This is a genomic window from Halodesulfovibrio aestuarii DSM 17919 = ATCC 29578, assembly GCF_000384815.1.
Taxonomy (GTDB): domain Bacteria; phylum Desulfobacterota; class Desulfovibrionia; order Desulfovibrionales; family Desulfovibrionaceae; genus Halodesulfovibrio; species Halodesulfovibrio aestuarii.
Window position 1 is genome coordinate 288,358 of record NZ_ARQF01000019.1, and the last position, 57,671, is coordinate 346,028.

The 57,671-nt window shown below is 44.8% G+C and carries 43 protein-coding genes and 2 tRNA genes (1 of these 45 running past the window's edge); 27 read left to right on the forward strand and 18 right to left on the reverse strand.

The annotated features are described in order from the left end of the window. Positions 1-546: 546 nt before the first annotated feature. A tRNA-Glu gene (locus tag F461_RS0105265) sits at positions 547-624 on the reverse strand. 53 nt (positions 625-677) lie between these two features. After that, a tRNA-Gln gene (locus F461_RS0105270) sits at positions 678-752 on the reverse strand. A gap of 518 nt (positions 753-1,270) precedes the next feature. Between F461_RS0105270 and F461_RS17155 the strand changes: the two genes are divergently transcribed. Next, positions 1,271-1,882, forward strand: coding sequence for a TetR/AcrR family transcriptional regulator (locus F461_RS17155; RefSeq protein WP_020000108.1), 612 nt, complete (start codon positions 1,271-1,273; stop codon positions 1,880-1,882). A 126-nt stretch (positions 1,883-2,008) separates the two neighbouring features. Here the strand turns inward: F461_RS17155 and F461_RS0105280 are convergent, their stop codons facing one another. The 7 genes from F461_RS0105280 to F461_RS0105310 all read right to left on the reverse strand — a co-directional run bounded on the left by F461_RS0105280 (position 2,009) and on the right by F461_RS0105310 (position 10,105). Next, entirely contained in the window at positions 2,009-2,959 is a 951-nt protein-coding gene (locus F461_RS0105280; protein ID WP_020000109.1) for a DUF4037 domain-containing protein, read from the reverse strand. Positions 2,960-2,982: 23 nt separating this feature from the next. Further along, entirely contained in the window at positions 2,983-3,552 is a 570-nt protein-coding gene (locus F461_RS18535; RefSeq protein ID WP_020000110.1) for a DUF4125 family protein, read from the reverse strand. A 335-nt stretch (positions 3,553-3,887) separates the two neighbouring features. Continuing rightward, positions 3,888-4,625 (reverse strand): sulfite exporter TauE/SafE family protein, encoded by a 738-nt coding sequence (locus F461_RS0105290; RefSeq protein ID WP_020000111.1) that lies wholly within the window; start codon positions 4,623-4,625, stop codon positions 3,888-3,890. 25 nt (positions 4,626-4,650) lie between these two features. Then, a complete protein-coding gene (locus F461_RS0105295; RefSeq protein ID WP_020000112.1) occupies positions 4,651-6,051 on the reverse strand; it encodes a sigma-54 interaction domain-containing protein in 1,401 nt (466 codons plus the stop codon). Between the two features lie 112 nt (positions 6,052-6,163). Continuing rightward, entirely contained in the window at positions 6,164-7,078 is a 915-nt protein-coding gene (hpsH, locus tag F461_RS0105300; protein ID WP_020000113.1) for a (2S)-3-sulfopropanediol dehydratase activating enzyme, read from the reverse strand. Between the two features lie 87 nt (positions 7,079-7,165). Further along, positions 7,166-9,028 (reverse strand): TRAP transporter large permease, encoded by a 1,863-nt coding sequence (locus tag F461_RS0105305; RefSeq protein ID WP_020000114.1) that lies wholly within the window; start codon positions 9,026-9,028, stop codon positions 7,166-7,168. Positions 9,029-9,094: 66 nt separating this feature from the next. Continuing rightward, the gene (locus F461_RS0105310; protein ID WP_020000115.1) at positions 9,095-10,105 is read right to left on the reverse strand and encodes a TRAP transporter substrate-binding protein; all 1,011 of its coding nucleotides are present in this window, start codon (positions 10,103-10,105) and stop codon (positions 9,095-9,097) included. Positions 10,106-11,547: 1,442 nt separating this feature from the next. On the opposite strand from F461_RS0105310, the gene hpsG reads away from it, so the two are divergent. Then, positions 11,548-14,028: a (2S)-3-sulfopropanediol dehydratase gene (gene hpsG, locus F461_RS0105315; protein WP_020000116.1), complete on the forward strand. Its 2,481-nt coding sequence runs from the start codon at positions 11,548-11,550 to the stop codon at positions 14,026-14,028. 405 nt (positions 14,029-14,433) lie between these two features. On the opposite strand, the gene F461_RS17165 is transcribed toward hpsG, so the two are convergent. Next, positions 14,434-15,597 (reverse strand): M20 family metallopeptidase, encoded by a 1,164-nt coding sequence (locus tag F461_RS17165; RefSeq protein ID WP_162139285.1) that lies wholly within the window; start codon positions 15,595-15,597, stop codon positions 14,434-14,436. A 196-nt stretch (positions 15,598-15,793) separates the two neighbouring features. On the opposite strand from F461_RS17165, the gene F461_RS0105325 reads away from it, so the two are divergent. The 6 genes from F461_RS0105325 (at position 15,794) to F461_RS0105350 (ending at position 24,039) form a co-directional block, all read left to right on the forward strand. Beyond that, positions 15,794-17,365 carry an ABC transporter substrate-binding protein gene (locus F461_RS0105325; RefSeq protein WP_020000118.1) on the forward strand — a complete coding sequence of 524 codons (1,572 nt, stop codon included), beginning with the start codon at positions 15,794-15,796 and terminating at the stop codon, positions 17,363-17,365. A gap of 139 nt (positions 17,366-17,504) precedes the next feature. Next, positions 17,505-18,479 (forward strand): ABC transporter permease, encoded by a 975-nt coding sequence (locus tag F461_RS0105330; RefSeq protein ID WP_020000119.1) that lies wholly within the window; start codon positions 17,505-17,507, stop codon positions 18,477-18,479. Positions 18,480-18,495: 16 nt separating this feature from the next. Beyond that, complete coding sequence (locus F461_RS0105335; protein ID WP_020000120.1) at positions 18,496-19,419, forward strand: ABC transporter permease; 924 nt, start codon at positions 18,496-18,498, stop codon at positions 19,417-19,419. Then, entirely contained in the window at positions 19,416-20,381 is a 966-nt protein-coding gene (locus tag F461_RS0105340) for an ABC transporter ATP-binding protein (RefSeq protein WP_020000121.1), read from the forward strand. Before F461_RS0105335 ends, F461_RS0105340 begins: the two co-directional genes overlap by 4 nt. Before the next feature lie 21 nt (positions 20,382-20,402). Then, the gene (locus F461_RS0105345; RefSeq protein WP_020000122.1) at positions 20,403-21,410 is read left to right on the forward strand and encodes an ABC transporter ATP-binding protein; all 1,008 of its coding nucleotides are present in this window, start codon (positions 20,403-20,405) and stop codon (positions 21,408-21,410) included. Positions 21,411-21,909: 499 nt separating this feature from the next. After that, positions 21,910-24,039: a methyl-accepting chemotaxis protein gene (locus tag F461_RS0105350; protein WP_020000123.1), complete on the forward strand. Its 2,130-nt coding sequence runs from the start codon at positions 21,910-21,912 to the stop codon at positions 24,037-24,039. A gap of 77 nt (positions 24,040-24,116) precedes the next feature. Here F461_RS0105350 and F461_RS0105355 read toward each other — a convergent pair whose 3' ends face one another. Then, positions 24,117-25,559 (reverse strand): aminotransferase-like domain-containing protein, encoded by a 1,443-nt coding sequence (locus F461_RS0105355; RefSeq protein ID WP_020000124.1) that lies wholly within the window; start codon positions 25,557-25,559, stop codon positions 24,117-24,119. Between the two features lie 122 nt (positions 25,560-25,681). Here F461_RS0105355 and F461_RS0105360 point away from each other — a divergent pair, with 122 nt between their 5' ends. The 4 genes from F461_RS0105360 to F461_RS0105375 all read left to right on the forward strand — a co-directional run bounded on the left by F461_RS0105360 (position 25,682) and on the right by F461_RS0105375 (position 28,578). Beyond that, complete coding sequence (locus F461_RS0105360) at positions 25,682-26,425, forward strand: AzlC family ABC transporter permease (protein WP_020000125.1); 744 nt, start codon at positions 25,682-25,684, stop codon at positions 26,423-26,425. Continuing rightward, on the forward strand, positions 26,398-26,733 hold the full coding sequence (locus tag F461_RS0105365) for an AzlD domain-containing protein (protein WP_020000126.1): 336 nt from the start codon (positions 26,398-26,400) through the stop codon (positions 26,731-26,733). The genes F461_RS0105360 and F461_RS0105365 overlap by 28 nt, the downstream gene beginning before the upstream one ends. A 407-nt stretch (positions 26,734-27,140) precedes the next feature. Continuing rightward, positions 27,141-27,743 carry a TetR/AcrR family transcriptional regulator gene (locus F461_RS18540; RefSeq protein ID WP_073021019.1) on the forward strand — a complete coding sequence of 201 codons (603 nt, stop codon included), beginning with the start codon at positions 27,141-27,143 and terminating at the stop codon, positions 27,741-27,743. Positions 27,744-27,912: 169 nt separating this feature from the next. Further along, the gene (locus F461_RS0105375; protein ID WP_020000128.1) at positions 27,913-28,578 is read left to right on the forward strand and encodes a response regulator; all 666 of its coding nucleotides are present in this window, start codon (positions 27,913-27,915) and stop codon (positions 28,576-28,578) included. A 134-nt stretch (positions 28,579-28,712) separates the two neighbouring features. Here the strand turns inward: F461_RS0105375 and F461_RS0105380 are convergent, their stop codons facing one another. Then, positions 28,713-29,924 carry an outer membrane homotrimeric porin gene (locus F461_RS0105380; protein ID WP_020000129.1) on the reverse strand — a complete coding sequence of 404 codons (1,212 nt, stop codon included), beginning with the start codon at positions 29,922-29,924 and terminating at the stop codon, positions 28,713-28,715. Positions 29,925-30,595: 671 nt separating this feature from the next. Between F461_RS0105380 and F461_RS17175 the strand changes: the two genes are divergently transcribed. Beyond that, positions 30,596-31,684: an SEL1-like repeat protein gene (locus F461_RS17175; protein ID WP_020000130.1), complete on the forward strand. Its 1,089-nt coding sequence runs from the start codon at positions 30,596-30,598 to the stop codon at positions 31,682-31,684. 78 nt (positions 31,685-31,762) lie between these two features. On the opposite strand, the gene F461_RS0105390 is transcribed toward F461_RS17175, so the two are convergent. After that, positions 31,763-32,215 carry a NanQ anomerase/TabA/YiaL family protein gene (locus tag F461_RS0105390; protein WP_020000131.1) on the reverse strand — a complete coding sequence of 151 codons (453 nt, stop codon included), beginning with the start codon at positions 32,213-32,215 and terminating at the stop codon, positions 31,763-31,765. A 152-nt stretch (positions 32,216-32,367) separates the two neighbouring features. Continuing rightward, positions 32,368-32,841, reverse strand: coding sequence for a pyridoxamine 5'-phosphate oxidase family protein (locus F461_RS0105395; protein WP_020000132.1), 474 nt, complete (start codon positions 32,839-32,841; stop codon positions 32,368-32,370). A 316-nt stretch (positions 32,842-33,157) separates the two neighbouring features. Between F461_RS0105395 and F461_RS0105400 the strand changes: the two genes are divergently transcribed. From F461_RS0105400 to F461_RS0105450, 10 genes are all read left to right on the forward strand, one after another. After that, positions 33,158-33,556 carry a winged helix-turn-helix domain-containing protein gene (locus tag F461_RS0105400; protein WP_020000133.1) on the forward strand — a complete coding sequence of 133 codons (399 nt, stop codon included), beginning with the start codon at positions 33,158-33,160 and terminating at the stop codon, positions 33,554-33,556. Between the two features lie 203 nt (positions 33,557-33,759). Continuing rightward, positions 33,760-36,801 carry a formate dehydrogenase-N subunit alpha gene (gene fdnG / locus F461_RS0105410; RefSeq protein WP_143154808.1) on the forward strand — a complete coding sequence of 1,014 codons (3,042 nt, stop codon included), beginning with the start codon at positions 33,760-33,762 and terminating at the stop codon, positions 36,799-36,801. 46 nt (positions 36,802-36,847) lie between these two features. After that, entirely contained in the window at positions 36,848-37,576 is a 729-nt protein-coding gene (locus tag F461_RS0105415; protein WP_020000134.1) for a 4Fe-4S dicluster domain-containing protein, read from the forward strand. 58 nt (positions 37,577-37,634) lie between these two features. Further along, positions 37,635-38,573, forward strand: a complete 939-nt coding sequence (locus tag F461_RS18545; protein ID WP_020000135.1) for a formate dehydrogenase accessory protein FdhE — start codon at positions 37,635-37,637, stop codon at positions 38,571-38,573. Positions 38,574-38,590: 17 nt separating this feature from the next. Then, a complete protein-coding gene (gene fdhD, locus F461_RS0105425; RefSeq protein ID WP_020000136.1) occupies positions 38,591-39,478 on the forward strand; it encodes a formate dehydrogenase accessory sulfurtransferase FdhD in 888 nt (295 codons plus the stop codon). Positions 39,479-39,512: 34 nt separating this feature from the next. Beyond that, complete coding sequence (locus tag F461_RS0105430) at positions 39,513-41,186, forward strand: FmdE family protein (protein ID WP_020000137.1); 1,674 nt, start codon at positions 39,513-39,515, stop codon at positions 41,184-41,186. 394 nt (positions 41,187-41,580) lie between these two features. After that, positions 41,581-42,726 (forward strand): amino acid permease, encoded by a 1,146-nt coding sequence (locus F461_RS0105435; RefSeq protein WP_020000138.1) that lies wholly within the window; start codon positions 41,581-41,583, stop codon positions 42,724-42,726. A gap of 395 nt (positions 42,727-43,121) precedes the next feature. Next, positions 43,122-43,832, forward strand: coding sequence for a DsrE family protein (locus tag F461_RS19270; protein WP_020000139.1), 711 nt, complete (start codon positions 43,122-43,124; stop codon positions 43,830-43,832). 226 nt (positions 43,833-44,058) lie between these two features. Then, on the forward strand, positions 44,059-45,399 hold the full coding sequence (locus tag F461_RS0105445; RefSeq protein WP_020000140.1) for a PAS domain-containing protein: 1,341 nt from the start codon (positions 44,059-44,061) through the stop codon (positions 45,397-45,399). A gap of 71 nt (positions 45,400-45,470) precedes the next feature. Beyond that, entirely contained in the window at positions 45,471-46,070 is a 600-nt protein-coding gene (locus F461_RS0105450; RefSeq protein WP_020000141.1) for an alginate export family protein, read from the forward strand. A gap of 13 nt (positions 46,071-46,083) precedes the next feature. On the opposite strand, the gene F461_RS0105455 is transcribed toward F461_RS0105450, so the two are convergent. From F461_RS0105455 to F461_RS0105465, 3 genes are read right to left on the reverse strand one after another with little or no spacing between them, the layout of a single operon-like run. Then, a complete protein-coding gene (locus F461_RS0105455) occupies positions 46,084-47,433 on the reverse strand; it encodes a sigma-54-dependent transcriptional regulator (protein WP_020000142.1) in 1,350 nt (449 codons plus the stop codon). Positions 47,434-47,435: 2 nt separating this feature from the next. Continuing rightward, positions 47,436-49,832, reverse strand: coding sequence for an ATP-binding protein (locus F461_RS18555; RefSeq protein ID WP_020000143.1), 2,397 nt, complete (start codon positions 49,830-49,832; stop codon positions 47,436-47,438). Further along, the gene (locus F461_RS0105465) at positions 49,829-51,184 is read right to left on the reverse strand and encodes an ABC transporter substrate-binding protein (protein WP_020000144.1); all 1,356 of its coding nucleotides are present in this window, start codon (positions 51,182-51,184) and stop codon (positions 49,829-49,831) included. The genes F461_RS18555 and F461_RS0105465 overlap by 4 nt, the downstream gene beginning before the upstream one ends. 553 nt (positions 51,185-51,737) lie before the next feature. Between F461_RS0105465 and F461_RS0105470 the strand changes: the two genes are divergently transcribed. The 3 genes from F461_RS0105470 to F461_RS0105480 are packed head-to-tail and all read left to right on the forward strand — an operon-like array spanning position 51,738 to position 54,640. Further along, positions 51,738-52,679 (forward strand): tripartite tricarboxylate transporter substrate binding protein, encoded by a 942-nt coding sequence (locus tag F461_RS0105470; protein ID WP_020000145.1) that lies wholly within the window; start codon positions 51,738-51,740, stop codon positions 52,677-52,679. A gap of 6 nt (positions 52,680-52,685) precedes the next feature. Further along, positions 52,686-53,150, forward strand: coding sequence for a tripartite tricarboxylate transporter TctB family protein (locus tag F461_RS0105475; protein WP_020000146.1), 465 nt, complete (start codon positions 52,686-52,688; stop codon positions 53,148-53,150). 11 nt (positions 53,151-53,161) lie between these two features. Beyond that, a complete protein-coding gene (locus F461_RS0105480) occupies positions 53,162-54,640 on the forward strand; it encodes a tripartite tricarboxylate transporter permease (RefSeq protein ID WP_020000147.1) in 1,479 nt (492 codons plus the stop codon). Positions 54,641-54,809: 169 nt separating this feature from the next. Here F461_RS0105480 and F461_RS0105490 read toward each other — a convergent pair whose 3' ends face one another. Then, positions 54,810-56,441 (reverse strand): L-serine ammonia-lyase, iron-sulfur-dependent, subunit alpha, encoded by a 1,632-nt coding sequence (locus F461_RS0105490; protein WP_020000149.1) that lies wholly within the window; start codon positions 56,439-56,441, stop codon positions 54,810-54,812. A gap of 1,045 nt (positions 56,442-57,486) precedes the next feature. Here F461_RS0105490 and F461_RS0105495 point away from each other — a divergent pair. Beyond that, positions 57,487-57,671, forward strand: the 5' end (the start) of a protein-coding gene (locus tag F461_RS0105495) for an arsenic resistance protein (protein ID WP_020000150.1). It continues 790 nt past the right edge of the window; 185 of the gene's 975 nt are visible here — the first part of the coding sequence; its start codon is at positions 57,487-57,489; its stop codon lies beyond the right edge, outside the window.

A 57,671-nucleotide genomic window follows, 5' to 3' on the forward strand; every position in this document is an offset into this window, starting at 1 on the left:
TAAAACCCTCGTTGGTGAAGCCGTGATCGCATGTTTGTTTACAAACACATACTCTTCCTGAGGGTAAATAATGCCATATATATAGTTTTGTTCTTCAGTGGGGATAATTGTGGGCTCAAAAGCTCTAGCTGCTATTATTAAACATCGACCTTCACAGATCATTCGGTTCAATGACATTACATCATGCTGGTTAAGCAACCTAAAGCACATGTTGAAGTCACTTAACGTATACGCAGCTATAACTCTCGGAGCAGGTATTGGTTGTTCTACCAAAACACCCCACTGAGAGCAGGCACAACAAAAAAGCAACAAACAGAATACCAGATACCGCATAACAGCCCCCTTCGTTCTACTTACTACACAGAGTAGGTGTTAGGTGAAGTTAGCTCAAGGGTATGTACCAAATTGTTTGTAAGGTAACGTTCCTATCGTTGCGCTCTCTGAATTTCTTGATGATGCAAAAGTGTCCAGAATGAACAAGCTTACACCTTGTCGGCTGAAAAACAAAAAAGCTCTTACACTTTCGTGTAAGAGCTTAAATTGCTTTGGCGTCCCCAAGGGGATTTGAACCCCTGTCGCCTGCGTGAAAGGCAGGTGTCCTGGGCCAGGCTAGACGATGGGGACGCTTGAAAACTTGCATTTTTCTAACGAAGCAAAGTGCAATGTTAAGAAAAAATTGGCTGGGCTACAAGGACTTGAACCTTGATTAACGGAGCCAGAACCCGTCGTCCTGCCAATTGAACGATAGCCCAGCAAGTGAGAGGTGTTTTTATGGAAATTGCTTCACCTTGTCAATACAGAAATTATTTTTTTCTGATCGTTATCCTCTTCTTGCATTACGCTTCTACAGAATCCACCGTACGTATTTTCAATCTTAACTCGCTCATTTTTGCGATTTATAGCCTGTCACCGAACAGGGAATACAACCTGCATCAACAATCACTTTCTGTTTACCGCCAAAGCACCTGCAAAGCGCTAACCCAACGGGGCAACACGTTCCGGCATTACCGAAATCCCCTTTCTTAACATCCCGCAATCATTACGCGAACAACTTCCCACTCTCCATAATACCTCATGTTCTATAGAAAGAACGTTTACGTAAGCTGCTGTTTGCTATATATAGTAACTAGATACGGTATGAAATTGTACACCACGGAATGCAATACATTATATAATGTTAGCTGAGCCGTTGCTTTAACATGACGAGGGGAAGTCGAAGTAGCGGGTACATTTCATAGATAAGCACCGTACACCTGCAAAGGGAGTTTGAATGAAGAAAGATTGGACACCGGAACAAACAGAAAAACGCCGTCTCATTCTTGATGCAGCACGGGAGTTATTCTCTAAAGAAGGCGTCAGCAATGTATCCATGCGACGCATTGCTGCAAAAGTAAATTACAGTCCGGCACTCATTTACCGCTACGTAAAAAACAAAGAAGAATTACTGGATCAGCTTCGGACTGAAGGCTACCAAATTCTTCTGAACCGAATGTCAAGACTTGAGGTCGATCCCGATCCTATCAAGTACCTTACCGATCTTGCTGTTGAATACAGCGGGTTTGGCGTTGATTACTGGGAATATTACGACCTTATGTTCCACATGCCTATTCAAATTTCTGAGGACGGCACTGTACCGGTAAAAGGCTATGAAGCTGTACTCGGCATGGTCAGAAATGCTGTTGAACAAGCCATTAAAGCCGGTCATTTTGCTGGATGTTCTGTTGATGAAGCTATGTTTATGTCATGGTCACAGATTCACGGTTTACTTAGCCTCTATATTTCAGGTCGTACACCGTTCCACATCGGTGAAGACCGGGCAAAAGTAATGTTGCAAGAAATTCCACGTCACTTCCTAAGAATAGTCGCAACGGGTAAAAAATAAGCTGTTGCTAAATCTTTGCAGTGGTTACAACTAACACTGCGCTACCATTATAAAAAAAGGGCTGCCCACATTCCTAGGGCTGCCCTTTTTCATATTCAATATGCTGACTTCTAATCTGCATAAAAACTAGCTGCATTGTACTCCATGCAGTACTGGCAAATTCCTAATCTGAGGATTCTCGATCTGTCTCTGAATCACCTCAGCCTGTGTCATAAGCCAAATCTCTTTGCTACGACTCAATCCTTTTCTCTGTAATAATGCTACTATTTCCACACAGACAGCTTCTATTGCTGCTTCAGCTGTACTAAGTACATCTGCACCCTGTGTAATATCCAGTGACAATACACCATTGAGTTTTGCAGCAATGGATTCCCCGTCAGGAAGATCATTCATTCCGCGAAATGCCCACTTGTAAAACGGCATGTATTTACCATGCATCAAGTATAATGCAGCTATTGTGGATTCTACAAAACGCGATACAGCAAGTAACGCTGCGGCATCGTTACGCTTAAGCATACGTAGTGCATTATACTGTCCACTCTGCGCCATAACAGCCAAACGAGCCGCAAGTTTTTTCTTCATGACATCGTCAGGGTAAAATTCAAGCAGAGCATTACGGAATGCGGTGAATTCCCCACATGGATCAGCAAACACCTCACCGTTTGTTGCGACAGCTAAAAAATGCTCAGGCACTGTATACCATTGCTGCCAAGTCGAGAGAGGTTGCCCGCTGTTAATAAAGCGTTTGAAAAATCCTTCAGTAGTGAACAGTCCTACGCGTCCATTTCGCAACGGTGGAGCCATCCGCACCGGACACCCCTTAAATTTTGAAGGCAGTCTTGCAAAAACAGACTCCAAAAGAGGTTCAACTTGAGCAGCTATTGACTCCGAAGCCCATACACAAAGTCCAGCTCCCCAATCATGATCTTGCGAAAATTCATCATCAAACCCAAAACATTCAGACCCTTCACCGACAAGACCAATAGCGAGCTGATTGATATAGTCCGGCAACTCGAGTTGCAGCATCGGAGCCACAATCTCGTGATAAAATTCTCGTGATAACGTTAACCCTTGCATGGATCCACCTTCTTTTCTACACGCTAACTCTGATGAAGTTTTTCACGTCTGCGAGCTTCTAACTCTTCAAGCGTACCTAATCCCATTCGAGCATAAAAATTAGAGTAACGTTTACGAGCCAAGTTCTCACCACGGCTTAGAGCGCTATCCACACACGCCTGATATAAATCAAGACTGCGCTCGGACAACGTCTCCATTTCTGCAGGGAAATACATATCAAATCGAGCAAGAGATTGAGGGAATAACAAAGGAAATTCCTGAAGCAACTCCTGCATCCATACACGCTCTGTTGCAGTTATCTTCCGGACTTTATCCATGTTGGGAGAAACACACGGAATAAGATCATCCATACGGGCATATTTCTCAGTCATAAAGTTACGCCCGACGCGTTCAGCTTCAATAAGATCATCATTGTACGATCCAATATATTCATCTGACAATACAGAAAAAATCATCCACCGCCACCGACGGAACATATCAGGATTTTCCTGACAGGAAGCTGTGCCACCCATATTTTTAGTATTAAGAAACATAGCCAGCTCGCGTTCAATTACATCATGAATCAATTCTTCACGATTATGATTGGTTTCCATGCAACAATACCTTCCGAAAATTTAAGGAATAATTCTTTTAAAAAGCATCCCAACCACTATCAGGGATATCCACCAACAATCTTGGTGGTACCTGACCCCCTGTAAAGAGAATACTGGGATTTTCTGCTTCTTTACAAACCAACATAACAGGATAAAAAAACACGAGCCGATTCCGTTGCTTAGCATACTAGAAAGCAACAGAACCGGCTCAATCAAACGGGAGTGATGTGTGACATGAAAACATGCCTCATAGGCTATTATAAATTGGCCACTCAATGTATACGTTCAAAAAACACTTTGTAAAAAAAATATAAATAGCCTTGCAGCGAACCAACTTATAATAAAAACTGCAGTGCGTTTCCAGCAATCTTCAATCCAAGAACTGCCATCAACACAAAGAAAAATTTTCGGTATGATGCTTCTGAAATAAATCCTGAAAGATAAATCCCCAGCTTGCTTCCGCAGACAACAGCTGGAACAGATACTGCGTACAAAGTAAGCGCGTATATATCAATATTACCGATTACGACCTGTGTAGAAACGATAAGCACGCCGGTTAAAATAAACCCCGCACTGAGAATCGCCTTTACAGCATTTTTGGGACAGCCACAGTATGCGGTATACACTGCAAGCGGCGGGCCATTAAAGCTGAATGCCATCCCTAGAGAGCTCGACATAACACCGGCAACGTAGCCCCACGCAGGATTTATCACCCGCCCTTCTTTCTTTTCAAAAAACAAACTCCAGACAGCATAAAAAGCAACAAATGCCCCCATGCCAAACCTGAGCAGCAGCTCCGGTGCAAACTGTAAGGCATACGCGCTTAATACAACACCGGGAATAGCTCCCAGAAGCAACGTCTTTGTATACCGCCACTCAATATGCTTGCGATAAATCCACCCTGCATGGCAGTTCAACGTTAGCACAATCATTGTTGCACTGGGTACGAGTAGTGATACGTCCATTACGTAGCTGATGATTGGCATGGCAACCATGGCAGCGCCAAAGCCGGCTAGACCATTTACAAAGCCGCCGACAAACCATCCCATCGCAATAAATAGTAAGTGTTCCATTGTGTAATTTTTCGACGAACCAGAGCTACTGCTTCATCTTACGGAAAATAGTAGTTCTGTTTACTTTCAGCACTTCTGAGGCTTTATTCACAGAGCCATACGTATCAAGAGCCTGTTGAATAACACGGCGCTCCAGATCTGCCATAATTTCTTTCAACGACTTTCCGTCGTCTTTTGCATCAAGCTCAACGTTTGGCAGACAATCCATCGGGTGGCGGGAGTTAATGGAAGGCGGCAGGTCATTTGCTGTAATTTCAGAGTGTTCCAACGTTACAACAAGGCTCTGAACAAGATTCTCTAGCTCACGGATATTGCCCGGCCAGCGGTATTTAAGCAGCAGTTGCATTGCATCACGGGCACAAATGATGTCTTTCTTGTATTTTTCACCGTAGATAGAAAGAAAATGTTCAACAAGACCGGGGATCATTTCAGTACGCTCACGAAGCGGTGGAATCTCAACAACTGCTACACGCAAGCGGTAGAATAAGTCACTTCGAAAATTGCCCTTGCGTACTTCTTCTTCCAAATTACGGTTTGTTGCAGCGATAATGCGCACATCAACTTTTTTAGCTACGGATGCACCAACGCGCACAACTTCCTGGTCTTGCAGGACGCGTAATAACTTAGCCTGCATGGAAAGCGGAAGTTCACCGATTTCATCAAGAAAAACCGTTCCGCGGTTAGCCATTTCAAAATGACCAGGCTTGCCCTTAGAAGTAGCACCAGTGAATGCTCCAGGCGCATACCCGAACAGTTCAGATTCAATAAGATTTTCAGAGATACTGCCACAGTCAACCTTCAGGAACATTTCGTCCCTGCGTGGACTGCTGTCATGAGCCAGACGCGCAAACCAGTCCTTACCAACACCAGTTTCACCAAGCAGAAGCATGGTGGCGTCAGTTTCTGCAATGCGCTTAATAAGGGCCACAAGCTTCTGCACCTGAGAATCAAAAAACATATTGTCAGGATTATGATCCGTAGAATCCTGAGATGTCAGGTGTGCGAGTTTTCTGGAAAACAGAGAAATTTGTTCTTTTTGCTGGGCTATCTGCTTACGCATTTGCCCGATGAGCGTAATGTCACGCGCGAGAGTAACAACGAGTACAAGATCACCGTCGTCATCAAAAACAGGAAAGCCTCGCAAAACAAGTCTCTTACCGGTCTTTAGCTGCTGAACAACAGTCGCAGGTTTACCTGTTTTTACAATTTCAGGGTTAAGAACAGCATCAAAAATGCCGCTGTCTTTTAGATACCGGACATCCTTACCACGTAATTCGCCCTCAGTAAGACCGGTAAGGCGCTCATACATGGAGTTTACAAACAGCGTTTTGCCGTCCTTATCCGTAATATAGATGCCATCATCCAGTACTTCAAAGATGTGCCGGACTGAAGCTCCAATTTTATCTAAATAGGTATTATCCACCATAACCCCTTCTCCCTGAATACTGTCTGTGCAGGCTGCTTTCGCAGCCTGCACAGACAGTTACTGTAAGACAGGTTTCCCCCGAAGCCGAAGGTACTTTCGTTTTACTCGAATGTTAACCGACTTGTTTTGCGATTTCCACAAGCGGAAGGAATACTTCGTTATCAAGAGATACATCGCCCATTGGGTACTCACGACCAAGGTTAGTGTACTTCTGAGTACCAAGGCGGTGATATGCGAGCAATTCGTATTCTACGCCAAGGTCTTTGATGTAATCAACAATAGCCTGAATATCTTCAGGCGTGTCGTTAAAGCCCGGAATTACCGGAGTACGGACGCGAATTGTAAGTTTTGGATGAGCTTCGCGCAGTGCTTTAATGTTCTTCAGAATAAGTTCGTTGTTTACACCACAAAATTCTTTGTGCTTTTGCGGATCCATGCTCTTAATATCCATCATCACGTAGTTCAGATATTTACCTGCTTCAACAAGAGTTTCTGTCTGAACATGACCACAGGTTTCTACTGCAGTTTTAATGTAGCGACGTTTTGCTTCTTTAAGCAAGGCAATAGCAAACGTAGGCTGAGCAAACGGCTCTCCACCACCAAGTGTAAGGCCGCCTCCGGAACGTGCATAAAACATTGCGTCTTTTTCTACGGAATCGATGGCTTCTTTCACAGTCATCTCTTTGCCGTAGCTAATCAGTGCACCAGCAGGACACGCCTCGGCGCACGCCATGCAGTTTGTACAGGTATTCCAGTATACAGCGATTTTATCGTCTTTTCCCTGAGTGAGAGAACCGGCAGTACAAACCTCTGCACAACGCAGACATTTTGAAAGAGTCAAACACTTACCCGGGTTGTAAGCAAGCTGAGGTTTAAAAGACTGAGATTCTGGGTTACTGCACCACTTACACGAAAGAGGACAGCCTTTCAGAAAAACAACGGTACGAATTCCCGGCCCGTCATGCACGGAGTATTTCTGAATATTGAAGACTTGACCAGTTGTGTTTAAAATTTCTTTTTGAGTCATTGCAGTAATCCTGTAAGTTAAGCAGTTTTTTCTGATTAGGGAAAACGGACGCCCGTATAGGTGAACAGACGTCCGTTTTTTCTTAAGTTAATCTACAAAAAGTAGAGGAATTGCCGGGAAGTAAGTAATCAGTAAAAGAACCGCTATCATAAGCCCTACAAGCGGCATTGCCACTTTGGAAAGCTTTTCAATTTTAGCGTCTGCAACACCACTTGCAACGAAGAGGTTTACGCCAACAGGCGGAGTTACAAAGCCGACAGCAAGGTTAACTACCATTACAATACCGAAGTGGACAGGATCTACGCCAACTTTCATCACAATAGGGAGAAGAATTGGAGTAAGAATAACGATAGCTGCAAGAGCTTCCATAAAGGTGCCAACAATCAGGAGAAGAATGTTGATGAGGAACAAAATCATCAGCTTGTTACTGGTGAGACTCATCATCGCATTTGCGATTGTTGTAGGCACCTGCTCAATGGTCATGATGTTACCGAAAATGGTAGCCATCGCCATAAGCACGATTACGATCGCTGACGTAGAACAAGCTTCCATGAAGCTTGGCATCAGGTTGCTGAAGTTAAGTTCGCGGTACACGAACACACCAACAATAAGACCGTAAAACGCTGCAAGTGCTGCAGCTTCGGTAGGAGTCATAAATCCACCGTAAATACCACCAAGGATAATTACAGGAACCATGAGCGCCCACTTAGCATCCCAAAATGCATGTATGAACGTAGATGCATTACGTTCTCTTTGTTCGCCTTTCCAACCACGTTTCCTAGAGTAAATGTAGGCATATGTCATAAGCGCAAGGCCGGTAAGAATACCTGGAACAATGCCGCCCATGAAAAGCTTACCAATGGATACCTGTGCAGATACACCATATACTACAAACGGGTTAGATGGCGGGATCATAACGCCAATAGCACCAGATGCTGCGACAATAGCAGCAGCAAAGAGCTTATCGTATCCACGCTCAACCATCGCCGGAATGGTCAAAGATCCGATCGCTGCTACGGTTGCAGGACCGGAGCCGGAGATAGCAGCAAAGAACATGCAAGTGGCAATAGTGGCTAGAGCCATACCGCCGTGTAAAGAACCGAGCATCTCATCAGCAAGGCTCAAAAGGCGTTTGGAAAGACCACCGGCCCCCATAAACACGCCCGCTGCAATAAAGAACGGGATAGCCATGATCGGGAAACTGTCGATGGATGTGAATGTAATCTGTGCCACATACTCAATCGGCAGAGTTCCGGTTGCGTAAATGGTTGCAGTAGCTGCAAGCCCTAAACCAATGGAGATAGGTACACCAATTACGAGGAAAAGGAGGAAGTAACCGAACAGCACAGGAAGGGTGTTCAGATCTTCACTAATAAGTACCGGAGCTGCGACAAGTGCTGTGAACGCAAATCCGATAAGAGTATCCAGAAAACCGCATTCTTTTGCTTGCTTGTACATATCCTGAAGCAGACGTACCCCCATGAGTGCAAAGCCGACAGGAAGAATGAGGTACGGGATGAAATAACTCATGTTGGTGGCTGGTGCTACCTGAGGAAAATCTAGAAGCATCTCAAGGTGGTTCAGCCCCATATAAAATACAACTGCAACAAGGATAAGGAAGCAAAGGTCTACAACAATCCAGCTAATTCGCTGAATACGAACCGGAAGGCGATCGTAAACGATATCAACTCGAATATTGTTACGGTTTTTAATTGCTACTGGAATAGCGAGATATGAAATCCAGATAAAAATGAAACGAGCGAGCTCCTCAGTCCAAATTGCCGCGCTGGCGTCGGAAGAAAAGTACGCTCCTATGTATCTATAAAATGTCTGAAAAGTAATAATGAGAATGATGCTGAGCATCCCCGTAAAAAGAAACGGTTTCTCAAAGTTATCGTCCAGCCAGGTAAGCCAGGACTTCTTTTCTGCGGTCTGGGAAAGAGTTGTCATTGTGTCTCCTAGTGCAGAACCGTTATATGAAAAGGGACAGACTAAGAAGCCTGCCCCTTAACGGAACTACTTCTGTGTGTCCTGAACAAGCTTGAGAAGATCAGCTGGGATCTCTTTAGAAAACTCGTCCCAGACAGGGCGGGTAAGCTTTACAAATTCAGCGCGTTCAGCGTCGCTGAGTTTGTGGATTTTGATACCCTGAGCTTTGAAAGCGTCAACAGCTTTAGCTTCAAGGTCAGCAGTGATGCCACGCTGATAAGCAAGAGCGTCACGACCGGAAGAAACAATTGCTTCCTGCAGTTCTGGGGTAAGACCTTCGAACGTCTTCTTGTTCATAAGAAGAATATGCATTGAGTAATTGTGAGCAGAATCCATTGCATACTTAAGAACTTCAGTGTGTTTTGCATCGTTGAGAAGGGAGAAAGTATTACCTTCACCATCAACTGTTCCCTGCTGAAGTGCTGTGTAAACTTCGCCCCAAGCGATTGGGGTTGGGTTCATACCAAGCTTGGAAGCTACTGCTACTTCTACAGGAGAAGCAGTGGTACGCACTTTCATGTTTGCAAGGTCTGCCACTGATTTGATCTCTTTCTTAGTCGCAACAAAGTTACGGTAGCCGTATTCACTGTACATAATAGGCTTAAGATTGATCTTCTCGAGTTCAGCCGCAAGGTACTTTCCGAGCTCTCCGTTATCTAGAGCTGCGTAAAGATTTTTCTGGTACTTAGGGCTGGTTACATACGGAAGGTCAAAAACCATAAATGCTTTTGAGAAGTTGGCCATATTCGGGGAAGAGCTGGAAGCGAGGTCAAGAGTACCGCGCTGCGCAGATTCCATGGTTACACGGTCACTGCCAAGGATCGCATTACCGTAGAGTTGAACGCGAATCTTGCCGTTAGAGCGTTCTTCTACGAGCTCTTTAAATTTCTCATAACCAAGGGTAACGTTGTTACCTGGAGCCATTGGATGACCAAGGCGAAGAGTAATTTTACGAGCCTGAGCTTCCATAGATGTAGCACCGACAACAAGAACTGCAGCTACGAAAAGCATCATAAAGGATTTAATTAAATAGCGCATATATCCTCCAATTAATTAAAAAAACAGAACATCCTAAAGCCGTTAGACGTTCCGTAATACATAGAGCAATACCAATGCCAACAGGTATACTTTTTATTTTAATTTGTGATTTTTAGTTCAAGCTTTGCTAACATAGAGTCTTTAGTTAAACGACATCGAAGTTGTAAAAAAAGACACTAACAACCCTTAATGCACTTAAATATAATGACTTTAAAATCATACCCTCCCCTACTAGGTCTAACTGTAAATTAAGTTTACTGCCGCCATAAATTTCACTGACTTTCCATTTGACCGACCCGTTCTGCAACACCTGTTTTTAAAAAAAAGCCACAAAAAAGTTGCATAAACGCCAACGCTAAGTTGCATATTTGCATCTTTTATATTTTTTTATCTTTTATCTTAGGATATTAAACTTTAAAAAAGAAATGATGCAATAACGCACCATAGGTTGCATTATTGCATCTCAAAAAAAGGTCGTCTACCACTTCCACCCCTACCCTCCACATAAAGCAAAAAAAGATATAACCTACTGTTTTTTTTACAATATCTTATCAAAAAAAAGAACAACAAACCATACCCAAGCCCACTTACTACACTAACACATAACAATTGCGCTTCTTTTCACAAATAGCGCAATGCATAGCAATTCTGTAACTCCAAACTCAATATCCTCCTTTTTTTTGGAACATACCCATGCTCAATTCACACAACCACTCACCTTTCTTATAACTGTTCGGTTGACCAAACAAAAAATACTTCTTCGTATCATAATATAAAGAGATAACAAAGGCTGATGTATCATTACATGATGTTAACAAACTCCCCACACTGAATTGCTGCAACGATGCAAATCGTGAACCCGTGTCGTAAATTTGCAACACCATCTCAACATTCTAATTTTAAAGAATTAAATAATAAAAATTAGTCATATGTTGCAGCAAAGCACCCATTCTTCCACATCCTCACCACATTTTCCCTCTTCACTCCTCCCTGCCAGCCATTCCTCACGAGCCATTTTTCACAAGATGGCAAACGTAGCATAAAATAATTTTACACAACTAAAAACAGCACACATGGAAAAAACCCAAACACCGCTTTATTCAATAAGATTGAGGTAGCAATTCAATTTTTTTGAACTCATTGAACCATTCACCACCCCCCATCATCCCCCCCATGCAAAGAGTACTTTTTGTTTTAAACAACGAGAAAAAGCACTCCTTCGAAGCACGTTGGCATCACCTTTGCTGTAAGAGAATCACAAGGGTGAATCATCCAGCAGTTTCTTTTCAACGATCACTGGGAATTACTACTGCGACTCACACCTTATAAAAGTGAATCAAAATTTCCTGCTGCTGAGCACACAGCGGCCGCAGCATTTTTTAACCACAGGTGCCGCACTTTGTATGCGTAACCTAATTTGAACCTAATCACAGGAGTCAGTTATGTCTTGTTGTGTATCACCTCACGAACAGCGTCTGCTCGATAAAATTGAAGGCAAAGAAGATATCTACCGCGCATCCCACCCGCGTGTATTCAAGATCCTCGAAACCTTCGACAACGTTCGTCCAATGATCGACATTGAACGTGCTAAATACTTCACCGAGTCCATGAAAGAGACCGAAGGTGAAATGCTCTGCCTGCGTTGGGCAAAAGCAATGAAGCACATTGCTGAAAACATCACTGTTTACATTGACGACGACAACCTCATTTGTGGTCGTGCTGGTGTTAAAGGTCGTTATGGTCTGCTCTACCCTGAACTTGACGGTGACTTCCTTGACATCGCAGTTGAAGACCTTCCTAACCGTACCGAGTCTCCATTCTCTATCACTGCTGAAGATGCAAAAGTGGTAGTTGAAGAAATCGCTCCTTACTGGAAAGGTAAAACTTACCACGAAGCTCTCAACAAATCTTTCCCTGAAGAAGTTCACAAACTTACTTACGACGATCCTGACGGCCTTAACTCCCGTTTCATCGTTAACGAAACTTCTTCTTTCCGTTCTTCCATCCAGTGGGTTCACGACTACGAAAAGATCCTCAAACGTGGTTTCGGTGGCATTAAAGCAGAAGCTCTCGAAAAAATCGAAGCTCTTGATCCGCTTTCCCCAACCGATAACGTTGAGAAAAAACCTTTCCTCGAAGCTATCGTGATCGTATGTGATGCAATCATCACTTGGGCACGTCGCCACTCCGAGCTCGCAGCTGAACTTGCTAAGAAAGAATCTGATCCAGTACGTAAAGCTGAACTCGAAAAAATGGCTGAAATTTGTGCTCACGTTCCTGAGCACCCAGCTCGTACTTTCCACGAAGCTGTTCAGTCCCAGTGGTTCACCCAGATGTTCTCTCGTATCGAGCAGAAAACTGGTACCATCGTATCTAACGGCCGTATGGACCAGTACTTCTACCCTTACTACCAGGCAGACGTAGAAGCTGGCATCCTCGACGACGAGCAGGCTCTTGAACTCCTCGAATGCCTCTGGGTTGGTATGGCACAGTTCATCGACCTCTACGTTTCCCCTACCGGTGGCGCTTTCAACGAAGGCTACGCTCACTGGGAAGCTGTAACCATTGGTGGTCAGACTCCAGAAGGTCGCGATGCAACTAACGAACTGACTTACCTTTTCCTTAAATCAAAACGTGAATTCCCGCTTCACTACCCTGACCTTGCAGCGCGTATTCACTCCCGCTCCCCAGAGCGCTACCTCGCTGACGTTGCTGAAACCATTAAGGACGGCTCCGGCTTCCCTAAACTCATCAACGACGAAGAAGTAGTACCTCTTTACGTTTCCAAAGGTGCAACCTTTGCTGAAGCTTACGACTACGCTGTTTCCGGTTGTACTGAAGCACGTATGCCTAACCGCGACACCTACACTTCCGGTGGTGCTTACATTAACTTCGTAGCAGCTCTCGAAATGGTTCTGCACAACGGTAAAATGCTCAAACATGGCGACGAAGTTCTCGGTCTCGAAACCGGCAACCCACTCGAAATGAACACTTGGGAAGAATTCTGGAATGCTTACGAAAAACAGCATCACCACTTCCTCAAAACTGCATTCTACCAGCAGTACGTAATCAACAACCTTCGTGCTAAACACTTTGCACAGCCAATGGGTTCTGCAATGCACGACCTCTGCATGAAGCATTGTCTTGATCTGCACACCCCACAGATTCCTGAAGGAATCAACATGGGCTACTTCGAACACATGGGTCTTGGTACTCTCGTAGACTCCCTCTGCGCTATCAAGAAACTCGTTTTCGAAGACAAAAAACTTACCATGAAAGAAGTTATCGAAGCTTGTGATTGCAACTTCGAAGGCAAAGAAGACGTTCGTCAGCTCCTCATGACTGCTCCTTGCTACGGCAACGACGACGAGTACGCTGATGAAGTAGCGAACAAAGTTGACAGCCTCAACGTTCTTTACGGCCAGAAGTACGCTAAAGAACTCGGCATGCACAACGACGTACGTTACGTACCGTTCACCTCCCACGTACCATTCGGTAAAGTAGTTGGTGCAACACCTAACGGTCGTCTTGCTTGGACTGCTCTCTCTGACGGTTCTTCCGCATCTCACGGTGCTGACAAAAACGGTCCTACCGCAGTTCTTCTTTCTAACTACACTTCCAAAAACTACGGCCACCGCGATCGCGCTGCTCGTATGCTGAACATCAAGTTCACTCCGAAGTGTGTTGAAGGTGAAGAAGGTACAGACAAACTCGTATCCTTCATCCGTACTTTCTGTGACCTTAAACTCTGGCACGTACAGTTCAACGTTATCAACAAAGATACCTTGATCGCTGCTCAGAAAGATCCGGAAAAATACCGCAACCTTATCGTTCGTATCGCAGGCTACTCTGCATACTTCGTAGATCTGTCCCCAGATCTCCAGAACGACCTCATTGCACGTACTGCTCACGAAACTGTTTAGTACCGCGCACTAGATAAAATACAAGGAGCCCCGCACTCAGGTGTCGGGGCTCTTTTATTACGCGAATATTACACAATGGATCGCCACCGCGTTCCTATCTCTTTTTAAGAACAACGGTGGATGGATATTATTTCAATAAATTTCTGTTCCAAGCCTCTCGCTAAGTAAACAAGCCGCTACAGTTACTGTATGTTGGACGTAAGAAACGAAGAGGCTCTTGCTTATGGACGTTCTGTCGCAATGTTTAGTCGGAATATCCGTTCAAAAAAAGGTGAAAAAATCAACCACTGCAACCTGTTGCGTAGTTGATTTTTTGTCTCTCACGACCAGAGAACCTTATTTCAACCAGAATCATCTGCCCCCGTGAACCTACGTAGCCGGTGACAGGAAGCACCATAAAGGATGCTAGTTGCAGCAATACTGTTCCCAGGCTTTAACGACAACGAGCGTTGTCAAAATAGCCCGTTCAGGAACGGTGCTGGCCACAAGATATTCATCTACAGAATGCAAATTACCGCCAATTGGACCGAGGCCGTCGATTACCGGAATACCCAGCTGCGAAATAAAGTTTGCATCGGAACCACCGCCGCACTGGGCGCATTGGATATCAAACCCAAAGTCAATGCCTATCTCCTCGATCATTTTGTAAAGTCCGAGTATTGCATCGTTTGTCACCATTGAAGGACGTGCTGTTATTGCTCTTACAACACAGGATGTCCCTTTTGTGTACGGCTCTGCAGCAAGCTTCTGCACAGTTTCCCATACCTTGTCGCCACAATCTTTTTGCGTGTACCGGAATTCGACAATTGCACGGGCTTTTTCAGCTACAGTATTAGCGCCTACACCGCCTTCTATTTTCCCAACATTTACACTTGTTCCTTCCGCAGGATTGTTAAGTTTTTCGTATGCCTGCACTTGCTGCGCAAGCTCAAGAATTGCGCTTGCTTTGTCTGCCCCGACACTTCCTGCATGAGCGGCCTTTCCGGTCACTTCCAGTTCAAAGGTCATGCGCCCTTTTCTGCCAATAACGAGTTCCCCGCCTGCTTTGGTAGATTCGAGAACAAATCCAACTAAACTGTTTTCAGCTTCTTTAAGAATTAGGTCAGAAGAATTGATTGAGCCAATCTCTTCATCAGAATTGCAGATCATCACTATAGACATAGCCTGCAACAGCCCCAACGCATCAAGCGCCTTCAAAACATAGAGCCCCTCAACAAGTCCGCATTTCATATCTGCCACACCAGGACCGTAATAGTAGGTTCCATCCTGTGTGAAGCTATCGAACCCTAATTCAGGAGGAAAAACGGTATCCATATGCCCGCATAAAAGAATGCCTTTCTTCCCTTCCTTATGAAGCGGTGTTTCAATGACAAGGTTATCGCCGACCTTTTCGCAAAATTCCCGCCGAACATGCAAGCCCATTGCTTCGCACTCTTCCTGAATAACCGAGGCAACGGCATCGACCCCCTTTTTGTTGCCAGTATAGCTATTTATTTCGACTAATCTTTTAAGCAGTGAAACCATTTCTTGTTCATGCTCGCCAATAAACTCTCGTACTTTGTTAATCACTTTTAATACCTTACTTTTTTCTATTTTCATCAAGACATAACTTACTTTTTATTGTAGAAAATGTCAGGAAGAGTTAGCTTTTACTGCTAAAAAAATCTTTGAGTTACGCTGAGTTATTTAAGATTTCTTGATTATCAAGCTTATTTTCCGTATAGTCACTCGATTTTGAGTGAGACTAACAAGCAAGGAGAAATTTATGCGTAATAAATTTATGGCTCTTGTCACCGTCTGCATACTGCTGCTCGCGTGCGCTTCCGGCGCATTTGCTCAGACACTGACCATCGGTTTAAAAGGCGAACCTACGTCTCTTGATCCACACTTCCACAACGTAACAGCAAACAACGAACAAGCAATTTATGTTTTCGACAAACTTATCCGTCAAGATTCACGTCAGAAACTCATGCCGGGGCTCGCTGTTTCCTGGACTCCTGTGAGCGACAACGTCTGGGAGTTTAAACTCCGCAAAGATGTTACATTCCACGATGGATCTCCGTTTACGGCAGAAGACGTAAAATTTACTATCGAACGTATCCCTACTGTTCCTAACAGCCCTTCCTCTTTCACGGGCATGGTTAATGCCATTAAAAAGATTGAAATTGTAGACCCGCTCACCATCCGTTTCCACACTGATGGCCCGGCACCTCTTCTTCCGCGCAACTTGGCGACCTTCAACATTATTTCCAAAAAATATGGAGAAGGAGCTACTACTGCTGACTTTAACTCCGGTAAAGCAGCTATCGGCACCGGCCCGTACATGCTGGTTGAATGGAAACGCGGTGACTCCATTATCTACAAACGTAACGATACCTACTGGGGTGAAAAACAGCCTTGGGAAACCATCATTGCCAAGCCTATTACCAACGACGGCACCCGAGTTGCTGCACTCAAGTCCGGTGATGTTGATCTCATCAACTTTGTTCCGCCGGCAGACGTGGCACATCTTTCCAAAGACGCTAAGCTCACCCTTGCAAAATCTCCTTCCACCCGTCTCATCTACCTGCACCTTGATTCTGACCGCGATGACACTCCTATGGTCACCGACAACGACGGTAACAAAATAAAAAACCCATTGAAAGACGTACGGGTACGTAAGGCAATTTCAAAAGCAATTAACCGTAAAGCCATTGCTGCACGCATTATGGACGGTCTTGCTGTTCCTGCTGCTCAGATGCTCCCCGACGGTTACGAAGGCACCAGTACAACACTAAAACCTGAAGCATACGACCCTAAAGGCGCTAAAGCTCTGCTTGCTGAAGCCGGCTACCCTGATGGGTTCAAAATAACCATTCACGGCCCTAATGACCGTTACGTAAACGATGGCGATATTACACAGGCAATTGCACAGATGCTTACTAAAGTTGGCATTAAAACCGAAGTAAACACCATGCCAAAGAGCGTATACTTCGGCAAAGCTTCTAAACTGGAATTCAGCCTGATGCTCGTTGGCTGGGCTACAGACACCGGAGAGCACTCTAACTGCCTCAGCGCGCTGCTCCATACCTACGATAAAGACAAAGGCTTCGGTTCTTCAAACCGTGGTCGTTACTCCAATCCAAAAGTTGATCAGCTGCTTGAAGAAGCACTCGTTACAGTTGAACCTAAAAAGCATAATGAACTGCTCGTAGAGGCTGTTGAACTTGGGCTGGGTGATGTTGGTATCGTGCCTATCCACTATCAGGTAAACGTATGGGCAATGAAAAAAGACCTGAATTACAAAGGTCGTACTGACGGTTACACTCTTCCACGTGCTATAAGCGTTGCTGATTAGCACGTTAGGTTAACTTGCACCGTGGCATAGCTGTCGCTGAGAACAAGTTACTCTTATTGTTCTAAATCTGAAGGGGCGTGGACATCACGCCCCTTCAGCCTGTTATATTCCTTTTGGCTTCTTTGGAGCGTCATCTTTTATGCTCGCTTTCCTGATACGTCGCATTTCGCAGAGCGCTGTCGTTCTGCTCGTTATGTCCCTATTGGTTTTCGTGGGGGTATTCTACATCGGTAACCCTATCGACATTCTGATTGCACCTGATGCATCACCGGCTGAATACGCACGTGCTGTCCATGACCTCGGACTGGATAAACCACTGTGGGAACAGTACGGAATCTTCCTGAAAGGTGCACTGCATGGCGATTTTGGCAACTCCTTTGTGTACAACGAACCGGCACTCAAGGTTATTCTTGATCGGCTTCCGGCGACACTGGAACTTGCGTTTGCTGCTATGCTTATCGCTGTAATTTTTGGTATTCCGCTCGGTATGGTCGCCGGTATGAAAGCAAACCACTGGATTGGACGTAACATTATGCGTTTCTCAATTCTTGGTTTCAGCCTTCCTACATTCTGGGTAGGGCTTATGCTTATTATCATATTTTCAGTGCATCTAAACTGGCTGCCCTCGGGAGGTCGGGGTGAAACGGTTATGTTGTTAGGTATACCGGTAAGCTTCCTGACACTTGGCGGTCTTGCGCATCTTATTTTGCCAGCCACCAACCTCGCCCTCTTTAAAACGTCTCTTGCCATCCGCCTTACCCGCGCCGGTGTGCAGGAAAACATGCAGATGGACTATGTTAAATTTGCCCGCGCAAAAGGTTTGCCGGAAACCCGCGTTATCGGACTGCATGTTATGAAAAACATCATGATTCCTGTTGTCACAGTTCTCGGTATGGAGTTCGGCAGTCTTATCGCCTTCGCTGTTGTTACCGAAACCATATTTGCATGGCCGGGAATGGGTAAGCTGGTTATCGACTCCATCGGCGTACTAGATCGTCCCATTATCGTTGCCTACCTGCTGATCACTGTAACAATGTTCATCATCATTAACCTGATTGTGGACATTCTGTATTCCATTCTTGACCCGCGCGTACGCCTCGGTCAGGAACGATAACCGCAAGGAATCTGACATGGCAGAAAATACAACTGAAGCTATTCCTCAGGATCCAGCGGTTCAAGACGAATCTCTGTTCCTGCAGGCAGTAAAAGAATTTTTTGAAAACCGCGTGGCTGCACTGGGTCTGGTCATTCTCCTTTTTATGGTCGGCGTTGCACTTTTAGCACCCTACATTGCCCCGCAGAATCCGTACGACCTTATGTCCATTGACATTATGGACGGCAAGCTCGCTCCGGGTTCCACTTCATTTGACGGATCAATTTCGTACTGGCTCGGTACTGACACCCAAGGGCGGGACATGTTCAGTTCCATCCTTTACGGATTGCGTATTTCTCTCGGCGTAGGTGTTGTCTCAACACTGGTGGCACTTGTTATCGGTGCAATTATCGGTCTTTGGGCCGCCTATGTCGGTGGAAAAACTGACGCCATCATCATGCGTATTGTTGACTTACAGCTCAGCTTTCCGGCTATTCTTGTGGCACTCATCCTGCTGGCTATTCTCGGTAAAGGGGTTGATAAAATCATTCTCGCACTGATTCTTGTACAGTGGGCTTACTACGCGCGTGCTATCCGTTCCAACGTTCTTGTTGAACGGGGTAAGGAGTATGTTGAAGCGGCGAAGTGCCTTGCTTTACCACAACGCAGGATCATGTTCTCACATGTATTACCCAACTGCACCCCTGAGCTCATTGTAATCTCAACCGTAAAAGTCGCGAGTGCCATTGCGCTTGAAGCAACCCTCTCCTTCCTTGGACTCGGTATGCCTATCACCGAGCCATCTTTGGGTCTGCTTATTTCGAACGGTTTCAAGTACCTGCAAAGCGGGTACTACTGGATTAGCTTTTATCCGGGCGTTGCCCTGCTTATCCTTATTGTAAGCATCAACCTTGTTGGTGACAGATTACGTGATGTCCTGAACCCGAGGTTAAAACGATGAGCACTCCACTACTTGAAATCAGCAATCTTAAAACACACTTCTTCACCCGTGCCGGTGTAGCAAAAGCTGTTAACGGCATTTCCCTCACCATTGAGAAAGGAGAGGTTGTGGGTATTGTTGGAGAATCCGGCAGCGGCAAGTCCGTAACTGGGTTTTCCATTATGGGACTTGTGGATGAACCGGGGCGAGTCGTTGCCGGATCTATAAAATTTAAAGGTCGTGAACTGCTGACACAGACAGTTGATGAATGGCGAAATTTCCGTGGAAACAACGTTGCGATGATATTTCAAGACCCGATGATGACCCTGAACCCTGTCCTTCGCATAGACACACAAATGATCGAAGCAGTGCGATGCCATAAAACAGTCAGCAAAAAAGAAGCGCGAAAGCGTGCAGTTGAAGCACTGGCAATGGTAGGCATTCCTTCTCCTGAAGAACGCGTTAAAGCGTACCCCCATCAGTTTTCCGGCGGTATGCGCCAGCGTGTTGCCATTGCAACCGGTCTGCTGAATCGCCCAGACCTCATAATTGCAGACGAACCCACAACTGCGCTGGACGTAACAATTCAGAGTCAGATTCTATCTGAAATGCAGCAACTTTGCCGCAAAACAGACATGTCACTCATGTGGATTACACATGACCTTACCGTTATTGCGGGACTGGCAAACCGCGTAGCAGTTATGTACGCAGGAAAGATTATTGAGGAAGGCACTGTCGAAGCTGTCTTAGATCACCCGCTGCACCCGTATACGGAAGGCCTTGTGGGTTCTGTACCAAGCCGCAATCACCGAGGAAAACCGCTCTATCAGATACCGGGAATGACTCCGTCTCTTATAAATCTACCTGAAGGCTGTTCCTTCCGCATGCGCTGCCCTAAGGCGACGAGTGCATGTTTAAGCGAACCACCTGTAACAGATCTAGCCGACGGACGCCGTGTCTGCTGCTTCCACCCAAACCTGTAACTCATGCACTGGAAACGTTTTATGAACGAAAACAATACACCATATCTTCAATGTGAAGGATTAAGCCGTGCTTTTGTCAAAAAGCTCGACTTTGCCGGACGTATTGCCCGTTCCCTTGGTTCCAACATGCGTGAGGAACGGGTACAGGCAGTAGATTCCGTAGATCTCTCCGTAATGCCGGGAGAAGTCCTCGGGCTTGTAGGGGAATCCGGTTGTGGTAAATCCACTCTTGGCAGAATGCTGTGCGGTATTCTTCCACGCAGTGAGGGAAAAATTTATTACAAGGGACAAGATGTTGATACGCTGAAAGGACAAGCCCTTAAAGAGTACAACGTTAACGTACAAATGATTTTTCAGGATCCGTTTGCGTCACTCAACCCGCGCAAGCGCGTTCGTAAAATTATCGGTGAGGCACCTCTGTTCCATAAGCTGACTACTTCTTCAGAACTCAATGACTACCTTGCGAAAGTAATGCTGCGCTGTGGACTTGATCCATCGTACACGCACCGCTATCCGCACCAGTTCTCAGGCGGTCAGCGCCAGCGCATCGGCATTGCCCGCGCAATGGCTGTGCAGCCGGAATGTCTTGTCTGTGATGAATCTGTTGCAGCGCTCGATGTATCCATTCAGGCACAAATTTTAAACCTGTTCATGGAACTGCGTAACGAGTTAAACCTGACATGTTTATTCATCAGCCATGATCTCGGTGTGGTAGAACACATTTCCGATAGAATTGCGGTTATGTATCTTGGACGCGTCGTTGAAGTTGCGTCAGTAGACGATATTTTCAATAACCCGTTCCACCCGTACACCAAAGCGCTGCTGAATGAAGTACCGCGCCTTGACCGTCGCGGGGTTGATTTCACCCCTCTCGAGGGGGAAATTCCTTCTCCACTTGACCCGCCTTCCGGATGTCATTTCCATCCGCGTTGCCCACGCGTCATGGACATCTGTAAAACTGAAAAACCGGTAGATACAGAGGTAGCACCGGGGCGTAGAGTATGTTGCCACTTGACCACCATGCCATAACATTACCATCTATCATGTGATTGCTGTATAAAAAAACGGCTCTGTTAAAACAGAGCCGTTTTTTTATACAGCAATCTATTCATGCAAAAATAGACTATTAACTATAGCGCACAACAAATATTCTTTTTTAAAAACGATATTTTTGCGTACGGGTACACTCTTAACCATTAGTAAAAGTACTATTAATACATTTTTACAACTTACTACACCTATTCCTTATTACTACATTAACACAATACTCTTCAACTCCCCATATCAGAACTGTAAAAAGCTTTTTTCATTTTCTTACATAGTACACACTTAAAAATGTAAAAGCACACCCTGCTCCTTAAAGTAAAAGAGGGAATCCACCGAAAAGCATTAATAAGGCAAGACAACAATATGAAAAAACACCGTTATAGCATTTTAAAACATAATGCTATTTCATTCCTGTCATATTGCTTCATTAAAATAGCCTTAGTCTTGTGCTATACACAAAAATCATCAACGGGAGGGGGGGATGAAGTTTAAATCTCTTAAAGTGAAACTTCTTTTAATTATTTCATGCTGTTCAATAGTATTCATAGGGGCCTTGCTGGCTGTATCCATTAATTTTACACGGACAGCAGCTATAGAAACTGCCCGTGTGATGACACAAGATGCTGCAGAAAAACAGGCATCACTCGTTAAACGAGAATTTGATGAAGGTTTCGCAACAGCCCGTACTCTGGCAAACACAGTTGAAGGCATAAAAGCCTTCTCTGATAGACCAGATCGTGACCATCTCTCGGCTATTATGAAACAAATCGCGCTAAAACAAAATCGACTCTACGGTGTCTGGATGGCAACTGAGTCCATGAAATTTGACGGAAGAGACAGCCAATATACAGATGACGGTAAATTCAGCAGTCCTGACGGCAGGTTTGTCCCGTATTGGAGCAAGCCGGACGGAACAATGACATTAGCACCATGTAGCACCTTAAACGGGACATGGTACACGTATAGCCGCGACACCCGTGAAGAATCTGCGACGGTTGTAACAGAATACACCAGCAATTCCGGTTTAAAATTCAGCGTTTCCAGCCTTTCCGTACCGGTTATCGTTGATAATAACGTTATCGGTGTTGTCGGAGTCGATTTATCCGCTGATTTTTTAACTGGTATTGTTAATAATATCTCTGCATTTAACGGCAACTGCACCATGAGCTTAATTGCCTCTGACGGAACTATTCAGGCCGCAACTCGACTGCCTGAGCTGTTTGGTAAATCTTTCGCGTCATCCGTCCAAGGAGGTGCACCACTCTTGCAAAAAGCAATGCATGGTGAGATCTCTGTTAGTGAAACAGCTGAAGAATTACGTGTGCTGGTACCTGTAACATTAGGCAACGCCAAAAAGAACTGGGTTGTGTCTTTGGCTGTTCCAATGGATATTGTTCTAGCAAATGCAAACGAGATTACGAACACTCTTATCATAACCGGAGTTGCAGGCATTTTGATTGCACTCGCAGGTATCTTCTACCTTGTTGGGCTCATTTCTCGTCCAATAATAGAAACGTCCTCTGTTATTTCCAAAATTGCTGAAGGTGATCTTACTGTTCGCTGTCATCCAAAAGGACAAGATGAAATCGCTGAAATGCAGAACGCTGTAAACAGCATGGCAAGTACTCTTCAGAAAAACATGGAAGAAATTGATGAAAATATGAAGGAAGTCCAGCTTCGCTCTGAGGAAGCTGAACGTGCTACAGCCAAAGCAGAACAGGCACAGGAGGAAGCTGCCAAAGCGCATCGTAATGGTCAGCTTGCTGCTGCCGGTCAGCTGGAAGTACTCGTAGACAACCTGACAAATGTTTCTTCTGAGCTTGATACACAGGTACGCACCACCTCTGAAGGCGTTGAGCAGCAAAATTCACGAAACAGTGAAACAGCAACCGCCATGGAAGAAATGAACAGCACCATTCTGGAAGTTGCACGAAATGCTTCCGAAGCGGCAACCAGTGTCGAGGCTGTATACCACGAAGCACAATCCGGCCTTGAGGTTGTTGGAGAATCTGTTTCTACGATTCAAAATGTCTACTCACTCAGTGAACATCTCAAAGATGAAATGGGAAAATTAGGCGGGCAGGTTGAATCCATCAGCGATATTCTCAATGTTATCAGCGACATTGCAGACCAGACAAACCTGCTGGCGTTGAACGCAGCAATTGAAGCTGCACGGGCCGGTGATGCGGGACGTGGATTCGCAGTAGTTGCTGATGAAGTACGAAAACTCGCAGAAAATACCATGGACGCAACCAGCCGTGTGGGCAACGCAATTCAAACAATCCAGTCTGGAACGCATCAGAACATTGAAGCAATGACCAACACCGCCAATGCTGTTGAAAATGCAACTAAGCTTGTAACAGAATCCGGTGACGCATTCGGACGTATTGTCGCTAAAGTTACTCCTGCAACCGATCAGGTAAGAGCGATTGCAACAGCAGCCGAACAACAGTCAGCCGCCAGCGAAGAGATTACACAGGCAATCGAAGACATTAATCACATTTCCACAATCACCGCAGAAAAAATGCAAGAAGCAGAACTGTCAGTTAACACTCTTTCAGATGTTTCTGATTCTCTCAAAAATATGATGCATTCCCTGCAAAAAGGATAGCCCAAAGACAAAGCCCCTGTCCGCAATATCTGCAGACAGGGGCTTTTTTATTAAATAAGATCAGAGGGAAAGATCGGTTAAGGCTTCTGCTCAACCTGCTCGTTTGCAAGACGCCCGATTGTTTCCAGACCCGCTCGCATTGCATCATTCCAGAACCCTACACAGGAGAGCCGGATAAAGTTGGAAAAACTTTCGCTGGTAGAAAAAATTGCTCCCGGTGCAATGCTGATATTATGCTTTTTCACATCAAAAAATAATTTTGTTCCATCCACGTTCTTAGGCAGTTCTACCCATAAGACACCGCCACCTTTAGGCTGTGTTGCTCTCGTTCCTTCGGGAAAATATTCCGGAAGGTACTGCTGCATCATCGTCCTCTGGTTACAGATGCTCGTACGTAATTTCCGCAGATGCCTGTCGTATAGCCCTTCTTCAAGATATTTCCCGATAGCTAACTGTGTAGGCGTTGAACAAGAAACATTTGTTGTTGCCTTAATTTCCAAAGCCTTGTTCATCTTCTTACCCGGAATCATATAGCCGACACGAAAACCGGGGGAAATTGTTTTTGAAAAAGAAGAACAGTGAATAACATTTCCTTTTGAATCAAAAGACTTAAGAGGACGCGGGCGGCCATCCGCATCACAATACAGATCACCGGAAACATCGTCTTCAATCAACGGGACCTTGTAAGACTCACAAAGTGTTACTATCTCCTGCTTCACTGTGTCTGGAATAAGAGCACCGTCAGGATTGTTAAAGTTAGGCGCAAGAATACATGCTGCAATATCAAAGCGGGAAAAAGCTCTATCCAAATCACGTGGGGAAATACCATTAGTCGGACAGGAGGCTACTTCAATAGCTCTAAGCCCGAGATTTTCCAGCAACTGAAGGAAACAAAAATAGGTCGGCGACTGAATGACTACATTGTCCCCGGGGCGTGTCGTGGAGCGCAGAGCCAGATACAATGCTTCCATAGCTCCAAATGTTACCAGAACATCATTGCCTGTTACCTTGCAGCCATGCTCCTGCATTCTCCAGCCAACCTGCTTGCGTAGCAATGAATTACCTTGAATAGACTCATAGCCCATAACGTCCTGTCCATATGTCCTAAGAACAGAGTTCATTATTCGAGCCAGCGCCTTATGCGGGAGTAAAGAGCTATCCGCGCAGATACAGCCGAATGGCAGCATTCCTTTTTCCCCAACAATACCAAGTACTGTCTGAATGAGCTGCGTCCTGCTTAACTTTCCCATCTGCACATCATGCTCTGGCGAATCCGGAATAGGTAAAGGAGCAACTTTCTGCCGCACATAGTAGCCTGAGCGGGGTCTTGCTTCAATCACACCTTTTTTTTCCAACTCCATATACGCATGAGTTACAGTTGCAAGTGAGACATGCATTTTTTGGCTGACGTCGCGCAATGAGGGAAGTTTTTCCCCGACATGAAACCGGCCGGAGTTGATCATGTCGATCAAATAATGCTCTAAACTCTGGTACTTAAAATCCTTTGAAACCACCTGCATAGTTGCACCTGTCTGTTACTCGTAATCTGTACTTATCGTTTTTTGTAAAAACTGCATCTGTTATGTTGTCAGATTTCATGTTTCAATTCAAGAAGATTGAAACGCATAAGAAGGAATATGAGATGCAAAGTGAAGCAATTGAAACCACAGCCACACCCACCGATTATAACAAGAGTGCTCTTCGCTCCGGTATAATAGATGGGTTCAAACAAGCTCTCCCGATCATCGTCGGGTTTATTCCCGTAGGATTTACCTTTGGTGTACTTGCCACAAAAAACGGACTTCCGGGCCATCTGACCGTACTCATGTCATTTCTTGTTTTTGCGGGGTCATCCCAGTTCGTTGCAGTCAGTCTGTTTGCGGCATCCATGTCGCCAATTACAATTGTCATCACAACCTTTATTGTAAACCTCCGGCATTTACTTATGTCCGCAGCCATAGCACCACATCTTTCCAAAATATCGCTATCCCGTAAGCTGTTATTCGGTTTCCAACTGATTGACGAAAGCTTTGCCATACACATGGCAAATATAGACAGAAATAATTTCGGGGAAACACAGGCTGTTACAGTTAACTGTATCGCACATTTTTGCTGGACAGCCGGTACACTACTTGGGGTCTGTGGATCGCACCTTATTACCAACATAAAACCGCTCGGCTTTGATTATGCACTACCAGCCATGTTCATGGTACTGCTGATCTGGCAGGTAAAATCCAACATGCACGCAATCGTAGCACTTGTTTCTGCTGGAGCAGCTATTGGTTTATATCTGGCAGGTGCTGAGCAACTCTGTGTAATTATAGCCTCTATTATCGGCGCAACAGCAGGAGTATTTTTATGCAATATTCGCAAGAAACAATCTTAGTTACAATAGTCGGTATGATGGTCGTAACCTACCTCCCCAGATTGCTTCCCATCGCCCTTCTTTCTAACAAACAATTCCCAGCTGTTGTTACACAGTGGCTTAGCTATGTACCGGCAGCAATTTTGAGCGCCTTACTTGCTCCGTCGTTATTCATCCATAATAATAACTTTTCCCTCTCATTCGACAATATGTATCTATGGTCTGCAATTCCGGTACTCATTGTTGCTATCCGTACAAAAAGTTTTTTCGGAACCATTGTAACCGGAATGGTAGTTATAGCCGGTTGGCGTTATCTTCTGGCTATGTAGCCAGTCTCAACGAACTGTTATTGTCCACCACCGGCTGTGTTGCAATGCATGGATATTGAGGAAAAATACACGATCTTGTTTGATCCTTTTTTCATCTAGATAATTATATCTATTTTCAATAGCCATTCGCATGCACCACAAAGCCTTACCAACAAAAATTGGTAAGGCTTTTTTTACGCTTCATAACTCCACAAAAAACTATAAAGAATATATTGCTTTCTACAGAAAAACATTTAGCGCAATTTGTACTACAAGTTTAGAGATATAGAAAATTTTCATATTTCACCTCTACGACAAGCTTGACTTTATTTTTACTCATCCTGTAGGAGTGGTATTGTTGGGATGACCGTTAGTCATTTCATGAATGATAATTCACTTAAAATTTTATTTACAAAGACATCAGAACAGTGGAAAGCAAGTTAAATAGAAAACAACGAACAGAACAAAAAACACGGCATACTATTCTAGCCAGTGGTGTCCGAATACTGCAATCTCACGGCTTAAAGAATTTTACTATGGATAAAGTTGCAGAACATGCTGGAATAGCTAAAGGAACTTTGTACCTTTACTTCAAAAATAAAAACGACCTTCTACTTTCTGTTGCAGACTATTGTTTTAAACCATTGCATGATGAAGTACTAAAAATTTTTACTAAAAACATCAGCCCTGTAGAGAAGCTACAACAATATATTTCTGAAACCACTCGCCATACAGAGCAAAATAGAGCCTTATTTTATGAACTAAAAATCGTTTGGCTTACTCTTTTTGAAAAAGTCATCAACGATACCAGCTCAATATATTGGGAAATGGTCCACATTTTTGCTCAAACATTTGAGGACGGAGTAACCCAAAACTTACTCCGCCCGATGGACACAGAAAAAGTTGCACTATTTTTTATTGATTCAATAGACAGAGTAATGTTTCGAAAAATTTTTTCCAAAGCAAATGAGTCAGCTGAAGATGATGCTAGTGAGCTACTCAATATATATTTACACGGACTGGCATTATAACCAGATCAAGACATAACTCGTAACGCAGCACGACCACTGCTTATATTGGGCTGAAGAAACTCTCTTTCCGGGTCCTTCACATTGTATTCATCACTGACCGAATACCCTGCCCAGCAACACTGATGGATGATACACACCTTATCTTTTCTCTAAATTATCTGGATGAACAATGAAAAACAGCCCTAAAAAACCGATTCGGGTTCTGGTAGTCGATAATCACGAAATATTTCGGATTGGCCTACGAGAAGGCCTTTCATCAACTTCTGAAGTAACTGTTGTCGGTGAAGCTTCAAACGGTAACGAAGCACTTTCAAAAGCGAGACACTTACTACCGGACATCATTTTAATGAATATTGGCATGCCCGTGATGAACGGGATACAAACAAGTCTGGAAATTAAAAAAAGCAATCTCACCAGTAAAATTATTATTCTTACACATAAGACTGAAGGTGATACTGTTTTTTCAGCAATTAAGTCTGGCGCAATGGGATACCTGCTCAAGGACATATCACTAACCGAACTCACACAAAACATTTGTAAAGTTCAAAGAGGTGAACCTGCCTTTACGCCTTCTATTGCTCTTGAAGCCCTTTCCCTTATTGCCTCTCCGGGTGAGCATAAACACACAGAACCACACCCCCTTACCCCTAGAGAGGTCGAAATTCTTCAACTAGTTGCAGAAGGAAAAGGAAACAAAAGTATTGCCGATGAACTCACAGTCAGTGAAGCAACTGTGAGCACACATATGAACAATATTCTTACAAAGCTGCACTTGTCCAACAGAGTGCAAGCAACACTATATGCTCTCCGCAAGGGATTATCTTCTCTTTCTTAGCTGTCTACTAACAAAAAGCCCCGCTACGTAATACGTAGCGGGGCTTTTTGTTAGGCATAAAAAAAGAGGTACCCGTTACGGGTACCTCTTATAGTGGCTGTTAGCTCACTGACTTTGTAAAAATAACTTCTAAATTAGAAGTTGTACTGTGCGCCGATAGCAGCTTTGAAAACGTCGTCAGTGCTAGGAGCAGCGTCGTCGAGATCAGTTACTGCGTAAGCAAGGTCAACGATAATGTCGAGGTTATCGTATGCAGCGTAAGTGGTTACGAAGTCAAATTCAACTGCAGAATCATCATCGGACCAGTTTGTGATGTTAGCTGCGAGGTCGTCGTCGTTAGTGCCACGAATGTAGGTTGCGCGAACAGTGTGGGAAACTTTTTCGATGAAGGACATTTCAGAAGCCTGAAGAGATACGCCCCATTTGCCGATTGCGCTACCGAAGAGTGCATCGGAAGAAGTAGCAGCAGCACCGAAACCAACAAGAGTACAAGGAACGAAGTCAAGACCTTCGAGAGTAGGCATGATGCCTTCGCCGTCGCTGTCGTTACCGGAACCGTACCATGCGAGGAATGCAGGAACTGCGAAGTCAGTTGCGTAAGCAGCTTTACCAGCTAAGAAGAAGCCATCGTCCTGAGACTCAACAGCACCGTAGATACCGTCGAATGCGAGAGTGAGGTTTTCAACTGGAGTAGCTTCTACTGCAACACCGTACCACTGTGCTTCGTTGCCGTTGAGGGCGCCGGAGTCGTGACCGTTGTTAGAAACCATGATGTAAGGGCTAACAGTTACTACGTCGAGGTTTGCAGAAACGATAGCACCGAAGAGGTCAGCAGTTGTGCTAGAAGCATCAGCGTCGTAAGGACGTGCGAAGAATGCAGTTGCATCAACTTTACCGAAAGAAGTGCTAGCTACGATAGCAGCAACGTCATGGTTGATTACTGGAGAACCAGCAACTGCGCCTGGAAGAGCAAGACCCTGGATACCAGCACGAACCTGAACGGAAGTGGAAGGTACGAGGAAGGTCATGTAAGCACGTTTGGTTTCGATGTTAACGCCGTCAGCACCAAGAGCACCACCGGAGTTGTTACCGATGTTGCCATTTGCATGACCCCAAGTCTGGTCGATTTCGAAGAATACGGTACCGGAGAGGGACTCAGATGCAACGATGTCGATCTGGGAGCGGAAACGCTGAGAGAAATCATTTGTTTTGCCGTTGTTATCTACGTTAAGGTAGTCGTAACCAGCGTAGAGGAAACCGGAAGCCTTAAATTCAGCAGCAGATGCGCTAAAAGCAGCACCAAGCACCATGCATGCAGCAAGTGCGAGAACGATAATACGTTTCATAATAAATTTTCCTTCTTAAGTTCACTAAAATCCAAAGTCAGTGGCCGTTCAAATTTTTGTACCCGTGGGTAAAAAAATATGCAGCCGAGAATGAAGCTCTTATATTGAGGTGGCTTCATGTTGATCTTCGCGGCTAACGATTATCTACATGCCTCTATGGTGAGCTTCATATATGAATAAGAGTGGCTAAACTCTCATTACATTCAAAATGGAAATCTTGTTCTTTTATCTAAGCATAACCACGTACGTTTTTATTCAGATCATTTACGTAGTAATCAAAACATATGACTAGGAACAAAAATTTTCTTTGATCTATGTCTATACACGGTTTAACTTTTTTGCATCAACAATATTCTTGAACTAGCAACATATTTATCTACATAAATATGTCTACTTTTGTACATATTTATATTTAGACCACTTGTAAGACATTTCCTTACCTTCCTAATATAAAAAGTCTTTATATTAACCAACGACAACAACGTATCAAAACGAAAGAAACGTACCGTCTTGATTAGCTACTTATAATTTTTTACACACTATGGAACGCGACGGCACTGTACATTTTTTTCTCTATCAATCTTTCAAACTTGTACCCGTGCGCATTGCCATGTACTGCAAAGATACACCTTGCCGATTCGATACACTATTCATGACTGACTGGAGCGCCTGTGTTTTCTTCCGTAAAAAAACTGTTCACCAAAGCATCCCTGCATTCTTCTCTTGAGCAAGCCCTTACGGCTTACAATAACGAAGAATACGAACTCGCCATTTCTCTTTTTGAATCATCGGGACGGAATATAACTCCTGAGGCACTCTATTACCTTGGCACATGCTATTACTGGGGACAGGGAACAGAGCCCAGTCAGGAAAGAGGTCTTCGCCTCTTTATTGCCTCTGCGGAACAAGGATACAGTCGGGCGCAGCTTGAGCTTGGAGACATCTATCGTTACGGGCATGGAGTGACTGCAGACAACAAAACAGCTCTTCAATGGTATGAACGCGCACAGGCTGCAGGCAGTGTTGATGCCACCGCAGAGGTGGCTCGCTGTTATGAATACGGTGACGGTGTTGAGCAGTCTGCCAGCAAAGCTCTCACACTATACGCAGAGGCGGCTGAAGGCGGCAATGCTATGGCACAATACTCTCTTGCTTGCTTCTACACTCAAGGCGTTGAAGTAGAATACGACCCTATCACCGCATTCTATTGGTTCAAGCTCGCTGCGGATCAGGACTTTGCAGATGCATATATTCATGTGGCTGCAAGCTATGCACGCGGGGAAGGCGTTGATACCGACCTGAACAAAGCTATTACATGGTATGCGAAGGCGGCCAAACATGGTAATGCTGTTGCACAAAATAATATGGGATATTATTACACAACAGGTACCGGCGTTGTGCAGGATGAAAAAAAAGCAACCTTCTGGTATTACCAAGCAGCTAAGCAAGGTCATGCTATTGCACAATACAACCTTGCAGAGCGCTACCGAACCGGAAAGGCGATTGAACAGAATCTAGAAGAAGCAGCCTATCTGTATCTCGAATCTGCAAAGCAAGATGATAAAGATGCGCAATACCGTATAGCAATGTGCTATAAGTACGGCGAAGGTGTCGAAAAAAATCTGGGAGAATTTGCGTATTGGATAGAAAAAGCAGCAAATCAGGGGCTACAGAAAGCTATTGAGGAAATCGATTTATATGTAAAACCGGAAATGCCGCCAATGGAAATGCAGGAAGTTGAGTCTTCGAATGTAGAGTAACCCGCTGTCGCCCCCTACGACACACTCAGGTGACCATCATTTTTTTACACTCTCAAGCAAGCACCACCGCATATATAGCTATAAATTCACCGCAACCTTCAGAATTACCTTATGAATTTCATCATCTGAAATCATAGGCATGTGTGCATCTTCAGGAAAGAAGATAGCGAAGCTTCCCGGCAAAACAGTATTCCAGCTAACCGGTGGCTCATCGTAAAAGTACACATCAGGATATTCTTCCGGCTTTTCAGCAGGCACGGATATGTCACCTCGCGACTTCCACCCCATACGCTCATTACCCTTCATCACAAACTGTATATCGACGTATTCGTCATGCGCTTCGAGCTTTGCCTCATCAACAGATTTACCCTGTTGATGGACTACTGTAGCAAACAGTTTGCGGCCCTGTATCTCATACTGCCCGTCCGGCAAGTCATGCAGATCCTCACGGCGCAAAAAGGCAAAGGCTTCAGCAAAATATGGTGATAACGCTTCATATCTTGCAGCATGCTCCAAAACATCTAAAATCATCTCAACATTCCTCATTACTTATTAGATAACTGAGCGTCACCCTGCATCAAACGAATTGCCTTTTCAATGACAATATACTGCAAGACGCACAAAAAAAGAGCATGATGCGTGCAAGTCAATACCCATCGTTCAATCTATGCCTGAACCTGTTCTCATGACCAGTCGCCAGCCTGTTTCACACTGATATCTGTAAGCTCAATTTTCAATATACAAGTACGACGAACTTCCGAAGCAGGCATTGTTCCTGCCTTGCCATAATACTTCGCACAAACAGCATCCAAAACTCGTTTCTTTTCTTCAACATCCTGAACAAACTCAACGATTCCGTTCGCCATTAAACATTGGAAGGTATACCCACTGTTACATATATTTTCAGTAGTTGATGATGGAACAAACGCCCCCTCACGAGTTACTTCAATAAATACATTCGGATTGCTATTCAGTACGTCAATTTTTCTACCGCTTTTTGCACAGTGAATGAACAGAGTCGTTCCCTGATGCACAAAATTTAGAGGAACGACATACGGCTTATTGTCTACACACATTCCTAAACGACAGACAGCCACAGCATCTAGCACTTCATCAACAAGCTCTTCTCCAGTAACATCTTTATCTTTTCGCCTCATTATTTTCTCCTAAAGAATTATACGCACCACATCTCTTACTAAAAAGCTACCTAAAAACAATTTAGATTCCACAAAACAAACCTATGTCTTTTTATGCATAGGTTAATATCTATCTTTAAAATACCATTTAACTACTATGTTTTATTTAACATAACTACAACACAACACGTAAAAAACTTAATGAATCCCCAATATTTAAGGTAGTTACCCATTTCAGTGCCAAACAAAGCGTAATATTTTAAAATAATACTACTTTTCCATTTTGTTATATCTTTTTAGACATAATAAAAAAGAAACACTCAACTGGATTAATACGATGACAACTGGCGCTCCAACAATGCGAATTCACCTATGGCTCGAAACCTCTTCGGGGGTTCTTATGGGACAAGGAAGATTACAACTACTTGAATACATAGAGCACACTGGTTCACTCAGTGCGGCAGCTAAAGCGTTGGGTATGTCGTACAGGGCAGCTTGGGGAAAAATTAAGGCATCTGAAAAAATCCTCGGTGTGAAATTGCTAGAGCAGCAAGCCGGGAAAGGTTCCTCAGCTCAGCTCAGTACAGCAGCGAAGCATCTTATTTCATCCTATAAAAAATGGCTGGATAACGTAGAACAGTATGCACTCTCATCCGCTGCAGAACACTTCGGGTATGCACCTGACAAGTATTGGTCAATAAAAGACCTTCCTTCTCCCGTAATTTCAAGAGAATAACCAGCCTATGTTCCTCTGCTTAAAAAATGTGCTTATCAATTCAAGGACACATTATCGGGAAAGGTGCGCCCATAGGCGTGTTAATGTTAACATACTGAGTTTAAACATTTAACTTGCAACAAAAATGAACAGCGTGTGATAGTTTGCTCTATGCATTGTATAAATTCAGTACAATTATCTTACTCACTACAGGAGGCCAACGCATGAGTTATACGCGGCGAGGATTCCTAAAGCTCACCAGTGCCGGGGTAGCCTGCCTCTCACTGGGACAGCTCGGCTTTGATTTGACGGAAGCGCAGGCCTACGCGACTTCCCTCAAAACAAAAGGCGCTAAGGAAGTCATCACAATCTGTCCATTCTGTTCAGTAAGCTGTCACATCATCGCACATGTTCGCGACGGAAAGCTCATCAGTACAGAAGGTGATCCGGACTTCCCAATCAATGAAGGAGCACTCTGCGCTAAAGGTGCAGCCCTTCTTTCTATGTCACGCAACGAGCACAGGGTTAAAAAACCTATGTACCGTGCTCCATACAGTGATAAATGGGAAGAAAAAGACTGGGACTGGGTTCTCACTAAAATTGCAAAAAAAGTTAAAGAGACCCGGGACAAAGAACTTATCTTAAAAAATGATAAAGGCCAGACCGTCAACCGTCTGGAATCAATGTTCCTGCTTGGTACTTCGCATGCCAGCAACGAGGAATGTGCCCTTATCCATCAAGCTATGCGCAGCCTCGGTGTCGTCCACATGGACCACCAGGCACGTATCTGACACAGCGCAACTGTAGCGGCTCTGGGAGAGTCGTTTGGACGCGGTGCTATGACAAACCACTGGATCGACATCAAGAATGCCGATTCAATCCTGATCATCGGCAGTAATGCCGCTGAACATCACCCTATTTCCTTCAAATGGGTGTTACGGGCTAAAGACGCAGGTGCAACAATAATGCATGTTGACCCTAAGTTCTCCCGTACATCTGCCCGTTCTGATTTCCATGTACCTATCCGTTCCGGCACAGATATCGCCTTTATGGGCGGTATGATTCATTATGTGCTTGAAAACGGAAAGTACTTCAAAGACTACGTAGTAGACTACACCAACGCTCCGTACATAGTAAGCGAAGGGTTTGAATTCAATGACGGTCTGTTTAGCGGGTATGACCCTAAAAATCGTACATATGATCAAAGCTCATGGAAGTTTGATCTCGATTCCAACGGTATTCCCAAAAAAGACATGTCTCTCAAACACCCGCGCTGTGTTTTCAATCTGCTGAAAACACACTTCTCACGTTACAATCTTGATAACGTGTCTTCTGTTACGGGCGTATCCAAAGACAACCTCAGCAAAGTATATGAGAACTTCAGTTCTACCGGAACAGCAACACGTGCCGGTACTATCATGTATGCATTGGGCTGGACCCAGCATACTGTAGGCGTACAAAACATCCGCAGTGCTGGCATTCTTCAGTTACTCCTCGGTAACATAGGGATTGCAGGCGGCGGCATTAATGCATTGCGTGGAGAGCCGAACGTACAGGGCTCAACGGACCATACCCTGCTCTACCATATTATTCCGGGCTACATGGCTATGCCTAAAGCTGACTGGCAGACATATGCAGAGTACAACAAAGCCAACACTCCTGTTTCTCACGATACACAGAGTGCAAACTGGTGGCAGCACAAGCCTAAGTACTTCACCAGCCTGCTGAAAGGCTGGTTCGGTGACAACGCAACTGCCGAAAATGGATACTGTTACGGACTGCTCCCTAAAATTGAAAAAGGCGCAGACCACTCTTACATGTTCCTGTTCGACCGCATGTACAAAAATGAAATCACCGGTGGTTTCATTATCGGCCTCAACCCGATGAACAGTGTGCCGAACTCCAACAAGTTACGTAAGGCACTGGACAACTTGGACTGGCTGGTAACACAGGAACTTCATAATTCCGAAACCACAGATAACTGGCACCGTCCGGGCGTTGACCCCAAGAAGGTCAAAACTGAAGTATTCCTGCTGCCCTCTGCACACCGTGTTGAAAAAGAAGGTACAGTTACCAACTCCGGTCGCTGGCTTGGCTGGCATGACAAAGTAATTGAGCCGGAAGCAGAAGCGCGCTCCTTCGGTGCAGCATTCGTTCCTCTGATGAACAGAGTACGCGACCTGTACAAAAAAGAAGGCGGCAAGCTTCCAGAAGCAATTACAATGCTCAACTGGCCTGAAACATACGATGCCGAATACTGGACGCGCCTCATTAACGGTCAGTTCACAAAAGACACCGTAGTAAAAGGTAAAAAATACAAAAAAGGCCAACAGGTTCCGTCTTTCACAGCTCTGGGCGACGATGGTTCAACCATGTCCCTTAACTGGCTCTATGCAGGCAGTTATACTGAGGAAGATGGCAACAAGGCAAAACGTCGCAACCCTGAACAAACCGACATGCAGGCCAACATTGGACTGTACCCTAATTGGGCATGGTGTTGGCCTGTAAACCGCCGTATTCTATACAACAGAGCTTCTGTTAACGCAGAAGGTATGCCGCTTAACCCTAAAAAAGCTGTTATCAAATGGGACGGCAAAAAATGGGTTGGTGATGTGCCGGATGGCGGCTGGAAACCTATGTCCAGCGGTGAAGGTAAGAATCCGTTCATCATGAGCAAACACGGACACGGTCAGATTTTCGGCCCTGGCAGAAAAGACGGCCCAATCCCTGAACATTATGAACCGGTTGAGACTCCGATTAATTCTCATCCGTTCTCAAACCAGCTCAGCAGTCCGGTGTATAAACGCATCGACAGCGACATGGATAAGCTCGCAAAACCTGCTGATCCGAACTTCCCAATTGTTCTCACCACATACAGCCTTACCGAACACTGGTGCGGCGGCGGTGAAACACGAAACGTACCGAACCTGCTTGAAGCCGAACCTCAGCTGTATGTTGAGATGAGCCCTGAACTGGCTAAAGAAAAAGGCATTGCTAACGGCGACGGCGTTATTGTGGAAAGTATTCGCGGAAAAGTTGAAGCCATTGCGATGGTGACAGTTCGTATGCGCCCTCTCAAAGTCGAAGGCAAAATTGTTCACCTTATCGGTATGCCGTTCTGCTTCGGCTGGACAACTCCCGGTACAGGTGACTCAACGAACAGACTTACTCCTTCTGTAGGTGATCCGAATACAACTATCCCGGAATATAAGGCTAGTTGCGTCAATATCCGTAAAGCAGACAAGCTTACAGAAATTGAAATGTAGATCATCATCTTTGCTGCATACGCAGCAGAATTAAAGGAGCAAGAACATGTCAAAAGCCTTTCTTATAGACACCACACGGTGCACGGCTTGTCGGGGCTGCCAGCTTGCTTGTAAAGAATGGTATGAGCTTCCGGCTAACAAAACAAAACAGGTAGGAACACACCAGAATCCGCCTGATTTGAATGCAAATAACTATAAACTGGTACGCTTCAACGAGCATCTGGATGGAGAAACCATCACTTGGAATTTCTTCCCTGACCAGTGCCGCCACTGTGTTGAGCCGCCCTGTCAGGGCGCAGCAGACACCGTGGAAGAAGGTGCCATCATTAAAGATGAAGCTACTGGTGCAGTCATCTTTACAGATAAAATGAAGCAATTCTCCGACGAAGATTTACAATACGTTAGAGAATCATGCCCATATGATATCCCTCGCTGGGATGCGGCTACAAAGCGTCCGGGCAAATGCGTTATGTGTATCGACAGAGTTCAGGCTGGCCAGCTTCCGGCATGCGTGCATGCATGTCCAACTGGCACCATGAACTTTGGCGACAGGGACGAAATGCTCGCCCTTGCAAAAAAACGTCTTGCCAAGGTCAAAAAAGATCACCCAAACGCAATGCTTGCAGATCCGGATGACGTAAGCGTCATCTATCTGATTGCAGAGGCTCCAGAACGGTACCATACCCATGTTGTTGCCGAAGCTCCTGCGCCTAAAACGCGCAAACAGCTCTTTGCCTCAGTGCGTTCGTCTTTACATTCCGTATCTAAATCCTAGCTATTGTCCTCATGGGAGTGGCGGTTTTCGCCACTCCCTTTCCGGACAGGAGAAATATATGCAAACCGTTGCCACAACCTCCGCCAATACGACGCTCTCCGTATCGCAAACATTTCATGCAGCATGTGAAAGACACCCTGCCCTTGCACCACTTATAGATTCGTTTTCTGCACTGTACGCGGCACGCGCTAACCTTATTGAATCTCTTGCAGAAAAGCTTACAGAAAACAAAAACTGCCCAGCCCCTATCATTCAGGAAGAACGACTTCAGCAAGGAGTACCTATCCTTTCCGATAGCGATATCGAATGGGCAGAAGCCTATTATCTGGAAGTAGAAGCAGCCTTGTTTGAATATCTGAAAACAATCGGCACAATTGGGCCGGCTGTGGATCTATATAAGAAAGCTATCGCAAACAAAAATGTGGCTATATCCTCACTGCTCCGTGCTGCTCTAAATTCCAACGAGTCTGTACTCATCCAGCATGCCAAAACTACGGGCATAGATCCCGCGACGCTGCTCTTTATTACACAGCAAATTTTAAGCTGCATATTAGGCGCCTATGTCACCGCGCATGCGGAAATACTATCAAAAATTTTCTGGCGCGAAGCCTACTGTCCCGTCTGCGGATCATTTCCGGACATCAGCATCCAGCAACGTCCAGATGCGGATCAATCTGAATACCTCGCAGGTGGTGGCGGTAAAAAAATGATGCACTGTTCCTGTTGTTCCCATCAGTGGCATTTCCGCCGCGGAACTTGCCCTGCCTGTAATAATGACGAAGCCGGAGCCATCCACTACTTCCATGTTGAGGAACAGGCTGGCGAACGTGTTGAATACTGCAACAAGTGCAAGACATATCTCAACAACATTGACTTGCGTAATACAACTTCTACTCCGGATATCACAGCTGCTCCATTAACGTTAATTCATCTTGATATGAAGGCTGCACAGAAGAAGCTTAAACCGCTCGTTCACACCATTTGGAACACTTTTTAAGTTGAACAGGACATCCTATGTCAAAACAATCATCAGCCGCCGCAACGGCTTCATGCCCTGTGGTTCAACAAATGTTAACCCGTACTATCCTGCGGTACCGTGAGCAGAAGGCACATCCTTCAGATGATCAAATTCTGGTTGAGTTTCCCCTTGCCATCACGCTGAATGCAATTCCTATTGCTACACTTGAATGTACACCGGGAAATGAGGTCGCGCTTGCGCTAGGTTTTTGCATTACAGAACAATTCATTTCCAGCACGGAACGGGTTCAGCTACAGCATCACAAAAGCTCACCCAAGGAGGCAGAAGTTGCCCTGTTAATTGAGGGTGGCAAAGAGCGTATATATCAAATTCTGCAACACAAAGGCGTCCGTGTGAGCAGCTCCTGTTACGGCAGCGGAACACACGGAATTCCTGCTCGCTTCCCTGAAGTCGGGAATGACTTTGTTCTTACGCCGGAACAGGTGCATTCGCTGCAAAAAGAATCTGAAGCATGTCAGGCGCTATTCAGTAATACAGGTGCAACACACTTCTGCGCCCTGTATAACAAGAATCTTTCACTGATTGCTTACAGCGAGGATGTGGGGCGACATAACGCTCTGGACAAATCCATAGGACAGACTATGCAGTCCGGCCATATCGATGACATCCGGCTCATCCTTCTTTCCTCACGGGTGAGTCATGAAATGCTGCGAAAATCCTCCGCTGTAAAAGCTCAGGTTATCGCCGGTTTTTCTGCGGTAACCAGCTCTGCAATTCATCTGGCTGAACAGAACAACAGAACGCTTTTAGGCTTTGTGCGTAATGGTCGTATGAATATCTACTCCCACAGCAAACGGCTTGGATTTTCGGCACCTAATCCGCAAGTACAGACCGAACCACCCACTATCAACTACCTTCTATAATCATTACTAATACATAGATCATTGGAGTTACACGATGTCTCAAGCTTGTGATCTGCAACCTGCTTTTAAAAACATAGGTAATCATACGTTCGAAGAATTTATAGAAATGGCCACACTCTTTCACAACTATCCTGCTCCGGGATTGCTCATTGGTGGATACATGGTGGAGGAAGCTCGAAAACATATGCCGGAAGGTACGTTGTACGAAGCCATATCAGAAACAACGTGGTGTCTTCCGGACGCAATTCAGATGCTTACCCCCTGCACTATCGGCAACGGATGGATGAATGTTCTGAATCTGGGAAGATACGCCATGAGCCTCTATGACAAACACACCGGAGAAGGTGTGCGCGTGTGGCTGGACATACATAAAATCCCAAAAGACTCTGAAATCCTCGTATGGTTGATGAAAGAAAAGCCTAAACAGGAACAAGATTCTGAAAAGCTTCGCAGAGAGATTGGCGGCTACGGCGCAGATATTCTTTCAACCACCCCTATAACTATTCCTAAGCCTAAACTGATTAAGCGCAGTAAAGGCAAGGTTACACCATGTTCTTCCTGTGGAGAGCCATATCCTTCAGCTCACGGAGCTCTCTGCCGAGCTTGTCAGGGAGAGTCTCCGTACGCAGGTCACACAACTCTTTCTATGCCTTCCAACATTGTCTTCCCTGTGCCGGAAGAACTAAAAACCGTACCTGCTAACACCGCCCTGGGCAAAAATGCGGTACACGACATGACAAGCATTCTTCCCGGAACAAGCAAAGGAGCAGCGTTTAAACGCGGCGATACCTTTGGCGCAGGAGATCTATGCAGATTACAACAGATGGGAAAAAACAACGTCTATGTAACAGATGCTGAAGTAGGTAACGACTGGGTACACGAAGATGACTGCGCCAATGCATTTGCCACTGCCATGTGCGGAACAGGCGTAAGCACAAAAGGTGAACCGCATGAAGGCAAGGTTACACTGATAGCAGAATTGGATGGTCTACTAAGAGTCAATGCTGACGCTATGAAACAATTCAATATGTGCTCAGGTGTCATGGCAGCATCGCGTAACGGGAACACCATTGTACGCAAAGGAACGGAAATTGGAGGAACCCGTGCTATCCCTTTATATCTGCAACGGCTGCAATTTGATCAGGCATTGCACATATTGCAGGAAGCACCGCTGTTTGAGGTTCGTCCGCTCATGACAGCAAAAGCCGGTGTTTTAATCACCGGTGATGAAGTGTTCAATGGTATTATTGATGACAAATTCCGCAGCATCATTCATAAAAAATTACTTGCCCTCGGCGGCGATATCCACCGCGCTACAATTGTTCCGGATAACCGTACGGCAATCAGTGATGCTGCTCAGAAATTTGTTCAGGCTGGCTGCAATATCATCATTACAACAGCAGGACTTTCTGTCGATCCTGATGACGTAACACGTCAAGGCTTGCTTGATGCCGGAGCGCATAACCTGCTTTACGGCGCCCCTATTCTTCCCGGAGCCATGACTCTCGTGGGTAAGATAGGATCCATTCCGTTACTCGGGGTTCCGGCATGTGCTCTATTCTTTAAACACACCAGTCTTGATCTTATCCTTCCGCGCCTTTTAGCCGGAGTGGAAGTTACCAGAGAGGAGCTCGCTTCCATGGGCGAAGGAGGTATGTGTCTCAACTGCACAAACTGCTCCTTCCCTAAATGCCCGTTCGGGAAATAAAGAATGCAGTTGGACAAACTCGGCAAAAATTCGAACGGCATATCCATCCCCATTTTTAAAGCTTACGAAACGCGCTGTAAGGCGCTAGTCAGAAATTTCGAATAACTTTCAAACGATAAAAACCGCTCTTACAAAAAATTGTACGGGCGGTTTTATTTTTTGCCTGAATCAGAGATATCTTGCTGACAGCTCTTTCTTTTACTTATGCATAAAAGTTCTCTTTTTTTGCTTATGAAAAAAATTCATACCCTACCCTGTTCCATGGACAAGCCTTCCTGCCTTGAGTACACGCAACTAAGCAAAATACTTTGTTCTTACATTGAATCCCACAAATTTGTGGAGGCTAATTGCTCAATGTTGAAGATTCTTTCAGCATTGCAAATTGGAGTGTTGTATGAGTTCTAAAAATATTGGTGCGATTAGCATTGTCGCAGGGACTGCAATTGGTGCAGGCATGCTGGGACTTCCCATGGTAATCGGAAGTCTCGGATTTGTTACAGGCTGTCTGGCCATGCTCGTGATGTGGGCACTAGCTATCTTTTCGGGTTTAATGCTTATTGAAATTAACCTTGAATTGGGTTCAGGGGTAAATTTCAATCATATGACACGCGAAATCCTAGGACGACCTGGGCAAATTATCGCCACAGGCAGTGTTTTCTTTCTCGCTTACTGTCTTCTCGTTGCCTATATGACTGGCATGGGAGGCATTATATCCAATGCTCTTACTATTGATGCACGCATTGGTTCTGCCGCTTTTGCCATCATCAGCGCTATCATCTTCTTCATTGGCACCAATGCCCTTGTTTCTGCAAACAAAATATTATTTATAATCATGCTCAGTGCTATGGTTGCCAGTTTTACCTGTCTTGGCGGTCATATTTCCCTACAAAATCTAAATATGGGTACTCCCACACCTAAAGGTTTACTTCTAGCACTTCCTGTACTCTTCACCTCGTTCGGTTTTCATGCCTCCATTCCCAGCGTCGTCAGCTTTGTAGGTGAAAATAAAAAATCTCTGGTTACAATTCTTGTCATAGGCAGCAGTATCCCCGGCCTCTGTTACGTTACATGGTTAATGCTCTCTCTTGGTAGCGCAACACCGGCGCAGCTTGCAGGCATGGCTAACGTAGATGCTCTTATTAGCCTTATCAGTAACGGATCAACATGGCTTGGAAGAATTGTATCTGTATTTGCAGTACTCGCACTTATCACGTCTTTCTTCGGAGTGTCCCTTGGATTGTTCGATCTCGTTGCAGAAACCTTCAAACGCAGTAATGACAACGTCAGCCGCGCGGGAACAAGCGCACTGGTTTTCCTCCCCCCTCTTGCCGCATCCGTTTTAGCACCACACGGTTTTATCGCTGCACTTTCCCATGCCGGTGCTGCACTTGCCGTCATCGCAATTTTTCTCCCATGTATCATGGTACTCAAAATGCGCTCTGAGGGTAAAAGTCAGCAATTTAGGGCAATAGGAGGCAGTCCCGCCGTTATTACAAGCTTTGTCTTCGGTCTTGTTATTATTGCAGCAAACTACTTGTAACTAGCCTTTTTCATTGCATATAAGGTAACAAAAAAGCTCCTGCATGTTATGCAGGAGCTTTTTTTCATACCAACTACCCTTTAAAATTATATCCCATTAGCATAGCATCAAAACAGCTTTTTCAGAAAAACCGTTCCGTAATAATATTGATGACAGTTCTGTACCTAACCTACTATAATGATTCATTGTAAAACACTACAAACTATCATCACAAAAGCAGATATCATTTTTTGCATGCTGGAATATTCTTACATTCACAACAGACCATAGGGTAAAACCCTGTTTTGGAGATCTGCAAGTTTTTCTCACATTGAATAAACAACTTTTCCCTACTTCGAAGACTGGAAAACGTAACACTCTAACCAGCAAACACATTTTTTACGGATCAACTGCCCATGAATGACGAACCAAATAAAGCCCCGACGGATTTTCAAAAGCTGACGCTGTTACTTGCAGAAAAACGTACAGCGCACACCACATTACGATCCGGCATCGCTCTGTGCGCTTTCTCTATGACGGTTATATCTTTCATTCTTCTGAAGGGATCAAAAATATCGAGTAATTTAGAAGGAGTAATCTTCACAATTCTCGGATCCGGCAGTATCATTATGCTTATTTTTGGAATTTACTTTATCCGCAGAGGATTTACCCGCATGCAATTCCACGACACTCTGATTAATCAGATTCTTTATACAAACCAGGAAGCCAGCGCCTTATTTTACCACACCAGAAAACGTAATAATGTACATCCAAACAGAACAGGTATGCATCATGAAGTCGTGTTTCACTTTGATAAAGGCAACATTGAACTTGATATGGCTATCAGGAATATAGAAAACTATTTCGGAGAACTTTCAAATCAAAAGTTTACTGTATATTTTGTGGTAACTGGTCCCGGTATAAAATTACTAGTTAAAGAGAACCCTCATGCTCAAAGATTAACAGAACTCACAAATCTTGGCTTACAAATAAAAGTATGCCGTAATGCAATGCGTGATTTTCAGATTGAACCTGACAGGGTACTACCGACAGTAAAAATTATTTCGTCAGGTTTATTAGAAATAATTGACCTACAGCACAAAGGTTACGCATACATCAAATTATAATATACAGAGTATAACGATATTTTAAACAGTATATGCTCTCTTAAATAGCAGTGAAAAGCATCTCGGGGGGGAAGCGCTATCCATCTATACAAAAAATCAGAAATAACAACCTAGTTTTTTATATCAGCTAGCGGGCTTTATCTCCTCTCTTTTGCTCCTTCGTACCAGATGTAACTAATATAGTAGCATCTGGAGACTCACAGCGTCTTCTTTTATAAGGGTAATCATGCACAACTCTCTCTCTATAATGCCTCTTTCATCTCCCTTTAAAGTCAACCAAAGCACAGTTCAAGAAAATGAAACTGGTATGTGGTATTGGGAACCATTAGCTGATTCCTTTTATTACAGTGACTCCTATCTAGCTGAGCTAGGCTATGCAGACAGTGAATTTCCAACATCAATAAAAGACTGGATTAAAATACTCCATCCTGATGATATCGAAAAAATACGGTATGTTCATACCAACCATGTTTCTTCCGCAAATGGTGGAAACCAATATGAACACCCACTCCGTATTCGCGCTAAAAGTGGAAAATATATTTCTGTTGTTGTTCATGGATATATTCTTCATCGGAATGCTCAACAACAAGCCACAATGATTAGCGGATTTCATATCAAAAAGGAACGTATCGCAGCAATCGACCATGAGCAACAGCGCATGAAATTTGCTTTGCAAGCAGCAGAAGATGGCATCTGGGACTGGGACGCTCAAACAAATGACGTATATTATAGTCCCAAATACCTTGAAATGGTGGGCTATAGTAGAGAAGAATTCCCAGGCACAGCCGACTCGTGGGCATCGCGAGTACACCCTGATGACTATAAAACCACGGTCGATTTGCAGTTTAAGATAATTAACAGCCCAGACTATGGTGACAGTTTCGAATGCATATACCGATTTCTACATAAAAACGGCTCCTGGATCTGGGTTTTGGGAAAAGGCATTGTAACGAGCAGGGACGCTGAAGGTAAAGCTTGTCGTGTTACAGGAGTCCATATTGATATTAACGAACTGCAACAATCAAAAGAAAAGCTAGTAAGAACCTTAAAAAAAGATACGTTAACCTCTGTCCGCAGCCGGTATTCTTTTGACAAAAAACTCAGTTCCCTAACAACAGCCGACTATCCAGTAAGTCTCATATACGTTGACGCAGATGGGCTTAAAATTGTTAATGATTTACTAGGACATACGTTTGGAGACGAATACCTGCGAAAAGTTTCGACAATGCTGGCGGGGGGCATTCGTGACAGTGACAGCATTTACCGGGTCGGGGGAGATGAGTTTGCGATATTGCTACCAAATACAGGCTACAAAAACGCTAATGATACATTGCGCCGATTAAAAAACAAAGTTGAAGAGCAAAACAATATTAACGGCTCGTTATTTGTTTCATTCGGTGTAGCAACAGCGTCATACCCTGCCCAACTTGGCACCCTGACAGCAACGGCAGACAACCATATGTACCAAAATAAACGGGCGAATCAGGCTCAACGTCACGAATTAATACGGCAGTACTGCTTAGAAGTATTAGACACAATGAATCGTGAGAATAAAAAAATATCTTAATTACAGTGGAGTAATTAAGCCCGATCTCTTTTCATCATGTACTAAGGGGGCTGGCACCTTTTTATTGGGCCGTGATTTTTAACTCTCTAAAAATACATACATATCCTCGAGTTCCAAATCACAAGAAGGTTACGCCTTGGATTTACTACGTAACAACGTACGCTTTTGAAAATATAACCCCCGGTATCATAGGCTGGTGGGCCTCTGGTGACGATAGTGATGCCTATAAAAACGGTGCCGGACGTATGCCGTTTGTTAACGCGGGATGGCTCATCAGCAGCTACGGGTTTGATGATGTATACGCGAACGAAAGCGGCCAACGTTTTGCTGATGCTACAGGTAAAGTTGCTGCCGGAATCGTGCTTGAAGATATTACCTATATTGACTGGATGACCCAGCAACTAAAAGTAATCGGGATATGGGGAACAAACGATGCCAGTATCGTGAAAAACGGACATTTGGAAAATCCGACTTCAAATATTGCGAAATACTTAACCGACAAAGATTTTGCGCTGGAAGTAAACTATGAAGGAACTATTAACCTGCACGAACAACTGAAACTTATTCCATCTGTCGCGTATATCCATCTCGACCTTGATGAAAGCACATGGGGTATTTTAAATATCGAAGACGCATGGAGGATAGCCTTAGTCACAGAGTACACATACTAACCTCCATACAAGCCTACTCCTTCCGCAAACCATACTTACGCATTCGCAAGTAGAGACGCTTACGCGGGATACCCAAATCTAAGGCGGTCTTCTCAATGCGCCCGTCATTACGCGCCAACGCATCGATTATGAGCTGCTTCTCATAATGCTCGACCAGATCATCAAGAACAATAATATCAGAAGAAGAAGCTTCACAAGAAACCTCATTTTCATCGCATGATAAGTCCAGCGGTAAACCAAGAACCAACTGCTGGGCAACGTTACGCAACTCTCGGACATTTCCCGGCCATGGGTACTGCTGAAGATGATTGCTTACGCTGGAGGCAACATCTGGGACAGGCTTGTTAAACCGCTCAGCCATCACAACCATAAAATGATGAAGCAACAGCATAACGTCCTCGGCTCTGTCGCGTAATGGAGGAACACTAACCCGGGCTACATTTAACCGGAAAAACAGGTCCTCACGAAACGTTCCTTTGCTGACCGCTTCACGCAGATCTATTTTAGAGGCTGCGACCACCCTGAAATCTACTGGGATAAGCTGGTTACTGCCCACGCGCTCGATCACACGTTCTTGTAATGCACGTAACAGCTTTACCTGAATATCAAGCGGCATAGACTCCACTTCATCTAGAAAAAGCGTCCCTCCCTGCGCCAACTCAATTTTACCGATTCGACGGCTTGAAGCGTTTGTGAATGCGCCCCGCTCATGACCGAATAATTCACTTTCCACAAGACTTTCCGGGATAGCGCAGCAGTTCAACGGAACAAACTTTCCACCTTGTCTGTTACCACAATCATGCAAAGAACGAGCTGTAAGCTCCTTACCGACTCCGGTTTCCCCTAAAACAAGTACATCAACATCAATCGAAGCCAATGAACTTACAGTCTTGCGCAGTCGTTGTATTTCAGGTGAAGAACCAAGAATCCGAGATTCCAGATCGAAATCAACAGCAAGACGTTGTTTCAAGCTGCGGTTTTCAAGACAAAGGCGGCGTGCTTCCAGCGCACGTTTTGCAACCTCTATCAGATATTCTGGAGGTGCCGGTTTCTCCAAAAAATCATACGCTCCAGAACGGATTGCTTCCAATGCCATAGGGACATCACCATGACCGGTGAGAATGACTACCGGCAAATCAGACGCTATTTCCCCAATACGGTTCAAAAGAGTAAGCCCGTCCATCCCCGGCATTTTAACATCGCTTATTACGACCCCCAACCAGTCGGGGGCAATATGCGGCAACACCTCTTCCGCAGAACTGAAAGTTTTAATTGCATAGCCTTCAAGCTCAAAGGTCTGCTGACAAGCCTGCCGAATCTCAATTTCGTCATCGACCAAGTATATTTCACCAATCGGGGTCATAATTATCCAACAGCTTTTTGAAATGAGAGGGTGAACTTCGTTCCACCTGTTACAGCATTCACAGCTCTAATCTCTCCTTTCATGTCTTTCACAATGTTATAAGAAATAGAAAGGCCAAGTCCGAGCCCTTTACCGACTTCTTTCGTCGTATAAAACGGGTCAAAGATAGATTCCTTTACTTCTGGCGGTATCCCCGTTCCTGTATCAACAATTTCAATACAAACAGTTTCTCCCGCCTCAATCACATCAACAGAAATCCTGCGTTCATCACCGCCTTGCAGCCCTACCGCATCAATAGCGTTGCCAATAATATTAACCAATACCTGCTCAAGACGGATATCTTCTGCATTAATTATATACGGCTTCTCATCATAACGCCGCTCGATAATAATATCATCTTCAGCAATCCGTGATTTCAGCAACGCCAGAGACTGTTCAATAACTGGAACTACGTCCACCGGATGCAATTTATTTGAAGGGAGACGGGCAAACTTCTTCAAGTGATTTATCATCGTGGCCATTCTTGCGCTAAGCTCGTCTATCTTATCGATATTCTCCTGATGAAGTTCAAGCTTCCCGCGTTCTATAAGTAGCCGGGCATTGTGCAGATAGTATCGGATTGCTGACAATGGCTGGTTAAGTTCATGGGCAATTCCCGCTGAGAGCTGTCCAAGTGCTGCAAGCTTCCCGGCCTGCACCAACTCGTCCTGTACCCTGCGACGCTCTTTAACTTCCTGTCGAAGTTTGACATTTATACAATGCAGATGGTCGGTCTTCTCTCTTACCCTTTCCTGCAATAACTCCTGTGCCTTTTCGCGTTCTGTCACATCGTGAAGAGTAATCATCAAACTTCGTCGAGCCCGCTGCTGAATAGGGCGGATAACCACTTCTATCGGAAATTCAGAGTGATCACGTTTTACACCTTGGTACACAGCAACGACTTGCTCATCATCTGCACTGTTAAATGCCAAGGAACAAGCATCACTGAACAAGCGTTGTTCAGATGTTGGCACGAAAGAGAAAATACTTTGTCCCATCATCACTTGCGGTTCAGCGTCAAACAAACTAACGGCCATGGAATTAAAGAAGCGGATTACCCCATCAGGATCTGCAATGATCAACCCCACAGCAGCGTTATCGATAATGACCTGCGCATTTGCTTCTTCTACTTCCCGAGCTGTATCACGAAAAATACGCAACGCCGCAGCCATTTTTCCAATCTCATCATCACCAGCTTCCGGAACACAGTATTGTAGATCTCCTCCGGAAATGGCTTCCATACTACTCGCCAAAGCATTAAGCCGCGCCACAATACTGCCGCGTACATAAAACCACAAAACGCAGGCCGCAATAACCAAACTAAAAAATACTAACCCTAGCTGTGCCCACCGGGCACGCTCCAACTTATGCTTGGTAACAGCGGCAGCACTAAGAGCTTCACCCTGCGTGCGTGTTACAACTTTTTTGATTGCAGTACGCAATTCTCCAACAATTCTTGCGTTCTCAGAAAGGATCTCTTGCCCTTTAATATTGTTGGCAATAATTCTTTTCTTTAAGGCAAAAACGCCATCTGCACCTTCTGCCCTAGCAAGCACCTCTGAAAACACCTGACGTAATGTGAGTGCGCTCGCTTCATCAGAATAATGTTTTAAATTGAAGCGCAAAGAAGCAATAGTATCGTTTGCAAGTGCAGCCAAGTTATCAATATGGGTGCCCGTTTGTGCTGACGAAGCCTGCAACAGCAGACTGACTAACAAATCACCATTACTTCCAATACGATCAACAACCTTTTTAAAGCGACGGTTGGAACGAAGTCTGGCAGAAGAGATATTTTTTTTACCTTGTCCGGCCGCGTGACGGATTCGATCAATATCAGCATCAAGATTATAGTTTAAATCCTGACTGAGTGGCTCAATCTCCTCAAGCATATCAGAATAAAGCCAGCGCAGGCGCTCCATATGCTTTTGAAGACGTTTCTCCTGCCGTAAACGATCCGCAACAACAATTTGTAATGAAAATAAATTGTCTTTCAGGTGGTCAAGGAGGTCATCAATTTCACGACGAAGCTTGGGAGTTGTATGCTCAAGAAGATCTACCTCGCGACTAAATTGCAGCAAAAGTAAATCCAGATCGGCGCGTATCCGTTTTTGAGTTTCTACATCGGGTGCTGAGACAAGGTTAGGAGCAATAGCTATAATTTGTCCACCGGTCTCAGCCATGTCAGCTACTTGCGCTAATTCCGGTAGATTTTTTTCTGTGATGGTCGCGAATATTTCACTGGAGCTCTCCAAAAGGAAAAGTGCAGTCAGTACTGCTAAGACAGTCATTCCCGCAATTGCACTAAAGGCAAGAAGCAGTCGTTCCCAAATGCCTAATTTAGTAAAAAACGATGGTATCATTGTGTTCTATGCACTGTATCCAACAGCTCGTTGGCTTTTTTCAACCGCTTTTTCATAAATTGCTGCCACCGCTCTATCTGCCGCTGTTGTTCCGGGCTTCTAGGTGTTCCTGTAAATGAATTAAAGAATATTGCATTAAAAACAGGATCATGGCTTTGTTCTTCAGTTACAGGAATCTCACTAAGCAGACGGTAGACCTCATTCCTTACAGAAACAAAAGACGGATCATCCGCTGCATACTGGCTTTCTAAAGAAAGCAAACGCTTCCAAAGCTGACGACGCTCTAACAACTTATATGTAATAAATTCTTCAAACAAATGATTCACAAGGTTGTATCGCAACTGCGAAAGATAAGCATCATACGGTTTCGACTTGCCTTCCTTAATCATCTTGAACAATTGAGACTGCGCAAGTTCACCGCTGTTATACATCTGCTGAGCAACTGGCAAACGGCGTATCTGCGGCTTAAGCAGAAGAGCCTGCCCATCCGGTGACAACATAAAATCGATAAAGCTCTCTGCTTCAGAAGAATTTTTACCATTCTTTAATGCACCGATTCCCGCCGGAATAAGGGGGGCTGGCTCGCCGTACCGAAACCTGACATTTTTTGCATCGGGTGCACGGCCAAGTATGTCAATTACCAGCCCTACACCATAAAGTCCGCTCTTAACTCCTTCTGTCACACTGAAACTTCGGGCAGAAAGAGTCACAAGATTTCCGGACATACGCAGCAAATACGCCCAACCTTTTTCCCATCCCATCTTTTGTAAAATACTTTCTACAATAAGATGCGTGGTTCCGGATCGTGAAGGAGTCGACATGACAACATGGCTATAATATTTCGAATCTTCAAAATCTTCCCAGCACTTCGGGGCATCAATATCTTCTTTTTTCAAGTATGAATCGTTCCACATCCACCCCACGCTGGACAACGCAAAACCGTAAAAATAGCCGTCGGGGTCGTCCACAGAAAACCCTTCAACGGCTATTGCTTTATGCTGTCGAATACGTTCTGTGCGTCTCAGCATCTTAGCTTGCTTCAAAATCTCAAACGAGTCTGGAGAAGAGGACCAGAACACATCAAAATTTCGATTATTTCCCCGCAACAGTTCTGCGACTGCGGATGTCGTTTTTTTATTAAGAATAGAAATTCTTATTTCAGGATGGAGAGATTGAAACCGTTCTATAAACGGTTCGTAGAAGCGAGGAGGATAAGAAGTAATTATTTGCAGACGCGACAATTGGACAGCTTTTACCGCAGGGGGAAACGCCCCGCAAAGGAACAGGACACAAGCAACGCCAAGCACCCCCCGGCAGACATATCGAACTTCCTTTAAGAAGCCAGCGTACATTATGTACCTCCAGATAGTACCGCAAATCAGAAGAAACAATGTCCCTGCATCAGGGCATGGGTCACGTAAGACACTTGAAAAACAACGCATCATAACAATCGGGAAAAATTATAAAAATTTTTCTATAGCGGGTCAATAACACGCCTGTTGTTGGTCTTGTACTCTACTCAACCAAGAACGTTATAGCGTTTTCTGAATATCTTTCCACAAAGTTCTAAACCTAAAGACGCAAGCACATAAAGTAACAAATGTTGCTCACAACAAAATGAGTCACTTTAGAACATTTTGTGTCAGAAATGACCCACAACAATTTGATAAGGAAAAGAAAAATACGAACTATTTACAACAAAATTAGTGAACTATAGCTTTACCATTCGATGGCACAATACTTGATATATAAAAGTACCGTGAAAAAATCTTCACACGGTAGGAAAGGAGGAGCAGTAAGTAACGCTCTTTTTTTTTGTTAAATTACGATTCTGCCGGTTGATGGATTGCCGGCTGTATTCGTCAACCGGCGGCAGCTCGCCGCACACAACGCACGGAGTACGTAATGAAAAAACTCTTAGCATTTCTCATGGCACTTGTTTTTGCATTCCCTATGTATGCTATGGCTGAATACCCAAACAAACCTATCACTATCATTGTTCCATCCAAAGCTGGCGGATCAACCGATACCACTGCCCGCATTTTTATTAATGCTGCCAAAAAGTACTGGAGTGACGCAGACTTTGTAGTTCAGGATATTCCAGGCTCTGGTGGCCAGAAAGGTTTTGAAGCAATCGCCCGTGCTAAAAATGACGGCTACACAATCGGCTTAGTTTTCACCACACAGGTTGTATCTCACATTGTCTCCAAGCGTGCTCGCTACACTCTCGACAGCTTCCACATCATAGGCAACGTTGTAGACGATCCTTTACTCATCGCTGTTCCTAAAGAAAGCCCAATCACCGATCTTGCGGGCTTCATCAACAAAGCACAAGAAACTCCAATGACAGTTGCCGTTAACGGCATCGGTTCCGATGACTTTATTGCCGCCAAAAAATTTGAAAATGCAACTGGCTTAACGTTTAACCTTCTCCCTACGAAAGGCTCTACAGAGCAGAAAGCGTTGATTCTTGGCAACCACGCTGATGCAAGCTTTATGAACCTTTCCCAGATGCAGGCACAGCACAAAGCTGGCACCGCTCGTGTAATTGCTATCCTCAATGCACAACGTTCCGACGTTCTCCCTGAGGTAAAAACAGCTGCTGAACAGGGTTATGATGTAAACATGACTGCAACCCGCGGATTCGTTGCTCCAGCACAAACAGATAAAGCCATTCTTGCCAAGCTTGACGATCTTCTCGCTAAAGTTAACAGCGATCCTGACTTCATTGCTGACTGCAAAAAGAACGTTTTCAGCCGCCAGCCAATGTCCGGCAAAGACTATCGTGCATACCTTGAAGGCCTCCAGAAAGAAACACAGTATTTCTACGACAAAAACCCTTGGTAACAACATATGACAAAGAGATTTGCTGAGTTATTACTTCTCGGCGGATTTTTGGTACTTGCGGTGCTGCTTCATAACAGCACCGCAGCGTACCCAAAATTCGTCCAAGGCTCGACAGCCGCGTATGTTCGCTTTCTGGCAATTTGCCTTGGCATCTTATGCATGGCTGAACTGTTTTTCACTTCAAAAGCAAAAAACAAAGAGCAAAAAAAACAGAAAGCACCTCTTAACATGGCAGAAGCGCCTCGGCGTTTCTGGGGACTGTGCATCCTGCTATTCCTCTACGCTGCCTCGTTTGAACTATTAGGGTTCTACTTGGCATCAGCAATTTTTCTCCCCGTAGCTATGCTTCTGCTTGGAGCACGAAAGCCTGTGACGATAAGTCTAACAACTGTAGGAATTCTACTTTTCGTCTATCTTGTTTTCGGAAAATTGCTTGGAGTTTTTCTACCGACAAGTAGCTTGTTCGGATAAGGATACATCGCATGATTTTAGAATCACTCTTTTCCCTGATGGCGCCTATGCCATTACTTGCAGTGCTTCTCGGCACTGTGTCCGGGGTAGCAATCGGTGGGATGCCGGGGCTGACTGCAACTATGGCTGTTGCCCTGCTCATCCCTGTCACCTTTACCCTTGACCCGCTTATAGGCCTTGTTCTTATGGGTGGGGTGTACTGCGGAGCTATGTACGGCGGATCAATTCCTGCAATTCTTCTGCGTACACCAGGCACGCCAGCAGCAGTCGCAACCGCACTTGAAGGCTACCCTATGACGCAGCAGGGCCGTGCGGGCTTAGCACTTAAAGTTTCTGTTATTGCAAGTTGCGTTGGGGGCATCTTTTCAACACTCATCTTATTAATTCTGGCCCCAATCTTAGCCAAATTTGCACTCACATTTGGACCACCTGAGTATTTTCTGCTTGCGCTCCTCGGCCTCGCAGGGCTTGTTTCCATGGCTGATGAAAAAACCGGCCTGATCAAATCCCTTATCTCAGGTGTGATCGGTTTGATCATTGCGGTTGTCGGCACAGACCCTATCTCAGGCATGCTGCGCTACACTGCAGGTCTGACAGATTTATATGATGGTGTTGCGTTTATGCCGGTACTCATAGGCATGTTCTCTATCTCACAAATGCTTACACTCACCGGGAAAAAAAGTGTTGTAGAAGATGCTGACCTTGTTACCGAAATCAAGCGTGAACCTCTTCCAAAAGGAATTTTCAAATACATCAGCATCGGTTCACTTACCGGTACTCTTGTAGGAATTCTACCTGGTGAAGGCGCGACCATTGCAGCGTTTCTTTCCTACAACATCGCAAGAAGACGTTCCAAGAAACCGGAAATGTTCGGCAAAGGTAATCCGGAAGGCATTGCTGCTGCTGAAGCAGGCAACAATGGTTGTGTTGGTGGTTCCCTAGTACCTACTCTTACCCTCGGCATTCCGGGCAACAGTGTTGCCGCAGCATTACTCGGCGGTTTATTAGTACATGGTCTCATTCCAGGGCCAGAACTGTTCACCACCTATGGTTCCATGACCTACGCCTTTATATTCTCACTCTTTATTGCCAATATCGTATTTTTAATTCTGGGACTGTACATGGCACCGTACTTTGCAAAAATAGCGCTCACTCCTACTGAGTTGTTGATTCCTGTTGTTTGCCTATTTTCAGTTCTCGGTTCTTACTCAATGAACAACAGCGTGCTTGATGTATTCCTGTGCCTACTCTTCGGTATTGGAGCTGTACTCCTGCACAAAACAGGTTTTTCTCTTGGGGCACTTATTCTTGGACTTATTCTTGGCCCCATTGCCGAAACAGGTTTTGCACAGGCCCTTATCATGAGCAGAGGCAGCGCAGCTATCTTCTTCGAAAGCCCGCAAGCGCTCGCGTTATGGTTCATTACCTTCCTATTGCTCGTGCCACCACTTATCAACATTATCAAAAAAAACCCTACAAAGTCAGCGTAATACGCCAGCTCTTAGATCTTCAAAAGAATACACTTTGTTATACGGCAGAGTGATATACTGACGAGAGAGACACGCTCTGACTTCCCCCCCTGTATCATTTGATGCAGGGGGTTTTTTGACATCAACAATGAAGTCAATGAATGGATTCATGTCTGACTGTCCGTCCCGACTAAGAGTCAAACCTTCTTTTGTCTACCTCTTCCTTAAGCCTGATTCCCGAAGGGGTCGTGCATAAACCACCCTTACCAGTGCAACGCAAGGTATCAGGCAACGCATTTCCCACCTCCCACATAGCGCAAATAACTTCATCAAGAGGCAATGTGCCACGAAATCCGAACATGGCAATATTGGCAGCTGTTACAGCGTTACTGACGGCAGCTACGTTTCGGCTAATACACGGTACTTCCACCTGTTCTGCCACAGGATCACAAATAAGCCCCAATGAGTTCTGCATAGCTAATGCTGCAGCATTACAAGCTGCTTCAGGGGAACCCCCAGCCATTTCAACCAAAGCTGCAGCGGCCATACTGGCTGCAGAACCGCACTCGGCCTGACAGCCGCACACTTCTGCCGCAAAGGTTGCCTGCTCATTAATGAACACACCGATAAGTCCGGCAGTGAGCATAGCCTTCGCTGCGGTCTCCAACCTCGTATCTTCCGGAACATTGAGGTGATCAAGCATGCTGAACACAGCTGCGGGCAACACCCCGCACGAACCAGCAGTTGGAGCAGCTACAACACAACCCATCGCGGCATTAAGCTCCATCACAGCCACGGATATCACTGTAGCCATGTCCAGTATACCGGTTGGTATAAACATCCTCTTCATCACAGCCTCATGAAGCTTTCCTGCAGAAGGTGTCAAAAAACCTTTCATGGTGAAATCGCCGGCCAAGCCTGTTTTTACGGCCTCTTCCATCACTTGAATGATGCTCTTCATCATTTCTAAGACGTCAGAGGCTTCCACACCTCCACGAGCAGCCTCATACAAAGCAGCAGCTTCCCATACCGGTGCATCATGTTCTGCGCACCAATCCAGCATTGCGGCAGCACGGGTAAACGGAACCTCGCAGTTAGCGGAAGCAAGCACAGGCATTACCGGAGTAATTATACGCACACCGGCACCACCACTCCGGTCTTTTATTGTCTCCAGCAGGTTCTGTGGAACAGGCTTACGTGTATGGATAACGATAACACCCCGCGAGTTATCACCATCTTTTCCGTTCTCGCTTATATTATTACCATGGATGGTAATACCAGCATCACGTAACACCGATTCCACATCACGGCATCTCTCCTTCATAAAAGAAACATTACTTCCGCACTCTAGGATCACAAGTTCGTAATAGTCTCCAGCCAATGAAACTGAGCACCCGTTTATTTCATTCAGTTCAATACAGCCGCCTCCAATTGACAAACCGCTAGCTGAGACACTTTCTCCAGCCTCATTAACTAGCTCCAGCAGGACAGTGTTAGGATGAACAGCTTCAAAGTCTTTCACTTCAAAGGACAACTCAATTCCTTCTGCTTTAACAAGAGAAAGAGCATCAGACAGACGTGGATCCTGCGGGAGCATCCCCAACAATCCTGCGGCCAATCCTTGATCAGACTTCTGCCCCTTATATGTCATGGCAAAGGAACCACTCGTTTCAAATGTCACCTTCACACGGGAAACCCTTCCACCACAAAGTTGCCCAGCGAGGAAGCCGATACGGGCAGGACCGGCGGTATGAGAACTGGACGGGCCGACCATGACCGGACCAATTACGTCATTAAAAATGCTTGATGGTAATTTTGTCATATCGTTTCCTTAACGTCTTGAACTTCCTTATGCTGGTTGTCCTATTGAATCACTACAGAGCAACAGTTTACGACTACCAGCCTTGTGCTTTCAATTTCATATCCACTAGATATCCGTGGCAGCTGAAGTTGCATATATACAAATATATGCTTTCACAACTTCTCGCTATCTCAACATAGAAACAAAAAACGGTTACAAATTTTACAAAAAGTTACAGCTGATTTAGTATAACGCCCAAAAACAGACTAAAGCTCACTCACTCAAAATATATTTTACAATATTTACGAAAGAAAGGTTACGCACAAAGTAATCTGTGATGTGTTTAGCCTGTTCCCCAGTTGACAACGTGTTGTAGTTACCCGCTGCGGCACTGTCTATAACCTGCTGATAACCTGAGATGTACCCTTATCAACTTCGTTATCAGCCCTTGTTTGAGGCAATACTCCTATTCAGCACAAACCTCTTCAAGCAGTGATTCTTTCTTCAAGGCAGCAAGAAGAATCGCTTCTCGCTATTTGCTGTTATGGTACCAAAAAATAACAGCTGGCACATAATCAGCATTGAATACCCCAATACCCCATTGCTGATTCACCAATGAACTTCACCTGACTACAACTTCAGGTAGAGTTGTAAAAAGCTCTTACGAAGAACTTCGTAAGAGCTTTTTTATTCATAGTCTTATTCCGAAATCCTCGTATCAAATTTGAGGATAGGCAACAGGTAACACCCCCTTTCTGTAGACTCCCTAAGACAACGGCTACAAAAAAAGAGCACAGACATGCCGCCACTAGAAGACATACTAAAGGTCCTAAAGGCAGCTGCAAAAAGGGAAACCACCTTGTGCTGTTCACACTTCTGATAACAACGGCAAAACGTATTGAAATGAAACGTCTGGCTTAAGATGCTTTGGGTGAACGTTTTGAAGTTTCTATGCGTTGATACACATCAATGTCCAGCCCGCCGCCTTTTACTATACCATGAGTAAACGATGGGCTTCAGTTTTTTATGGAGACGCCACAACTCAACCGTATTAAAGGATTCTCTTATGTGGAAAATTTTCGCATTCATCAACAAAAGGCTGGTTATCGCCATTCCGATCATGATGGTGGCGGGTTTTATATATGGCCTATTGTTCTCTTCGACAGGGCTCAAAGGGCTTATTATCCCATTCACCTTCCTCATGGTTTATCCCATGATGGTAACGTTACGGATTCGATCCGTCTTTCAAGG

Coding starts and splice junctions, on each gene's coding strand:
- F461_RS17155 (WP_020000108.1), top strand. CDS start 1,271: ATGAAGAAAGATTGGACACCGGAACAAACAGAAAAACGCCGTCTCATT.
- F461_RS0105280 (WP_020000109.1), bottom strand. CDS start 2,959: ATGCAAGGGTTAACGTTATCACGAGAATTTTATCACGAGATTGTGGCT.
- F461_RS18535 (WP_020000110.1), bottom strand. CDS start 3,552: ATGGAAACCAATCATAATCGTGAAGAATTGATTCATGATGTAATTGAA.
- F461_RS0105290 (WP_020000111.1), bottom strand. CDS start 4,625: ATGGAACACTTACTATTTATTGCGATGGGATGGTTTGTCGGCGGCTTT.
- F461_RS0105295 (WP_020000112.1), bottom strand. CDS start 6,051: ATGGTGGATAATACCTATTTAGATAAAATTGGAGCTTCAGTCCGGCAC.
- hpsH (WP_020000113.1), bottom strand. CDS start 7,078: ATGACTCAAAAAGAAATTTTAAACACAACTGGTCAAGTCTTCAATATT.
- F461_RS0105305 (WP_020000114.1), bottom strand. CDS start 9,028: ATGACAACTCTTTCCCAGACCGCAGAAAAGAAGTCCTGGCTTACCTGG.
- F461_RS0105310 (WP_020000115.1), bottom strand. CDS start 10,105: ATGCGCTATTTAATTAAATCCTTTATGATGCTTTTCGTAGCTGCAGTT.
- hpsG (WP_020000116.1), top strand. CDS start 11,548: ATGTCTTGTTGTGTATCACCTCACGAACAGCGTCTGCTCGATAAAATT.
- F461_RS0105325 (WP_020000118.1), top strand. CDS start 15,794: ATGCGTAATAAATTTATGGCTCTTGTCACCGTCTGCATACTGCTGCTC.
- F461_RS0105330 (WP_020000119.1), top strand. CDS start 17,505: ATGCTCGCTTTCCTGATACGTCGCATTTCGCAGAGCGCTGTCGTTCTG.
- F461_RS0105335 (WP_020000120.1), top strand. CDS start 18,496: ATGGCAGAAAATACAACTGAAGCTATTCCTCAGGATCCAGCGGTTCAA.
- F461_RS0105340 (WP_020000121.1), top strand. CDS start 19,416: ATGAGCACTCCACTACTTGAAATCAGCAATCTTAAAACACACTTCTTC.
- F461_RS0105345 (WP_020000122.1), top strand. CDS start 20,403: ATGAACGAAAACAATACACCATATCTTCAATGTGAAGGATTAAGCCGT.
- F461_RS0105350 (WP_020000123.1), top strand. CDS start 21,910: ATGAAGTTTAAATCTCTTAAAGTGAAACTTCTTTTAATTATTTCATGC.
- F461_RS0105355 (WP_020000124.1), bottom strand. CDS start 25,559: ATGCAGGTGGTTTCAAAGGATTTTAAGTACCAGAGTTTAGAGCATTAT.
- F461_RS0105360 (WP_020000125.1), top strand. CDS start 25,682: ATGCAAAGTGAAGCAATTGAAACCACAGCCACACCCACCGATTATAAC.
- F461_RS0105365 (WP_020000126.1), top strand. CDS start 26,398: ATGCAATATTCGCAAGAAACAATCTTAGTTACAATAGTCGGTATGATG.
- F461_RS0105375 (WP_020000128.1), top strand. CDS start 27,913: ATGAAAAACAGCCCTAAAAAACCGATTCGGGTTCTGGTAGTCGATAAT.
- F461_RS0105380 (WP_020000129.1), bottom strand. CDS start 29,924: ATGAAACGTATTATCGTTCTCGCACTTGCTGCATGCATGGTGCTTGGT.
- F461_RS0105390 (WP_020000131.1), bottom strand. CDS start 32,215: ATGATTTTAGATGTTTTGGAGCATGCTGCAAGATATGAAGCGTTATCA.
- F461_RS0105395 (WP_020000132.1), bottom strand. CDS start 32,841: ATGAGGCGAAAAGATAAAGATGTTACTGGAGAAGAGCTTGTTGATGAA.
- F461_RS0105400 (WP_020000133.1), top strand. CDS start 33,158: ATGACAACTGGCGCTCCAACAATGCGAATTCACCTATGGCTCGAAACC.
- F461_RS0105415 (WP_020000134.1), top strand. CDS start 36,848: ATGTCAAAAGCCTTTCTTATAGACACCACACGGTGCACGGCTTGTCGG.
- F461_RS18545 (WP_020000135.1), top strand. CDS start 37,635: ATGCAAACCGTTGCCACAACCTCCGCCAATACGACGCTCTCCGTATCG.
- fdhD (WP_020000136.1), top strand. CDS start 38,591: ATGTCAAAACAATCATCAGCCGCCGCAACGGCTTCATGCCCTGTGGTT.
- F461_RS0105430 (WP_020000137.1), top strand. CDS start 39,513: ATGTCTCAAGCTTGTGATCTGCAACCTGCTTTTAAAAACATAGGTAAT.
- F461_RS0105435 (WP_020000138.1), top strand. CDS start 41,581: ATGAGTTCTAAAAATATTGGTGCGATTAGCATTGTCGCAGGGACTGCA.
- F461_RS19270 (WP_020000139.1), top strand. CDS start 43,122: ATGAATGACGAACCAAATAAAGCCCCGACGGATTTTCAAAAGCTGACG.
- F461_RS0105445 (WP_020000140.1), top strand. CDS start 44,059: ATGCACAACTCTCTCTCTATAATGCCTCTTTCATCTCCCTTTAAAGTC.
- F461_RS0105455 (WP_020000142.1), bottom strand. CDS start 47,433: ATGACCCCGATTGGTGAAATATACTTGGTCGATGACGAAATTGAGATT.
- F461_RS18555 (WP_020000143.1), bottom strand. CDS start 49,832: ATGATACCATCGTTTTTTACTAAATTAGGCATTTGGGAACGACTGCTT.
- F461_RS0105465 (WP_020000144.1), bottom strand. CDS start 51,184: ATGTACGCTGGCTTCTTAAAGGAAGTTCGATATGTCTGCCGGGGGGTG.
- F461_RS0105470 (WP_020000145.1), top strand. CDS start 51,738: ATGAAAAAACTCTTAGCATTTCTCATGGCACTTGTTTTTGCATTCCCT.
- F461_RS0105475 (WP_020000146.1), top strand. CDS start 52,686: ATGACAAAGAGATTTGCTGAGTTATTACTTCTCGGCGGATTTTTGGTA.
- F461_RS0105480 (WP_020000147.1), top strand. CDS start 53,162: ATGATTTTAGAATCACTCTTTTCCCTGATGGCGCCTATGCCATTACTT.
- F461_RS0105490 (WP_020000149.1), bottom strand. CDS start 56,441: ATGACAAAATTACCATCAAGCATTTTTAATGACGTAATTGGTCCGGTC.